General features: G+C 64.6%; 53 protein-coding genes (1 of these 53 cut by a window edge). 23 read left to right on the forward strand and 30 right to left on the reverse strand.

Translation table 11 applies throughout. From position 1 onward, the window contains the following. Positions 1-85 precede the first annotated feature (85 nt). Genes AC5ZFO_RS00005 through AC5ZFO_RS00025 form a run of 5 tightly spaced genes read right to left on the reverse strand, consistent with a single transcriptional unit; the run spans position 86 to position 5,222 of the window. Positions 86-814: an SDR family NAD(P)-dependent oxidoreductase gene (locus AC5ZFO_RS00005; protein WP_282518413.1), complete on the reverse strand. Its 729-nt coding sequence runs from the start codon at positions 812-814 to the stop codon at positions 86-88. A gap of 2 nt (positions 815-816) precedes the next feature. Beyond that, a complete protein-coding gene (locus tag AC5ZFO_RS00010) occupies positions 817-2,433 on the reverse strand; it encodes an ATP-dependent acyl-CoA ligase (RefSeq protein ID WP_496120965.1) in 1,617 nt (538 codons plus the stop codon). A gap of 7 nt (positions 2,434-2,440) precedes the next feature. After that, positions 2,441-2,917 (reverse strand): aromatic-ring-hydroxylating dioxygenase subunit beta, encoded by a 477-nt coding sequence (locus AC5ZFO_RS00015; protein ID WP_014496307.1) that lies wholly within the window; start codon positions 2,915-2,917, stop codon positions 2,441-2,443. Then, complete coding sequence (locus AC5ZFO_RS00020; RefSeq protein ID WP_282518415.1) at positions 2,914-4,254, reverse strand: aromatic ring-hydroxylating dioxygenase subunit alpha; 1,341 nt, start codon at positions 4,252-4,254, stop codon at positions 2,914-2,916. The genes AC5ZFO_RS00015 and AC5ZFO_RS00020 overlap by 4 nt, the downstream gene beginning before the upstream one ends. A 17-nt stretch (positions 4,255-4,271) precedes the next feature. Then, positions 4,272-5,222 carry a PDR/VanB family oxidoreductase gene (locus AC5ZFO_RS00025; protein WP_282518416.1) on the reverse strand — a complete coding sequence of 317 codons (951 nt, stop codon included), beginning with the start codon at positions 5,220-5,222 and terminating at the stop codon, positions 4,272-4,274. Between the two features lie 448 nt (positions 5,223-5,670). Here AC5ZFO_RS00025 and AC5ZFO_RS00030 point away from each other — a divergent pair, with 448 nt between their 5' ends. Beyond that, positions 5,671-6,594: a catalase gene (locus AC5ZFO_RS00030; protein ID WP_282518417.1), complete on the forward strand. Its 924-nt coding sequence runs from the start codon at positions 5,671-5,673 to the stop codon at positions 6,592-6,594. An 8-nt stretch (positions 6,595-6,602) separates the two neighbouring features. Here the strand turns inward: AC5ZFO_RS00030 and AC5ZFO_RS00035 are convergent, their stop codons facing one another. Continuing rightward, positions 6,603-7,532, reverse strand: coding sequence for a helix-turn-helix domain-containing protein (locus AC5ZFO_RS00035; protein WP_282518418.1), 930 nt, complete (start codon positions 7,530-7,532; stop codon positions 6,603-6,605). A gap of 430 nt (positions 7,533-7,962) precedes the next feature. On the opposite strand from AC5ZFO_RS00035, the gene AC5ZFO_RS00040 reads away from it, so the two are divergent. From AC5ZFO_RS00040 to AC5ZFO_RS00080, 9 genes are all read left to right on the forward strand, one after another. Then, positions 7,963-8,916, forward strand: coding sequence for a helix-turn-helix domain-containing protein (locus AC5ZFO_RS00040; protein WP_282518419.1), 954 nt, complete (start codon positions 7,963-7,965; stop codon positions 8,914-8,916). A gap of 51 nt (positions 8,917-8,967) precedes the next feature. Beyond that, positions 8,968-9,918 carry a helix-turn-helix transcriptional regulator gene (locus tag AC5ZFO_RS00045; protein WP_282518420.1) on the forward strand — a complete coding sequence of 317 codons (951 nt, stop codon included), beginning with the start codon at positions 8,968-8,970 and terminating at the stop codon, positions 9,916-9,918. Between the two features lie 101 nt (positions 9,919-10,019). Further along, a complete protein-coding gene (locus AC5ZFO_RS00050; RefSeq protein ID WP_282518421.1) occupies positions 10,020-10,313 on the forward strand; it encodes a hypothetical protein in 294 nt (97 codons plus the stop codon). 116 nt (positions 10,314-10,429) lie between these two features. Then, a complete protein-coding gene (locus AC5ZFO_RS00055) occupies positions 10,430-11,635 on the forward strand; it encodes an NAD(P)/FAD-dependent oxidoreductase (protein ID WP_282518422.1) in 1,206 nt (401 codons plus the stop codon). A gap of 79 nt (positions 11,636-11,714) precedes the next feature. Then, entirely contained in the window at positions 11,715-12,512 is a 798-nt protein-coding gene (locus tag AC5ZFO_RS00060; RefSeq protein ID WP_282518951.1) for an acetoacetate decarboxylase, read from the forward strand. Between the two features lie 33 nt (positions 12,513-12,545). Further along, entirely contained in the window at positions 12,546-13,721 is a 1,176-nt protein-coding gene (locus tag AC5ZFO_RS00065) for a DUF3734 domain-containing protein (protein WP_496120970.1), read from the forward strand. A 31-nt stretch (positions 13,722-13,752) separates the two neighbouring features. After that, positions 13,753-14,901 carry an HlyD family secretion protein gene (locus AC5ZFO_RS00070; RefSeq protein ID WP_282518424.1) on the forward strand — a complete coding sequence of 383 codons (1,149 nt, stop codon included), beginning with the start codon at positions 13,753-13,755 and terminating at the stop codon, positions 14,899-14,901. Positions 14,902-14,984: 83 nt separating this feature from the next. Next, positions 14,985-16,601, forward strand: a complete 1,617-nt coding sequence (locus AC5ZFO_RS00075; RefSeq protein ID WP_496120972.1) for an MDR family MFS transporter — start codon at positions 14,985-14,987, stop codon at positions 16,599-16,601. A gap of 35 nt (positions 16,602-16,636) precedes the next feature. Next, entirely contained in the window at positions 16,637-17,419 is a 783-nt protein-coding gene (locus AC5ZFO_RS00080; protein ID WP_282518426.1) for a 3-hydroxybutyrate dehydrogenase, read from the forward strand. Between the two features lie 69 nt (positions 17,420-17,488). Here AC5ZFO_RS00080 and AC5ZFO_RS00085 read toward each other — a convergent pair whose 3' ends face one another. Both AC5ZFO_RS00085 and AC5ZFO_RS00090 read right to left on the reverse strand, forming a co-directional pair. Next, entirely contained in the window at positions 17,489-17,704 is a 216-nt protein-coding gene (locus AC5ZFO_RS00085; RefSeq protein ID WP_282518427.1) for a hypothetical protein, read from the reverse strand. Beyond that, positions 17,701-18,543, reverse strand: a complete 843-nt coding sequence (locus AC5ZFO_RS00090; protein WP_282518428.1) for a helix-turn-helix domain-containing protein — start codon at positions 18,541-18,543, stop codon at positions 17,701-17,703. Before AC5ZFO_RS00090 ends, AC5ZFO_RS00085 begins: the two co-directional genes overlap by 4 nt. Positions 18,544-18,961: 418 nt before the next feature. Here AC5ZFO_RS00090 and AC5ZFO_RS00095 point away from each other — a divergent pair, with 418 nt between their 5' ends. The 7 genes from AC5ZFO_RS00095 (at position 18,962) to AC5ZFO_RS00125 (ending at position 26,890) form a co-directional block, all read left to right on the forward strand. Further along, a complete protein-coding gene (locus AC5ZFO_RS00095; protein WP_282518429.1) occupies positions 18,962-20,872 on the forward strand; it encodes a PAS domain-containing sensor histidine kinase in 1,911 nt (636 codons plus the stop codon). After that, entirely contained in the window at positions 20,869-21,540 is a 672-nt protein-coding gene (locus AC5ZFO_RS00100; RefSeq protein ID WP_282518430.1) for a response regulator transcription factor, read from the forward strand. Before AC5ZFO_RS00095 ends, AC5ZFO_RS00100 begins: the two co-directional genes overlap by 4 nt. A 100-nt stretch (positions 21,541-21,640) precedes the next feature. After that, positions 21,641-22,021 carry a response regulator transcription factor gene (locus AC5ZFO_RS00105; RefSeq protein ID WP_282518431.1) on the forward strand — a complete coding sequence of 127 codons (381 nt, stop codon included), beginning with the start codon at positions 21,641-21,643 and terminating at the stop codon, positions 22,019-22,021. A 153-nt stretch (positions 22,022-22,174) separates the two neighbouring features. Further along, complete coding sequence (locus AC5ZFO_RS00110) at positions 22,175-24,076, forward strand: FUSC family protein (protein ID WP_282518432.1); 1,902 nt, start codon at positions 22,175-22,177, stop codon at positions 24,074-24,076. After that, positions 24,073-24,276: a DUF1656 domain-containing protein gene (locus tag AC5ZFO_RS00115; RefSeq protein WP_028155834.1), complete on the forward strand. Its 204-nt coding sequence runs from the start codon at positions 24,073-24,075 to the stop codon at positions 24,274-24,276. The genes AC5ZFO_RS00110 and AC5ZFO_RS00115 overlap by 4 nt, the downstream gene beginning before the upstream one ends. A gap of 10 nt (positions 24,277-24,286) precedes the next feature. Then, positions 24,287-25,585: an HlyD family secretion protein gene (locus AC5ZFO_RS00120; RefSeq protein WP_496120979.1), complete on the forward strand. Its 1,299-nt coding sequence runs from the start codon at positions 24,287-24,289 to the stop codon at positions 25,583-25,585. 258 nt (positions 25,586-25,843) lie between these two features. Next, positions 25,844-26,890 (forward strand): helix-turn-helix domain-containing protein, encoded by a 1,047-nt coding sequence (locus tag AC5ZFO_RS00125; protein ID WP_496120981.1) that lies wholly within the window; start codon positions 25,844-25,846, stop codon positions 26,888-26,890. A 191-nt stretch (positions 26,891-27,081) separates the two neighbouring features. Here AC5ZFO_RS00125 and AC5ZFO_RS00130 read toward each other — a convergent pair whose 3' ends face one another. The 9 genes from AC5ZFO_RS00130 to AC5ZFO_RS00170 form a co-directional block, all read right to left on the reverse strand. Continuing rightward, on the reverse strand, positions 27,082-28,020 hold the full coding sequence (locus AC5ZFO_RS00130) for an ACP S-malonyltransferase (protein ID WP_282518434.1): 939 nt from the start codon (positions 28,018-28,020) through the stop codon (positions 27,082-27,084). A 9-nt stretch (positions 28,021-28,029) separates the two neighbouring features. Next, entirely contained in the window at positions 28,030-28,980 is a 951-nt protein-coding gene (locus tag AC5ZFO_RS00135) for an AEC family transporter (RefSeq protein WP_282518435.1), read from the reverse strand. Next, a complete protein-coding gene (gene mdcB / locus AC5ZFO_RS00140; protein ID WP_282518436.1) occupies positions 28,977-29,858 on the reverse strand; it encodes a triphosphoribosyl-dephospho-CoA synthase MdcB in 882 nt (293 codons plus the stop codon). The genes AC5ZFO_RS00135 and mdcB overlap by 4 nt, the downstream gene beginning before the upstream one ends. Beyond that, a complete protein-coding gene (mdcG, locus tag AC5ZFO_RS00145; RefSeq protein ID WP_282518437.1) occupies positions 29,855-30,535 on the reverse strand; it encodes a malonate decarboxylase holo-[acyl-carrier-protein] synthase in 681 nt (226 codons plus the stop codon). Before mdcG ends, mdcB begins: the two co-directional genes overlap by 4 nt. Continuing rightward, entirely contained in the window at positions 30,510-31,232 is a 723-nt protein-coding gene (mdcE, locus tag AC5ZFO_RS00150; protein WP_496120983.1) for a biotin-independent malonate decarboxylase subunit gamma, read from the reverse strand. The genes mdcG and mdcE overlap by 26 nt, the downstream gene beginning before the upstream one ends. After that, the gene (locus AC5ZFO_RS00155; protein WP_282518439.1) at positions 31,219-32,157 is read right to left on the reverse strand and encodes a biotin-independent malonate decarboxylase subunit beta; all 939 of its coding nucleotides are present in this window, start codon (positions 32,155-32,157) and stop codon (positions 31,219-31,221) included. Before AC5ZFO_RS00155 ends, mdcE begins: the two co-directional genes overlap by 14 nt. Beyond that, entirely contained in the window at positions 32,154-32,471 is a 318-nt protein-coding gene (gene mdcC, locus AC5ZFO_RS00160) for a malonate decarboxylase acyl carrier protein (protein ID WP_496120985.1), read from the reverse strand. The genes AC5ZFO_RS00155 and mdcC overlap by 4 nt, the downstream gene beginning before the upstream one ends. Before the next feature lie 9 nt (positions 32,472-32,480). After that, positions 32,481-34,127 (reverse strand): malonate decarboxylase subunit alpha, encoded by a 1,647-nt coding sequence (gene mdcA, locus AC5ZFO_RS00165; RefSeq protein WP_496120987.1) that lies wholly within the window; start codon positions 34,125-34,127, stop codon positions 32,481-32,483. A gap of 164 nt (positions 34,128-34,291) precedes the next feature. Next, entirely contained in the window at positions 34,292-35,077 is a 786-nt protein-coding gene (locus tag AC5ZFO_RS00170; protein WP_282518441.1) for an alpha/beta hydrolase, read from the reverse strand. A gap of 306 nt (positions 35,078-35,383) precedes the next feature. Here AC5ZFO_RS00170 and AC5ZFO_RS00175 point away from each other — a divergent pair, with 306 nt between their 5' ends. Continuing rightward, positions 35,384-35,725 (forward strand): hypothetical protein, encoded by a 342-nt coding sequence (locus tag AC5ZFO_RS00175; protein WP_282518442.1) that lies wholly within the window; start codon positions 35,384-35,386, stop codon positions 35,723-35,725. A gap of 338 nt (positions 35,726-36,063) precedes the next feature. On the opposite strand, the gene AC5ZFO_RS00180 is transcribed toward AC5ZFO_RS00175, so the two are convergent. Then, positions 36,064-36,468 carry a hypothetical protein gene (locus tag AC5ZFO_RS00180; RefSeq protein ID WP_282518443.1) on the reverse strand — a complete coding sequence of 135 codons (405 nt, stop codon included), beginning with the start codon at positions 36,466-36,468 and terminating at the stop codon, positions 36,064-36,066. Between the two features lie 23 nt (positions 36,469-36,491). Between AC5ZFO_RS00180 and AC5ZFO_RS00185 the strand changes: the two genes are divergently transcribed. The 4 genes from AC5ZFO_RS00185 to AC5ZFO_RS00200 all read left to right on the forward strand — a co-directional run bounded on the left by AC5ZFO_RS00185 (position 36,492) and on the right by AC5ZFO_RS00200 (position 43,028). After that, on the forward strand, positions 36,492-37,664 hold the full coding sequence (locus AC5ZFO_RS00185; RefSeq protein WP_282518444.1) for an efflux RND transporter periplasmic adaptor subunit: 1,173 nt from the start codon (positions 36,492-36,494) through the stop codon (positions 37,662-37,664). Next, complete coding sequence (locus AC5ZFO_RS00190; RefSeq protein ID WP_282518445.1) at positions 37,661-40,801, forward strand: efflux RND transporter permease subunit; 3,141 nt, start codon at positions 37,661-37,663, stop codon at positions 40,799-40,801. Before AC5ZFO_RS00185 ends, AC5ZFO_RS00190 begins: the two co-directional genes overlap by 4 nt. After that, positions 40,788-41,204: a thioesterase family protein gene (locus AC5ZFO_RS00195; RefSeq protein ID WP_496120991.1), complete on the forward strand. Its 417-nt coding sequence runs from the start codon at positions 40,788-40,790 to the stop codon at positions 41,202-41,204. The genes AC5ZFO_RS00190 and AC5ZFO_RS00195 overlap by 14 nt, the downstream gene beginning before the upstream one ends. A gap of 99 nt (positions 41,205-41,303) precedes the next feature. Further along, positions 41,304-43,028, forward strand: a complete 1,725-nt coding sequence (locus AC5ZFO_RS00200; protein WP_282518447.1) for a PAS domain-containing sensor histidine kinase — start codon at positions 41,304-41,306, stop codon at positions 43,026-43,028. Positions 43,029-43,039: 11 nt separating this feature from the next. Here AC5ZFO_RS00200 and AC5ZFO_RS00205 read toward each other — a convergent pair whose 3' ends face one another. Then, positions 43,040-45,331 (reverse strand): FdhF/YdeP family oxidoreductase, encoded by a 2,292-nt coding sequence (locus AC5ZFO_RS00205; RefSeq protein WP_496120993.1) that lies wholly within the window; start codon positions 45,329-45,331, stop codon positions 43,040-43,042. A gap of 247 nt (positions 45,332-45,578) precedes the next feature. On the opposite strand from AC5ZFO_RS00205, the gene AC5ZFO_RS00210 reads away from it, so the two are divergent. Next, a complete protein-coding gene (locus tag AC5ZFO_RS00210) occupies positions 45,579-46,826 on the forward strand; it encodes an oxalate decarboxylase family bicupin (RefSeq protein ID WP_282518449.1) in 1,248 nt (415 codons plus the stop codon). 96 nt (positions 46,827-46,922) lie between these two features. Here AC5ZFO_RS00210 and cydB read toward each other — a convergent pair whose 3' ends face one another. From cydB to AC5ZFO_RS00265, 11 genes are all read right to left on the reverse strand, one after another. Then, positions 46,923-47,909, reverse strand: coding sequence for a cytochrome d ubiquinol oxidase subunit II (cydB, locus tag AC5ZFO_RS00215; RefSeq protein WP_282518450.1), 987 nt, complete (start codon positions 47,907-47,909; stop codon positions 46,923-46,925). A gap of 2 nt (positions 47,910-47,911) precedes the next feature. Beyond that, positions 47,912-49,321 carry a cytochrome ubiquinol oxidase subunit I gene (locus AC5ZFO_RS00220; RefSeq protein ID WP_496120995.1) on the reverse strand — a complete coding sequence of 470 codons (1,410 nt, stop codon included), beginning with the start codon at positions 49,319-49,321 and terminating at the stop codon, positions 47,912-47,914. 19 nt (positions 49,322-49,340) lie between these two features. After that, positions 49,341-50,879, reverse strand: a complete 1,539-nt coding sequence (gene mqo / locus AC5ZFO_RS00225) for a malate dehydrogenase (quinone) (protein WP_282518452.1) — start codon at positions 50,877-50,879, stop codon at positions 49,341-49,343. Positions 50,880-50,921: 42 nt separating this feature from the next. Then, on the reverse strand, positions 50,922-51,326 hold the full coding sequence (locus AC5ZFO_RS00230) for a cupin domain-containing protein (RefSeq protein WP_282518453.1): 405 nt from the start codon (positions 51,324-51,326) through the stop codon (positions 50,922-50,924). Further along, the gene (locus AC5ZFO_RS00235; RefSeq protein ID WP_282518454.1) at positions 51,323-51,748 is read right to left on the reverse strand and encodes a cupin domain-containing protein; all 426 of its coding nucleotides are present in this window, start codon (positions 51,746-51,748) and stop codon (positions 51,323-51,325) included. The genes AC5ZFO_RS00230 and AC5ZFO_RS00235 overlap by 4 nt, the downstream gene beginning before the upstream one ends. A gap of 15 nt (positions 51,749-51,763) precedes the next feature. Then, the gene (gene fumC, locus AC5ZFO_RS00240; protein ID WP_282518455.1) at positions 51,764-53,200 is read right to left on the reverse strand and encodes a class II fumarate hydratase; all 1,437 of its coding nucleotides are present in this window, start codon (positions 53,198-53,200) and stop codon (positions 51,764-51,766) included. Between the two features lie 164 nt (positions 53,201-53,364). Then, positions 53,365-54,030 (reverse strand): YoaK family protein, encoded by a 666-nt coding sequence (locus tag AC5ZFO_RS00245; RefSeq protein ID WP_496120998.1) that lies wholly within the window; start codon positions 54,028-54,030, stop codon positions 53,365-53,367. An 18-nt stretch (positions 54,031-54,048) separates the two neighbouring features. After that, positions 54,049-54,885: a formate dehydrogenase accessory sulfurtransferase FdhD gene (gene fdhD / locus AC5ZFO_RS00250; protein WP_282518457.1), complete on the reverse strand. Its 837-nt coding sequence runs from the start codon at positions 54,883-54,885 to the stop codon at positions 54,049-54,051. 3 nt (positions 54,886-54,888) lie between these two features. Further along, on the reverse strand, positions 54,889-55,488 hold the full coding sequence (locus AC5ZFO_RS00255; RefSeq protein ID WP_282518458.1) for an HdeD family acid-resistance protein: 600 nt from the start codon (positions 55,486-55,488) through the stop codon (positions 54,889-54,891). Positions 55,489-55,627: 139 nt separating this feature from the next. Beyond that, positions 55,628-56,251: a histidine kinase dimerization/phosphoacceptor domain -containing protein gene (locus AC5ZFO_RS00260; protein WP_282518459.1), complete on the reverse strand. Its 624-nt coding sequence runs from the start codon at positions 56,249-56,251 to the stop codon at positions 55,628-55,630. A 38-nt stretch (positions 56,252-56,289) separates the two neighbouring features. Beyond that, positions 56,290-56,755 carry the 3' portion of a Dps family protein gene (locus AC5ZFO_RS00265; protein WP_282518460.1) on the reverse strand. 35 nt of this gene lie beyond the right edge of the window, so 466 of the gene's 501 nt are visible here — the last part of the coding sequence; the start codon falls outside the window, past its right edge; the stop codon is at positions 56,290-56,292.

Genomic DNA, 56,755 nt, shown 5'->3' on the forward strand with positions numbered 1-56,755 from the left:
CTCCACCGAATCGAGATGATAAAGTGAATCATCAAGCCCCCTCCCTGGCGAGGGGGTTCTTCAGCAGACTGCTAGGTGGCGGGCATTACGGACCGAGCCCGACAAGGCTGGTGCCGCCGCAGACATAGAGCACCTGGCCGGTGACGAAGTCCGAGCGCTCGTCGAGGAAGAAACTGATCGCGTGCGCGACATCCTCGCGCGAGCCGAGCCGCCCGACCGGCACGTTGCGCGCCATCCGCTCCTGCTGCTCGGAGCCCTTGGGAATGATGCCCCAGAAATTGTCGGTCAGGATCGGCCCCGGCGCCACGACGTTCACGGTGATGCCGCTCGCGGCGAGCTCCAGCGCCCAGGTCCGCGCCAGGCCGTGCACGCCGGCCTTGGTCGCGGAATAGGCCGACCGCGTCGCGGCGCCCATCGCGGCGCGCGAGCTGACGAACACGATGCGCCCGAAGCGGCGCGAACGCATCCCCTCCAGCGCCGCCTGGGTCAGGAGCATCGGCGCGCCCAGGTGCAGCTGCGCCAACATCAAAATGTCTTCCGGCTTCGCATCGGGCAGCAGGTTCGGCAGGATGACGCCGGCATTGTGCACGAGGCGATCGACGGCGTGTTCGCGGCAGATCTCCTGCGCGATCGCGCGCGTCTCGTCGATATCGGAGAGATCAGCGCGATAGGCCGCGAGCAGATCATGCGTCCAGTCCGGCTCCTCCAGCCCGACCGAGACCACGCGTTGCCCGCTCTCGACGAGCTTCTTCGCCAGCGCCTCGCCGATCCCCGAATTGCCGCCGGTGATGAGTGTGGTGCGGATCTCGCTCATGATCAAACCTGCCGCCGCTTGAGGTCGCGAAGGTCGAAGAACGCACCGTCAGACATCAGCCTCGCGACAAAGTCCTTCAGGCCGCCGCGCTGGATCTTCTCGGTCGCCGTCAACGGCAGGCTGTCGACGAAACAGATCCAGCCCGGCGCCTTGTAATAGGCCATCTGCTCCAGGCTCCAGCGCACGATCTGCTCGGCGAGCGCGCGGTCGGCACCGGCCTCCTCGGCGATGATGACCGCCGCAACCTCGTCGCCGCGCACCTGATCGGGCGTCGCGGCAACCGCGGCCTGCCGGATCGCGGGATGGCGGTTGAGGACGGACTCGACCTCGACCGCGGCAATGTTCTCGCCGGAACGGCGGATCACGTTCTTCTTGCGGTCGACGAAATGGAGGTCGCCGTCCGCATCGCGCGACACGATATCGCCGGTGTGCAGCCACCCGCCGGCCCACGCCTCGGCGGTGGCGGCCTCGTTCTTCAGGTACTCGCGGAAGAAACCATAACGCGGGTCCGCGCCTGCGCGCCGCACCAGGAGCTCGCCCGGCGTCCCGACCGGCGCGTCGTTGCCGCCGTCGTCGACGATACGAACGTCGACCTCGGGGGCCGGACGTCCGAAACAGCTCGTGCCGATCTTGCGCGGCTCGACATTGGCGGCGATGACGCCGCCGCTTCCCGTCTCGGTCATCGCCCAGGCCTCCAGCAGTGGAAAGCCGAAGCGCTCCTCGAACGGCGCATGCAGGAGCCTGTCGACGCCGGCGCCGAAGCCGAAGCGTACGGTGTGCGCGCGGTCCTGCTCCGATTGCGGCGCGCACATCAGCATCGAGGGCATCACGCCGAGATAATGCAGACAGGTCGCGCGGCTGTCGCGGACGGACGCCCACCAGCTACGCGGATGGAAGCGATCGAGCATGGTGAGGCTGCCGCCGACCGTCAGCATCGCCATCAGCGACACCGCCATCGCGTTCATGTGAAACAGCGGCAGCGGCGTGATCATGCGCTCACGGTCGGACTTGAGATCGATCAACCCGCCGACATCGCGATACCAGTTCCCGCAATGCAGGAAATATGTGTTGGTGAGCACGCAGCCCTTGGGCTGTCCCGTGGTTCCAGACGTATAGAGCAGCGCGCATTCGCTCGCCTCGCTTGCGGCGGTCGAAGGCCGAGCACCTCCGAAGGGTTCGGGAACGTCGTCCTGATCAGTCACGACCGGGATCGGCCGGCCGGCCTGGCGCGCCGCAGTCTCGACCTCGTCGCGCCGCTCCGCGAGGACGAACGCCGCATTCATCTCGGAATGCGCAATGATGTATTCGAGCTCGCTGATCCGCAAATCGGGATTGATCGGTACCACGGACACGCCGAGCCCGTTCAGCGCGAACCACAGCTCGATGAACACCGGCCGGTTCTGGAGCAGAAGCCCGACCCGGTGGCCTTCGCCATAGCCCCGGCTTGCAAAGGCCGAACGCCAGCGCTCGACCCGGTCGAGCATGGCGCGGTAGGAAATCTCGCCTGCCGCGATGCCATAGATATCGGCGGTCTCCGGCAGCACGTTGAGGAAGCCTGCCTCGTCCCGGCGAGAGGCGGTCTCGCGAAAGCGGGCGTAGACTGTGGTCGCAGCGGTCAAGGGGTGCTCACATGAAAAGCTGGATGTTGCCGAACGGCGCGTCGAAATTGACGAGATCGACCCGCTTGAGCTTGATCTTCAGGGCATCGCCGACCTCTACGAATTCGTGCGACGCCCATCCCGAATAGCGCTCCAGCAGATCGCCGCGGGTCTCGGTATAGATGTAGGACGTCCGCGCCTTGTAGACGCCTGCAGCCGGGTCGCACGCCACGATCCGCGGCGCTTGGAGAAGATGATGGCAACGGCTCTTCGGCTTCTGGCTGAAGGTCCGCTCGCCGGCGAGCCGCTCGACGCGGACCTTCAGGAGCAGCAGATCCTCGTACATCAACGACGGCTGCAGCACCGGATCCTGCTGCTGCCATTCGAGCGGCATCCAGTAGCGCCCTTCGGGGTGAAACAGATCGAGCCAGGCCTGCCATTGCATCGTGTCGAGCAGCTCGGCTTCCAGATAGATGAAGTCCGTGATGGCCTTCTCGTCGATCATTCCGCGGCCTCGGCGCGCTTGTCCATGTCCATGGTCATGAATTTTGCCCAGGCGTGGAACTGGTTTCGCATCTGTCGCTCGGACGTGCCGTTGATCACGGCCGTGACGTCCTGCTCTTCATGGCTCTCGTAGAGGCGCCGCAGATTGACCCAATGATTGCCGTTCGACTTCAGCCCTTCCTGCGCACGCTCGTACATTTCGAGATCGTCGTGCCCGACGATCGAGGTCGGCGCGTTGATGAAGCGGTTGTACATCAGCGCCCGCTCATAGAGCTTGTCCGGCGCCCCGACCAGGCGATAGACCCAGCTCTCGACCAGCGTCTTGTCGACCGCGATCGGGATGAAATTGCGCAGGATCTGGACGGCACCCTTCACCATGATGTTCGGGAAATACACGGTGTTGTGCCTGACCTCGCCGAGGATCTCGTGCGCCCGCTCCTCGCCATAGGCCGCGACCATCTGGCCGAGATAGCCTTCGATGTCCGAATAGTTGGAATGGATGGAGTTGGCGACGCCGGTATGGCCATGGCCGTTCGGCCAGATCCTGATGCCGCTCTGTTCGTAGAACTCGTACGGGCTCATGAAGGGACCGTAGAGCTGCACCGCCATCGGCGTCTCCGTGGAGGAGCCCTGCTCGCGCTTCCAGACCTTGACCGCGGTACCGGCCGAGCTCTCATGCGCCACCATCGGATGGCAGGTGTCGGTCTGGTTCTCGACCAGCATCTTCCAATTGCAGGTGTGCATGTAGCGGATCGGCGTCGCCTGGACTGCGAGCTTCCCCTCCGGCGAGCGGTCGACCATGTTGTCGATGGTCGAAAGGCTCTCGCCGAAATAATCCTCGAAGGACACGCCGTCGTCGCTCAGGCGGGCGAAGATGAAATCGCGATAGATCACGACGTTCCTGACCTTCGACAGTCCCTCATTCGCCTGCGTGTCGCCAAAGCCGGTGCCCTCATAGCCCTTCTTCAGAGGGATCGCGAGCAGCGAGCCGTCGGTCTTGAACGACCAAGCGTGATAGGGGCAGCGGAAGAACTTTCCGGTGTTGCCGCAGGGCTCGGAGGCGATCTTCACGCCCTTGTGCGGACAGCGGTTGTAGAAGACGTGGATGGAGCCGTCGGTGTGGCGGCTCGCCAGCACCGGCTGACGACCGATATTGGCGGTGATGAAATCGCCGGGCTTTCCCAGCTGGCTTGCATGTCCGACATAGATCCAGCTGTTCGGGAACAGGTGCTCCATCTCGAGCTCGAAGATCTCGGGGTCGACATAGACGTCGCGGTGCACCTCGGCCTCGCGCACCAGCGCCGCGATCGCGTCGGCATTCTGTCCGTATTTCGCCATGGCGTTCCTCGCCTCCCCTAGAGATCCAGCACCAGACGTTCCGACTTCGCGCGTGACACGCAGATCTGCATGACCGTGTTGGACGCCCTCTCGTCGTCGCTGAGGATGACGTCGCGATGGTCGGGCACCCCTTCGATCACGCCGCACTGGCAGATGCCGCAATCGCCGCGCTGGCAGTCGTAGAGCACGTCGAGACCCGCGGCCTCCAGCGCCTGGATGATGGTCTGACCCGCTGCGACGCTGACGACCTGCCCGGTCGATTTGACCTCGACCTCGAACGGCAAGTCGGGCGAGGACGATTGCTCGGCCTTGAAGAGCTCGTAGTGGATGCGGTCGGCTGACACACCCGCGGCAAGCGCACCGGCCTTCACCGCGTCGATCATGCCCGAAGGGCCGCAGACATAGACATGGGCGTTTGCGGCGGCATCGCCGAGCGCCGCTGCAATGTCCAGGCGGGACTCGTCGCCGTCGTAGTGAACGGACAAACCCCCGGCGCAAATCTCCTGCAGGTGCGGCAGGAACGCGAGCAGGCCTTGCGTGCGGCCCGCATAGTGCAAGCGATATGGGCTTCCTCGGGCCGCGAGATTCGCCGCCATCGACAGGATCGGCGTGACACCGATGCCGCCGGCGAACAGCAGCGCGGGCGCCGCTCCCTCATGCAGATGAAAATTGTTGACCGGCGCCGTTGCCTTCACGACATCACCGATCTTCAGCGCGTGCATGAACTGCGAGCCGCCGGTCGAAGCCTCCTCGCGCAGCACCCCAAGCGCCAGCGTACCCTCGGGGAGACCCGGCAGAGCCATCAGCGAGTACGGCCGGTCGCCTCCATTCGGCAGCGCCACGCGGACATGTGCCCCCGCCTGCCATCGCGGCGCGACGCCGTCCTCCACGCCAAACACAAGGCTCCGTATGAACGGCGTCTCCGTGGCATACGATCTGACCTTGAGCTTGAGCGGATGCGTGTCCATTCAGGCATCTCACGAATTATATGAATTTGCATATTTTTAGACATGTAATAATTAGCTGTCAATCGTCGGCGCCCGCTCTGGCTCGGATTGCAGTCCTGGGCACGTCTCATTGGTGCAGGACGGTTGGCCCCCTCGGAGGTCGCCCACGCCGCAGGGGATGACGGATCACTCCGAAGAACGACCGGCCGTGCTTTCAATGGACTTTGCTGCCCGTGTACGCGCCGCCTTTGAGCGCCCGCCCCGATCCATGATGGACCGTGGGAAGATTTCAACTCAAGCCATTCATTTTGCTAAGATATTACATCGCCGGCGATCCGCCGGCGCAGTGTTCAGTGCCCTGGTGACCGCGCAAGATGACAGCAATCGCGCTGCAAGCACAGCAATCGCTCTGGAGCGGGGAAGCATCCACGCCGCTAACGGTTGAGGGGAGCAAATCCAAGACCAAGCCATGTCCCTGTTCCCGAGCGGCACCGCCACCCCCGCCTCCATTGTCGAGGCTCAGCAAGCCGTTCTGGGCAATCCACCGAAGGCACGCGCGAGCTTTGCCAAGGGCCGCTGCGTCCGCGGGACCTACATCCCTTCGGATCGGGCCGACGAGGTCACGAAGTCGCGGAGCTTCACGACACCATCGCGCGTGCTGGCGCGCTTCTCGGTGGACGGCGGTCCCCGCGGATCCGAGACCAGGGATCTCACGCTGCGCGGCTTCAGCTTCAGGCTCGGCGACGACGAGCATCGCTCCGACATCCTCACACAGAGCGCTCCGGTTCATTATGCGAGGACGCTCGATCAAATGCTGGCATTCCTCACCTCGCGCATGCCTGGTCGCGACGGCAGGCCGGACCTGGAGAAGATCAAGGCCTTCTCCACCGCCAATCCCGAAACGCTGCGTCAAGCGAACTACATCGCCACGCATCCGCCTCCGCCGAGCTTTGCCGGCACGACCTACTGGGCCGTCCACGCCTTCCCCGCAACGAATTCGAAGGGCGAGACGCAGTTCATCAAATTCAAGGTCGTCCCGGTCGGTAGCGAGCTTGCGGCGATCGGGCGCAAGGCCAGGACGATCTCGGCCGACGTCCTGCACGACGATCTCAAAGCAAGGATCGCGACGCGCGATATCCGGTTCAGCCTGATGGCACTGCTCGGCCGTCCCGATGACCCGACGCAGGATGTCACTATCCGGTGGCCGGATGAGGACAGCCGGGAAGCCGTACGGCTCGGGACGATCGTGATCACCGCGATCGAAGCGAACGAGACGTGCGATACCTCCGGCTTCGATCCGGCGAATCTTGCGGAGGGCATCGGTTATCCGCCGGATGAGATCTTCGCGGCGCGCCGCGCCGCCTACGCCGATTCACTGGCGCAGCGCCGCTGATCGGACGATCACGTCTCGCTGTCCCTGATGCCGAGCGCTTCGCGGCGCCATGCCGCCGGGCTGACGCCCACCTGCGCCGAGAACACCTTCGTCAAGTGGCTTTGATTGGCGAACCCGACCGATATCGCAATCTCGGACAGCGGCAGGTCGCGCAGGGTCATCAACTGCTTTGCCGCCTTCACACGCTGGCGGAGCAGCCACTGGTGAGGCGGAAGGCCGGTCGAGATTCGAAACGCACGGGAAAAATGGCTCACCGAGAGATCAAACTCGGCCGCGATCTGTTGCAGTGAAAGCGTCCCGCCGAGATCCGAGTCGAGCCTTTCGCAGGCTCGCCGCACCTGCCATGGGGAGAGACCGCCCCGAGCCGCATCCGCGATGCGCTGCCATCCGCCATAGGTCTCGGCAATGTGGGCCGTGAACGCAAGCATCATGTGGTCGATGAAGAGCTGGTTGGCTTCTGCCGGACGACGCAGTCCTTCCAACATCAGGGCACCGACATGGCGCATGATCTCGTCGTCATGGCCGAAACCATACCGGCATGCGAGGTCGCCAATGGGCGGCGTGCGCGCTTCTCGCGCGATTCCGTCGAGCGTCAGGCGGGGAAGATAGAAATGGACGGAATGGAACGGCTTGTCGATGACGAAGCGCGGATCGTGCCGGAGATCGTACAGATATGTCGTGCCGGCCCTGACGTCCGTCTTCGTGAAGCACTTGCCGTGCTCCCAGAGCTCGCAGTCAGGATAATCCTGCAGTTTCAGGCTGACGAGATAGGCGTCGTCGGCGAGCGAACCGGAAAGCCCCTCGACCGGCTCACTGTTCATGGTCTCGGTGACCGCAAGGTCGACGCCTCGCCGCGACCGCGTGATCAGCGACGGCGGTGCATCCGCCAGGCTCAACTGCCGCTTGACCCTCTGTCCGAAGGTGCCCGCCAGTGCCATTAGATCGACCCATCCGTGGAATTTTGACCAGGCAACCATCCGACTGCCGTCGCCCTGGAGGTCGGTAGCATTATCCGCTTCGGAGTACGGCGGTCCAGTTGCGTCGCGGCGTGATTTGCGATTGTGACGGGCCCGCCGCCTCGATTGTGGCAAGGCCCTTTTAAGAAGCGATTTCAGTATCTAACGCGTAAATCATGAGCTTGATTCTCCGCAGTCGTCCGGGGATCGCCGATCACGAGATCTCGCGTCCGAGCGCTTTGAGCAGAATCAGGACAAACACCGCGGTTTCAGGAAAGACCCCGTAGTCCCACGTGCCTAGAAACCCTCACCGAGAGCTCGCGGCGCCCTGCGGCACCACTACGGGCGCAAAAGAAGCGATGGCTTCACGCCGGGCGACGCGAGTGCAAGGCCCCTGAAGCGAGCACGTCCAATGAGCAAACCGATCTCGCACAATTCTGCGCGTGAAAATCCTCCGGCCGCATCCGAGCCAAGCCAGGGCCAGTCGTCGACGACCGGGCGGCGCGCCGCTGATGCCGAGATGGCGCGTGTGCTCCACACCGAACCATTTCGCGTGGCCTTGGACTCCTCCGGTGCCGGGATCGCCCACTGGAAACACGAACCGTTGCACGACGTCGTCGAGCCCATGAGCCACCACGTCATCATGGCCTACAACGGCGCGATGCAGCACATGGAGCGGCGGTCAGGACGGTCGGTTGCGATTGGAACGTTTCGTCGCGGGGTTGTGATCATCATTCCCGAAGGATCGAGCTCTCGATGGGATATTCCGAAGCCTGTCGACGTCGTTCAACTCTATCTCCCTCACGCAACGCTGAAACGCGTCGCCGACGAAGCCGCGAGCGGCACATCGAGCGATCTCCTGGAGCGAACAGCGCATCCTGATCCCATCACGTCCCGATTGATCCTGAGCGCGGTCAACTCGCTGGAGGGCAATGGTGCCCTGGACACGCTGTTCAGGCATCAGTTGATCGACCTCTTGGCGATGCGTCTCCTGGCTGCCCATACCGGCTCGCAAGCCACATTCCAGCCGACCATCGGTGGGCTTTCGCCCAAGGTGCTGGCCCGTGCCGTTGAACGCTTGCGCTCGGACAGCGATACCGACGTCTCCCTCGATGCTCTCGCCTCCGATGCCGGCCTCTCGCGCTTCCACTTCTGCCGCGCATTCAAGGAAAGCACCGGGCTCTCGCCTCACGCCTGGCTGCGCCAATACCGGCTCGAGCAGGCCATGAACCTGCTTCGCGATACCGACGCATCGATCGCCCTGATTGCGGCAGAGCTTGGTTATGCCTCGCAAACGGCCTTCGCCGCGGCGTTCAAGCGATTGAACGGCGAAACGCCGAGCGATTGGCGACGACGCGTGCGTTAGCAGCAACGCTTCGCAGGTCCCCAAGTGCCTTCCGAACGCGAGACTAACTCCATGGACAAGCCCATCCTGCACGATCCTTTGGGGGCTCTGCTTGCCGCAACCGATGCGCGCCACAGCGATTCGCCGAACGTCGAGCGGCGGCGTGCCGATGTTGAGATGGCGCGCATCCTCAAGACCGCGCCGTTGCAGATGGCTTCGGACCCCTCCAATGGCGGCATCGCGCATTGGAAGCACGGCGCTCTGCACGACGTCGTCGAGCCCATGACCGACCACGTCATCATGACTTACCCCACAGGGGTTCAGCGCCTGGAGCGACGCGCCGGAAAATCGGTTGCGATTGGAACGGCCCGTTCCGGAGTCGTGACGATCATTCCGGCTGGTTCGAGCGCCAGATGGGATATTCCCGGTCCTGTCGATGTCGTCCAGCTGTATCTTCCGCACGCAACGCTCGAACGCGTCGCCCGCGAAGCCGACGCGCCCATTCCCGGCGATCTTCTGGAGCGAACCGGGCATCCCGACCCAGTCACATCCGGACTGCTGATGAGCGGGGCGGATGTGTTGGAGGGCAACGCGGTCCTGGATGCACTCTTCAGGCAGCGACTGACCGATATCCTGGCCACGCGCATCCTGGCCGCGCACATCGGCGAGCCAACCGCCGTCGAGCCGATCATAGGCGGGCTGGCTCCCCAAGCTCTGCGACGCGCGATCGAACGCTTGCGTTCGGACAGCGATTCCGACGTCTCTCTTGCGGCGCTCGCGTCGGACGCCGGCCTGTCTCGCTTCCACTTCTGTCGTGCTTTCAAGGAAAGCACCGGTCTTTCGCCGCATAGCTGGCTGCGCCAGCACCGGCTCGAGCAGGCCATGAACACGCTGCGCGACACCGACATTCCGATCGCCACGGTGGCGGCAGAGCTTGGCTATGCTTCTCAAACCGCCTTTGCCGCCGCGTTCAGACGATTGACGGGAGAAACACCGAGCGATTGGCGACGTCGCATGCGCTAAGCAGCAATCACTCTGCAGGCAGAGCAATCGCTCTGGCGCAACCGCAGGTCCGCTCCGCTAAATGATCAGGGTGCCCTCGATCCAATAGACGGAGACGAACAATGACCTGGAAGAACTTCGTTAGTCCGGTCAAACTCGTGCCGCGACGAAGGATGGCCGCAAGCGCCATCATGTACGGACTTTCATTGGCCGTTCGCTTCACCTCGGCAACCGGCGAGGAAGTGGAAATACCGGCGCAGTCCGTACACAACGCAGGTCCGGTGATGTCCATCATCGACAGGGATGGCGGCCGGCTTCCGTACGCCGACTGGCGTCCGAACGCCATTGGGCCAATTTTCTTTCGTCACCGCTGGCCGGCGCCGATGGCTTCGATGCCAAGCTGCCCCTCTCCCTGACAATTCGCGATCTCACGTCACGTCTTCGCGTCATCGGCCTCGACGATCCGCCACGAGAGTGGCGGCGGCGGTGACGCGCCCATGCCCGGAAAGCTCAATCCACAGGAGATAATCAAATGCGACTCGTCATTATCGGCGCCGGCTTTGCCGGCATGTACGCCGCACTTTCCGCCGCACGCCTGCGGGACATTCAGGGCGCTTCGCCCGAACAACTCGAGATCGCGCTTGTTGCACCGGAGCCGACGCTCGTGGTCCGGCCCCGCCTCTACGAGAGCAAGCCGGAAACCCTGACGGCACCTCTGCAAGACGTATTGAAGGCCATCGACGTCGTCTACGTGCAAGGCAGCGCCGGGACCATCAATACCAAGTCTCGTGCGATCGAGCTCGTCACGGCGGAAGGCGCGAAGCAGACTCTCTCCTACGATCGGCTGGTCGTTGCCACCGGCAGCCGGCTTTTCCGGCCGAACATCCCCGGCATTGCCGAACACGCCTTCAGCGTCGACAAGCTCGACGATGCGATTGCGCTCGAGCGACATCTCCATGATCTGGCCGACCGGCCGGCAAGGAACGGACGCGATACGGTCGTCGTAGCCGGCGGCGGATTCACCGGTATCGAGACGGCGACGGAGATGCCGGCGCGGCTGCGTGCGGTCCTCGGCAAGAACGCCAAGGCACGCGTCGTCATCGTCGATCGCAACAGCACGATCGCTCACGATATGGGCACGGATTCCCGCCCCGTCATTGAGGATGCGCTGCGCAAGCTCGGCGTGGAGACCCGCCTCGGCACCGGTGTCGCATCGCTCGACAGGTCTGGCGTCACGCTTTCCAGCGGTGAACACATCGAAGCGGAGACCGTGATCTGGGCCGCGGGCATGCGCGCCGCTCCTCTGACCGCGCAGATCCCGGCCGAGCGCGACAATCTGGGCCGCCTCCTTGTCGACCGCGACTTGCGCGTGCCTGGTGTCGCCGGCGTCTTTGCCACCGGCGATGCCGCCAAAGCAGCGTGTGACGACGTCGGCAACCACGCGCTGATGTCGTGCCAGCATGCCACGCGCATGGGCGCATTTGCCGGCAACAATGCCGCCGCCGAGCTTTTGGGTGTCGCGACCAGGCCTTATCACCAGAAGGCCTACGCCACCTGCCTCGATCTGGGAGAAGCCGGCGCGATCTTCACGCGAGGCTGGGAACGGAAGCTCGAGCTCGTCGGCGACGAGGCGAAGCGGACCAAGCAGCAGATCAATACTCTATGGATCTATCCGCCCCGAGCGGAACGCGCGGCCGCGCTGGCCTCGGCGGATCCGGAGCACGTCGGCGAGGTGTAGCTGCCTCACGCGAAACCGGGCCGCGCCGACCGTGCGTTGGCACGGCCCGATCACCCCATACCAACCGGAGCCAACCATGATGAAACTCGACACCGTGCGCGCGAGCGCGTTCGCCATGCCGCTGACCAGCCCGGCTTTCCCGCCCGGCCCCTATCGCTTCATCAATCGCGAATACTTCATCATCCAGTACCGGACAGATCCCGAGGCACTACGCCGGATCGTGCCGGCACCACTCGAAATCACCGAACCCGTGGTGAACTATGAGTTCATCCGAATGCCGGACTCGACCGGATTCGGCGACTACACCGAAAGTGGGCAGGTCGTTCCGGTGTCCTATCAGGGCAAGGCCGGCAGCTTCGTCCACCAGATGTTCCTCAACGATCATCCGCCAATTGCGGGCGGGCGCGAGCTCTGGGGCTTTCCCAAAAAGCTGGCGCAGCCGAAGCTCGAGGTCGAGACCGACACGCTGGTCGGCACCTTGAATTACGGCTCGGTCCGCATCGCGACCGGCACGATGGGCTACAAGCACCGGGCCCTCGACGCCGCGGCCGAGGCAAAAAAGCTCGCCGCACCGAATTTCCTGCTCAAGATCATTCCGCATGTCGACGGCACGCCGCGCATCTGCGAGCTGGTGCGCTTCCATCTCGAAGACATCACCGTCAAGGGCGCCTGGACTGGGCCGGCTGCGCTCGACCTGTACTCGCACGCCCTCGCCCCCGTCGCCGAGCTGCCGGTGCTCCAGGTGCTTTCGGCCAAGCATATCGTTGCCGACCTGACGCTCGGGCTCGGCACCGTGGTCCACGACTATCTGGCCTCGAGCGAAATCGTGCGGCGGCGCGGATCCTCCGAAACCCTGGTCGACGCGAATGCCGGCTGATCGACATCATCCGTACCATCGGGAGTCCTCAAAATGCTGAACGTGATGCGCGAGCAAACCAATCCTGTGCCGCAGCGAAGCAATTCGCTTCCCTACGATGTCGTCGCCCTGGTGTTGCAAGGCGGCGGCGCACTCGGCGCCTATCAGGCCGGAGTCTATGAAGGTCTGCACGAGGCCGGCATCCGGCCGAACTGGCTGGCCGGCATCTCGATCGGCGCGCTCAACGCCGCGATCATCGCGGGCTCGCCCGAAGGCGAGCGCGTTGCACGGTTGCGCGAGTTCTGGGAAACCATCTGCGCCTTTTCGATCGAGTGGCCCGCCGGCGAAGGGCTCGCCAACGCCCTGCCCTTTGCGTTCGACATCAGCTCGGTACGCAACGCGATGGCGGCGGCGCGGGCCTTGATCCAGGGCCAGCCTGGCTTCTTCAAGCCACGCTTCCCCTCTCCGCTCTGGTCACCGTTCTCGGGCGACGCCGCGACCAGCTTTTACGATACGGCACCCCTGCACCGGACGCTGGAAAAGCTCGTCGACTTCGACCGGCTGAACTCGGGCGCCGTGCGCGTCAGCGTCGGCGCGGTCAACGTCCGCACCGGCAACCTGACCTATTTCGACACCGCCGAGCGCCGGCTGGGACCGAAGCATTTCATGGCATCGGGTGCGCTGCCGCCGGGCTTCCCCGCCGTCGAGATCGAAGGCGAGCACTATTGGGATGGCGGCGTGGTTTCGAACACGCCTTTATCTCGCGTGCTGTCCGGCGAGCCGTGCGACACGCTGACGTTCCAGATCGATCTCTGGTCGGCCAAGGGCCGCGTTCCCCACGACATGATGGAAGTGTCGAGCCGGCAGAAGGACATTCAGTATTCGAGCCGCACGCGCGCCGTGACCGACCAGGTGCTGCGGATGCAGAAGATGCGTCAGGCCTTGCAGCGCACGATCGCGAAATTGCCGGACGCTGCCAGGCACGATCCCGAAATCCGCGCCATCGCGGAGATGGCGCGCCATCGTTGCTACAACATCGTGCACCTGATCTATCAGACCAAGATCCACGAGGGCCATTCGAGGGATTACGAGTTCGGGCTGAGCGCGATGCGCGCTCACTGGCAGAGCGGACTGGACGATATCCGCCGCACGCTGGCCGATCCGCGCCGCCTGGACCCGCCGGCTCCCGAGCTCGGCATCGTCACCCACGACGTCCATCGCCGCGACTGAACCTCACCGCCACCTCGTTTCGGAGAATACCATGTCTTCCATTCCCTATGCTCCCGAGCAGGACGCCAAAACCAGCCTTGGGCCATCCGGGCAGGCGATCAAGCGGGCCGCCCTCGCCTTGGCGCTGGCCCTGGGCGTCGCCGCCGCAGCCGAGTTCGGCCACCACTATCTCACCATCGGCCGCTATCTGGAGACCACGGACGACGCCTATGTGAGGGCGGATTCCACGATCATCTCGCCGAAAGCGTCGGGCTATATCGCGCAGGTCCTGGTCGGCGACAACGAAGCGGTGAAGGCCGGCCAGTTGCTGGCAAAGATCGACGATCGCGATTTCCGCGCCGCGCTCGATCAGGCCGGCGCCGACGTCGCCGCATCCGACGCCACTGTCCGCAATCTCGACGCACAGCTTGCCCTGCAGCAGCCGATCATCGAGCAAGGCACGGCCGATGTCGCTGCCGCCACGGCCAATCTGAAATTCGCGCAGGAAGAGCAGGTCCGATACGACGGCCTGATGAAGACGGGCTCCGGCACGGTGCAGCGCGCGCAGCAGACCGATGCTGCGCTGCGCGCCGCCGCCGCGCAATTGCAGCACGCCAAGTCGGGCCTGCTCGCGGCCGAGCGCAAGGTCGACGTGCTCTCCACCGAACGCGCCAGGGCAGTCGCGCAGCGCGACCGCGCCCGCGCGGTGGAGCAGCAGGCGGCATTGAACCTCTCCTACACCGGCATCATCGCGCCGGTCGACGGCACCGTCGGTGCGCGCTCACTCCGGGTCGGGCAGTTCGTCCAGGCCGGTACGCAATTGATGGCCGTCGTTCCGCTCGATGCCGTGTACATCGTCGCCAATTTCAAGGAAACCCAGCTCACCCATGTGCGCGGCGGCCAGCCCGTCGAGCTGACGATCGACAGCTTCCGCGGCACCAGACTGCGCGGCCATGTCGACAGCCTGTCCCCGGCAAGCGGCCTGGAGTTTGCGCTGCTGCCGCCCGACAACGCGACCGGCAACTTCACCAAGATCGTACAGCGCTTGCCGGTGAAAATCATCCTCGACGACCGCAGCCTGACCGGCCTGCTCCGTCCCGGCATGTCGGCCGAGCCGACCATCAACACCAAATCGGCGGCGATCGCCGAACGCGACAGCAAAAAGCGCCTCGCATCGCGCCGCCCCCAACCTCGCAGTTGAATGAACACGCGTCCCTGCCGGTTGTCTCCTCCCGGACAATCCGCTCAGGCAATGTTTCTCTCGCAAGCGACGAGCAGACAACCATGACCACACTGCAACCGGCCATCGATGCCATGCCCGCCGGCGAAGGCGAGCGGTCCGTCACCACACCGGCTCCAGCGGTTTCCGCCAAGACCTGGATCGCCATCGCCGGCGCCACCCTCGGCGCCTTCATGGCGGTGCTCAACATCCAGATCGTCAACGCTTCGCTGGCTGACATCCAGGGCGCTATCGGGGCCGGTATCGATGATGGCGGCTGGATCTCGACCTCCTACCTGATCGCCGAGATCGTAGTGATCCCGCTGTCCGGCTGGCTCGCGCAGGCGTTCTCGGTCCGCATCTATCTCCTGACCAATGCGACGTTGTTCCTGGTGTTCTCGGCGGCCTGCGCGCTGGCGCAAGACCTGTCGCAGATGATCGTGTTGCGCGCCGTGCAGGGCTTTACCGGTGGTGTGCTGATCCCGATGGCGTTCACGCTCATCATCACGCTGCTGCCAAAGGCGAAGCAGCCGATCGGGCTGGCGCTGTTTGCGATCTCCGCGACCTTTGCGCCCGCGATCGGGCCGACCATCGGCGGCTATCTCACCGAGAACTGGGGCTGGCAGTACATCTTCTACGTCAACCTGGTGCCGGGCGCGGTCATGATCGGCTTGCTGTTCGTCTCGCTCGAATCGCAGCCGATGAAGCTGTCGCTGCTGCGCGAGGGCGATTGGGCCGGTATCGCCACCATGGCGATCGGCCTCGCCGCGCTGCAGACCGTGCTCGAGGAAGGCAACAAGGACGACTGGTTCGGCTCGCCGTTCATCGTCAAGCTGTCGATTGTCGCCGCGATCGCGCTGTCGGCCTTCCTGTGGATCGAGCTGGCGGCAAGGAAGCCGCTGCTGAACCTGCGCCTCCTGGCGCGTCGCAATTTCGGCTTCGGTATCCTCGCCAATTTCCTGCTCGGCATCGCGCTCTACGGTTCGGTCTTCATCCTGCCGGTCTATCTATCGCGCATCCAGGGCTACAACGCCGAGCAGATCGGCATGGTGCTGGCATGGACCGGGCTGCCGCAGCTGTTGCTGATCCCGCTGGTGCCGCAGCTGTTACGGCGCTTCGACGCGCGGCTCATCATCGGTGTCGGCTTTGCGCTGTTCGCAGCCTCCAACTTCATGAACATCTCGATGACCAACGACTACGCCACCGACCAGCTGTTCTGGCCGAACGTCGTTCGCGCCTTCGGTCAGGCGCTGGTGTTCGCCCCGCTGTCGGCTGTCGCGACTTCGGGCATCGAGGCGGAGAACGCGGGTTCGGCCTCGGGCCTGTTCAACATGATGCGCAACCTCGGCGGCGCCGTCGGCATCGCACTGCTGCAGACGCTGCTGACCAAGCGCGAGCAATATCACTCCAACGTGCTGATGCAGTCGGTCTCGCTGCTGGAGCAGGCCACACAAGCCAGGCTCGAGAAGCTGACGCAGTATTTCATGAACCACGGCGTGACCGATCGCATCGACGCCGCCCACCGCGCCTATGTCGCGATTGGCAAGATCGTGCAGAAGCAGGCCTTCATCCTGGCCTTCGGCGACATGTTCTACCTGCTCGGTGTCGCGCTGATCGTCGCACTCGCCGCGTCCATGATGCTGAAGAAGCCCGGCCAGATCGAGACCGGCGGCACCCACTAGTCCCCCCACCCCACCTGACGTCGAAAGGAACTCCCATGTTGAAGGATAAGGTCGCTATCGTCACCGGATCGACCAGCGGTATCGGGCTCGGAATCGCCAGAGAGTTGGCCAGGCTTCGCGTCAACCTCGTGTTGAACGGCTTCGGCGACTCCGGCGAGATCGAAGCCATCCGCAGCGGGATCGAACGCGAGCACGGCGTGCGCGTGGTCTATGATGGTGCCGATATGTCGAAGGGCGACGCCGTGCGCCGATTGATCGCCGCGACAATCGAGACGTTCGGATGCCTCGACATCCTCGTGAACAATGCCGGCATCCAGTTCACCGCGCCGGTGGAAGAATTTCCGTCGGCCAAGTGGCATGCGATCCTGGACATCAATCTGTCGGCCGCGTTTCACGGCATCGCGGCGGCGGTGCCCCAGATGAAGAAGCAACGCTGGGGCCGGATCGTCAACATCGCCTCGACCCACGGCCTCGTCGCATCGACACACAAGGCCGCCTACGTCGCCGCCAAGCACGGGTTGATCGGCCTGACCAAGGTGGTTGGCCTGGAAACCGCCGGCAGCGGCGTGACCTGCAACGCAGTCTGTCCCGGCTGGGTGCGGACGCCCTTGGTTGAAAAGCAGATCAGCGACATCGCCGCACAGAGAAACATCAGTCAAAAGGACGCCGCCAAGGCACTCCTGGGCGAGAAACAACCGTCGTCCGAGTTCGTCTCTCCGGAGCAGCTTGGAGGCACCGTGGCGTTCCTGTGTTCGCCTGCGGCGGACCAGATCACGGGCACCGCGATCGCGGTCGATGGCGGATGGACGGCGCAGTAGCCGGCAGTCGGCCCATGCGAATGGCCTTATCGTGCTGGCCGCCGCCGTTGCCGTCAACGGCGGCTCGTTTCACTGGACACAGTGGTTGACCGTGACGATGGTTCGGCAGAAATCGAGAATGAACCGGCCATGGAGAGCACCGGATCCCGGATCTGAAGATGCCAGGCGATAGGAGTTGCCGAGAACACGGGCGATCTCCAGCACGCCCGTGAGTTCATGGTACGCCATCGCCAGGTGAATGCCGGCCAGCGGCAGCAACAGGACCTGAATGCCAACACTGCTCATGACGCCCCCGCTTCGGCGCGAGGCAGCGGCAGGAATTGCGCAAGATAGGCGCTTCTCCATTGATAAGGCGTGTCGCCGGCGAAACGCTTGAATACCGTCGTGAAATGCGCCTGAGTCTGGAATCCGACGGTCAAGGCAACATCGACGAGCGAGGCGTCGGCGCGCCTCAGCAATTCCTGGGCGCGTTCGATCCGCCGATGCAGCAGATAGTCATGAGGCCGCATACCGACGGCCGCGCGGAACTGCGCCGCAAAGTGCATGCGGCTGAGGCCGGCGACCGCCGCCAGATGCTGCAAGGTGATCTTGCCAGCCAAATTCTCGTCGACATATTGCAGCACGCGCTTGAGGCGCCATTTTTGCAACGACCTCACGGACCGACACCGCTCGTCGTCGGCCTGATCGGTCTCGTTGCACCCGACGGCCGTCGGCCGGCTGGCCCTGCGGGTCAGGATGGCAAGACGCAAGGCGTCCGCAAGGATGGCGGAGTGAGGATGATGGGCCGCTTCGGTTGCCGCGAGTGCATCGGAGAGGCTTCGCATCACCGGGTCCCGGAACTCGCCTGCACCGGCCTCCCGATCAGTCTCGACGGAGGCGCGCGCGAGGCGTTTCGCCGATACCCTGAAGCTGGGCCCGTCACCGGCGCATCTCCGCACGCCCGGCGGGGGCGTCTCGATGGCCAGGGCCACATCGAGGTGAACGAGGGAAAGCGTCATCGCCTTTTCGCCGGCGCGATCCGGACGTTCCGCAAGCCCGGACCGCCGACAATCGATGGCCGAGACGCCGATCGAGCCGACGACATGATCCTTCGCGCCTTGCAGGTGTGACATCTGTAGCGACATCGTCGAACTCCTTGTCCCATTTTCGACCCGGCGAGACCCAATGGCTCGTCCGAATGTGGGAGCAGAGTAGTTCGGCGGTCCCCGCGCTCCATTCTACGCGCGGGTGCACCGGATAGGTTCTCGGGTTGATCGCGTCATACCTAGGTATGACCACGGCGTCGCCGGCCGCGTGGACGTCCCGTTCGCGGCGATGGCGGAGCGGGTCTCTCCCTGCGGTAAGTTGACGCGCTCGCCGATGGTCGGAAAGTCACGCAAAACGCCGTTATGCCGGGGAATTTGCCTGGTCGGCTCTCGCGCAGGATGGAACCGCGACAACGTCTTTCAAGAGAGCACGAAAATCATGTTGCCGCATGTTGTCGACCCGATCAAATCGCGGCATCAACGTGACCGAAAATGAGCAGAGCGACCACCAGCGACGATGACCAGTCTTGATCGGGCCACGGGTTCATCGATGGGCCGCGCCGGCTTGCGGTTCTGGTCTGCCGTCCTCGCTTTCGCGGTTTTCCTGGTCGATGTGCTGACGCCGCTCGAGGGCGCGGTCGCAGTTCTCTACGTCGTTGCGATCCTGCTCGCGGCGAGGACGCACCGGCGTAACGACATCATCGCCGCCGCTGTCGGCTGCAGCGTCCTGACCATAACCGCCTATCTGCTGTCACACGATCTGGAGGCGATCGCCTCGCCTGCCCTTCGTGCGCTGGTGAGCCTCGCCGCCATCGGAATCACGACCTTGCTGGCGCTGCAAAATCACGCGGCGACGAAGCGCCTCGCGGCGCAGGCGCGCCTGCTCAATCTCTCGCATGACATGATCTTCGTCAGGGATCGCGGCGGCGTGATCACGTTCTGGAACAGGGCCGCGGAACAGGCCTACGGCTGGCCGGCCGACGAGGCGGTCGGGCAACTCGCAGATGCGCTGCTGAGAACCAGATATCCCGACCGGCGAGAGGTCATCGAGGCCGGCCTGCTCGACATCGGCCGATGGGAAGGCAGGCTGGAGCAGCGGACGAAGGCCGGCGGCGCACTCACCGTCGATGCCCGATGGGCGCTCCAGCACGACCATCTCGGCAAACCCGTTGGAGTCCTTGAAACGCACACCGACGTCACGGACCGCGTAGCGGCACACAACGCGCTGGTGCAGAGCGAGCAGCGATACCGCCGGATGTTCGACGCAAGCCGAATCGGCGTCGTCGAAGAGGACTGGAGCGCAGTGCGGACCGCGCTGAATTCGCTGGAGACCGGAGGCGCCACCTTGCGGGACTATCTTGCACGAAATCCTGAATTCGTGCGGCATGCCCGCCGCCTCGCTGGAATCACCGACGTCAATCCTGCCCTCCAGAAGATGGCGGGAGCAAGCGGCTCTGCGGCCTTCATGGCGAACGCGGACAGGCTTCTGGGCGAGAACGACCGCAGTTTCCTCGGCGCGCTGATCGCATTCGCCGAAGGAGAGCGGTTCCACGAAGGCGAGACCGATCTCGTGAGCCTCGACGGACGCAGGGTTCCCGTCCTGTTTACGATCACCTTTCCGGCCGAGCCCGACGGAGATCGCAACGTGCTCGCCTTCGTCATCGACATCACCGAGCGCAAGCAGGCACAGGATGCGCTGCTCGCGGCGCAGGCGGAGCTGGCGCATGCCGCGCGCGTCGCCACCCTCGGCGAACTCAGCGCGTCCATTGCCCACGAGGTGAACCAGCCTCTGGCGGCGATCGTCACCAGCGGCGAGGCCGGCTTGCGGTGGCTGCGCCGCGACGTGCCCGATCTCAAGGAGGTTGCAACGACGATCGGTCACGTCGTTGCCCAGGGCCGCCGCGCCAGCGAGATCGTGACCCGCATCCGGACTTTCCTGAAGAAGGTTCCGCCCCAGCAGGATCTGCTGCAGATCGACGAGATCATCGAGGACGCGACCCTCCTGGTCGCGCGCGAGCTCGTCAAGGACGACGTCACCCTCATCGTCAAGGCGGAGCATGGCCTGCCGCCGGTTCGCGGCGACCGGATCCAGCTTCAGCAGGTCCTGGTCAATCTTCTGATCAATGCCGGCCAGGCCATGTCGGGGCGGCCTGGTCCCCGCACCGTCACGCTACGCGCCGGAACCGCCGACGGTGAAAACCTTGCCATCACGGTCGAGGACAGCGGTCCGGGCATCCAGCCTGACGACCTGCCGCGCCTGTTTGATCCGTTCTTCACCACCAAGGGCGGCGGCATGGGCATGGGACTTGCGATCTGCCGAACGACGGTGGAAGCTCACGGCGGCCGATTGTCCGTGGAGAGTTCTCCGGGCTCGGGCGCGACATTCCACCTGACACTGCCATTTAGCCAAGAACACGCCTTGCCATGACACGACCAAACCAAGCGCAACCGCCGGCCCAATCCTCCAGTTCTGTCGTCATCATCGTTGATGACGACGCGAGCATTCGTGCCTCGCTCGACAGCCTGTTCCGATCCGTCGGCCTCGAGACACGCCTGTTCGGCTCACCGGCCGAGCTGCTTGGCGGCGTCATGCCCGACAAACCGGCCTGCATCGTGCTGGACGTCCGGCTCCCGGGCGTGAGCGGCCTCGATCTCCAGGGGCAATTGACCCGCCAGGGCATCAGATTTCCGATCATCTTCATGACCGGTCATGGGGACATTCCAATGTCGGTGCGCGCCATGAAGGCTGGCGCCGTCGATTTCCTGTCCAAGCCGTTTCGCGATCAGGACATGCTCGACGCCGTGACGGCAGCGCTCGAGCGCGATGCGCAGCGCCGCGCGGAAGCCGCGACGAAGGAAGATATCCGCATCCAGTATGAGAGCCTGACGGCACGCGAGCGCGAGGTGATGGGCCATGTGACCGCCGGCTTGATGAACAAGCAGGTGGCAGGCCTGATCGGCCTCAGCGAGATCACCGTCAAGATCCACCGCGGCAACGTCATGCGCAAGATGGAGGTCCGGTCGCTGGCCGACCTCGTTCGCAAGGCCGAAGCGCTCGGGATTTCCCAGAACCGAAAGACGACGGACCAAACCTGAGTATAATTTCGGCGGGACTGCCGCACGGTGCATAAGGCGCCATCGGCCGCCCAATGGGAGATATCCTCCCTGCGGAACACAGCGGTCAGGATGTGTGCCAATGGCCAAAACCCCGGTGATTGCGATCGTGGACGACGACGAAGGCGTGCGCGCGTCGCTGGCGAGCCTGGTGCGTTCGCTCGGCTATGAAGCCCACGCCTACGAGTCCGGCGTCGCCTTCCTGCGGGAACCGGCGGCAGAAGATCCGGCCTGCATGATCGCCGACGTTCAGATGCCGGTCATTACCGGCGATGAATTGCAGGCGCGCCTGGTTGCCTCCGGCCGCCATTTCCCGATCATTTTCATGACCGCTTTCCCGAGCGAACCCGTGCGCCAGCGCGTCATGGCGGCCGGCGCGCATTGCTATCTCGGCAAGCCGTCCAGCGGCGACGAGATCATCCGCCGCCTCGAAGAGGCCCTGGCGGGCCACGCACCGCAATAGTCGGGCCCCGGCTCGGGCAAAGCGCGCCTTCCCGGCGTGCATTCCCGAAAGGAGGTTGATGGACCGAAAATACCGGTCGGCACAGCTCATGCTCCCCTTCGATTTCGCGACGCCGGCAGGCCGCGCGCTTTGCCGCGCATGGAGGGAGCATAATTGCCAGGGGATGCCACCAGCGCTGCCGATAACATCCGCCCGCGGGTCTTCGCCGGCTTCCCGGTGAGTTCCTGGGCATTCGCGCTGCGCGTCCTGCTGGCAATGCTCCTCGCACTCTATGTCAGCTTCTGGCTCGAGCTCGAATCGCCTTCGTCGGCAGCCGTCACCGTGGCCATCCTGGCGCTGCCCACGCGCGCGCAGGGCATGGAAAAGGCGGGTTACCGGCTGCTCGCAACCGCCATCGGGGTGATCGCATCGATCGCCATCGCCGGCACCTTTTCCCAAACCGACGCGCTCCTGCCCGCAGTGTTGGGGATCTGGGTCGGACTTTGCGTCTACGTCGCCGGGATGCTGGACGGCAATCGCGCTTATGCAGCGGCTCTCAGCTGCATCACCGTTGCCCTGATTGCCATCCAGCAGATCGACAGCCCGTTGCAAGTGTTTCCGACCGGCGTCGCCCGGGGCGCCGCCATCGCCATCGGCGTCCTCGCGGTCGCTCTGGTCAACGAGGTGCTCGCCGCGCCGGACTATCATCCGGTTCTTGCGAACCGCCTCGAAACACTGCATCGCCGGGTCACGGAGTTCGCGCAACGCGCCGTCCGCGGCGAAGCCTCATCCGCGACGACTGCTGCGGACATCTTGCGCGATGTCGCGGCCCTGCATCCGGAGATCGCGAGCCTCGTCACGGAGTCGATCAGCGGCCCGGCCAGATCCGCAGCCGCACGCTCCGCGATGGTGGCCCTCGTGAGCGAGCTCGCGCTTGCCCGCATGCTCGCCGCGCTGCCAGTCGTATCCGCGACGTCTCGGGATGATCGAGACCCCGGCGCCTCCGGCCTGATCACGATCTGCCGGACCTATCTCCGCGACGAGATCATCCGCAGGAATGCAGACGTGCGCGACAGTCTCGAGGCACTGCGAGCCGGCAACTATCCGCGCCGGCAATGGCGCGCGCCGCTTTACCGCTCGCCTCGCATTGCAGCGGAAAGCGGCGTCAGGGCCGCGATCCACTTCATCCTCATTGCGATCATCTTCGTGATGGCGGGGTGGCCGACCACCGCGCTCTGCCTCTCGCTTGCCGCGGTCATCATCGGCCTGAGCGCGACGGCTCCGGATCCGCGCGCCTTCACGACACTGGCGGTTTTTGCCATGCCGATCGCATGCTTGCTCGCCGGCATCCTGAAATACCTCGTCTTCAACGGCGTATCCGAGTTTCAACTGCTGGCGATCGGCCTTGCGCCTCTCGTGATCGGCGCAGCGCTTCTGATCACGCTGCCGAGCGGCGTCCTGCCGCCGCTCGGCAGGCTCTCCCTCGTGTTCACGCTTGTCATTCTCGCACCGAGCAATCCGCAGAGCTACGACCCCGACGTGTTCCTTGTGACGTGTCTGTTTGCCCAGCTTTCCTCGGTTCTGGTCTTCGCGGCGCAGCTCCTGCTGCCGTCCTTATCGGGCGAACGGAGGATCCGGCTACTGCTGGACGACGCCCATCGCGAGCTGAACCGCCTCGATTCCGGGCGAGCCCGGCATCTCGCGCCGGAGGAAGCCGCGTTTCGCGATGCCGCTCGGATCGAGCAGATCGTGACGACGAACGGCGCCACGGCACCTCCCCCTCGGGTCGTCGCGGAAGCGCTGCGCTGCTTCGACGAGGCGGTGGTGCTGCGACGGTGCCATGCCGAACTGGACCGCCTGGCCGAGACCTCACTCGGCGGGGCGGTGCACGCCGCGCGAGCCGCGCTCACCCTACGGGATGGAGGCGCAATCCTGACTGCCGCCGAGGCGCTGCGCCGGACAGCTGCCCAAAGCAACCTGTCCGTCGAGCCGGTGCTCGCCGCGCTCGTTACGGCCAGCATTGTCTTTGAACCAGGGCAGGGTTTCGCCGGTTCCGGCCAGGGGACGCATCCGTGACGAATACTTATCGTGAACTCGTCGTGGGCGGCGTGCTGATCGCCCCGATCGTGTCCTATGCGGCCACAGCGCTGCTCGCATTCCTGCTGCTCCGCCCGGTGCTGCGCTTCGTGGGATTTACAAGAATCTTCAGCAACCCGTCGCTGGCCGAGCTCTGCCTCTACGTGTCGATCTTCGGCCTGCTCGCGCTCTTTTGCTAAGGAGAAAGTCATGGACGCGGCTCTGCCTCGAGATGCGGCCTTTCCGCCCCACCCCGAATCTTCAGCCGAAGCACGGGCGGGCGCAGCCGACGCCGTCGCGTGTTCCTGCCCGACGGAGGCCGCGGCGCGCGCGACCAGCGACCGCGCCGCGAACGACGGCGAAGGTTCCCGGCAGGCGACGCCTTTGACGCGGTCGCCGCGCAAGGCCGCCGGGCGGTTCATGGCCGGCGTCGGCAAGCATTTCGCCACTCTTGCCATCGCCCTGGTCGCCATCCTGATATCGGTTGCAACCTGGCAGCACTATGTCACCGCGCCCTGGACGCGCAATGGCAGCGTGCGCGTGCAGGTCGCCAATGTCGCGCCGCAGATTGCTGGCAAAATCGTAGAGCTGCGGGTGGCCGACAACCAGTTCGTCCGCAAGGGTGACGTGCTCTACGTCATCGATCCCTTCGACTTCGAGGTAGCCGTCCGCATCGGCAAGGCCCTCGTCGACCAGCGGGCGGCGGACCTGGAGGTGAAGCAGGCCGAGTCCGACCGGCGCCGGCGTCTGTCCGACCTCGCGACGACGCCAGAGGAGCAGCAGATCTTCGCCGGCAACGCCTCGCAGGCGAAGGCCGCCTACGCAGCGGCCGCTCACCAGCTTGCACAGGCGGAATTGAACCTGAAGCGCACCAATGTGCTCAGCCCCGTCGACGGCTATGTCACCAATCTCCTGCTGCGCGTCGGCGACTATGCGCTGACCGGCGTCACCAACGTCTCCATCATCGATTCCAACAGCTTCTGGATCGACGGCTATTTCGAGGAAACCAAGATGGCGCATGTCTGCGTCGGCGATCGCGTCGAGGCACAGCTCATCGGCTACTCCAAGCCGATCCTGGGACATGTGAAAACCGTGACCCGCGGCATCAGCCCGTCAAACGCCGCGGCGGGCACGCAAGGTTTGCCCAACGTGGACCCGATCTACACCTGGGTGCGGCTTGCGCAGCGCATACCGGTTCGCGTCGCCATCGACACGGTGCCGCCGGGCGTGCCGCTGGTCTCCGGCATGACGGCCACGGTGACGATCCGGCAGCCCGATGCGGTCGATCGCCAGACCTGGTCTCATCGGCTCCGCACGACCTTGGTGGACCCAATGTTCGATGTGTTCGGCGCGGGAGATCCGCCCCGCCCCAACTGCCTCCAATCCCCATCCCAGCAGCCTCCCGAGGTGACAGCGCTTCCCTATGCGCGGGTGCCCGCAATTCCGTCAGCGGAGAAGATCGCGCCTGGCCTCACCCCCGGCATCGACGCCTCGCCACGCCTTCCCTGAATCCAGTCAGATCGCCCACCTGATGAGAGCCATCGCGTCGCACCGCAACATCTGAACTCACAGCCCAGGCCTTTGATTCTGCTTGCTCAATTGGAAGTTTCGCGACCTTCTGCCGCACCTGCACATTTCGCAAAATCTAACACGATTTCAGCATCTCTAACGGGCCTTGTGGCGGCATCAGACATATCGTTCGAGCGTCAACCAATGGCATTCAGCAGCCGTCACGGCGGCAGCGGAATCCAAACGACGGGACGAACGATGCTCACCGATATGCAAGCGGCCGGCGCCCGATTGACACATCAACCCGGCGCCCGCGAACCGGATTTCTCTCAGGGGGCACGCGCATTCCCCCACGAACGAAAATGGCGCCAGCCCGAGCAACGCGTAGGAGTCGCGCGCGAGGACATCACGATCTCGCGCTTTACCTATGCGCAGACGGCCGTCAGGCGCGAGGATGCAACGACACCTCCCGACCGGTACTTCTTCGCCATCGCCCTGAAGAGCACACGTCTCAAGCTGACCAGAGGCAGTCAGACCATTTTCGACGGCGCCATGCCGGCAGGCACGCTCTATGTCGGCGCGCCGTCGCAGCCGCTCCGCGCGCAGTTTCTCGCGCCTTGCGATTTCCTGCACTTCCACATCTCGGCCAATTGCTTTCCATCTCCACAGCAGGGAACGGAGCCGCTCGCGCCCGAATGCCTGAACGATCTCCTTCTGTTGCGCGACCCGTTCGCCGAGCAGCTCGCAAAGGCGCTGACCGAACAAGGCCATTCGGCCGATCGCGAATTTGCGTGCTGCATCGCCCAGACGCTGGCGATGCACGTTGCTCGGCGCGAGCCCCCGCGCACGAAAGTCAACGCCTTGCCGAAATGGCGGCTCCGACGCGTCGAGGAGTATGTCAGGGCGCGCTTCGACCACCCCATCAGCCTGTCCGACCTCGCCGGCGTCGCGGGATTGTCCCGGATGCACTTTGCCGCGCAGTTTCGCGCCGCGACTGGATACCGGCCGCGCGAGTATCTCCTGCAACAGCGCATCGAGCATGCAAAATCTCTCCTGTCGAATACCGAGACGCCGCTGGTCGAGGCGGCGCTGGCCGTCGGTTTCTGCACGCAGGCGCATTTCTCGACCGTCTTCAAACGTCTGACAGGCGACACGCCGGCACGTTGGCGATGCACCAGCCGGAACGCATTGGCGTCACCCAGGCTCGCTGAATGCGACCCGGTTCCGTCACGCGAGCCGGTGTCTCATGTCCTGCCGGCGGACCTTCGTGAATCATGCGAAATGAGAAACAGCGTGGGGACGTGAAATACTTTGCACGCCGGATCGGCGATGCTGGCAGTGTTAGTGACTGAGACCCCAAGTCACGGCTCGAGCCTTCTCCTCCCAGGCATGCGAGCATTGGGCCGTCCTCCCCACAAGGACGGCCCCTTTTTTTGACCTCGCCGCGCCGATTCGGAGCGCCGTCCGTCCGATTCCGAAACGAAGCTGTTGCCATTTCAGTCGCTGAGATGTCGCGCAAGCCAGTCACGCACACCCTGAAGACTCCTGAAATCGTCCAGCGACCGCACCGGAAGGCCGGGCTCGACGCTCGCAACCATCCGGCTCAGTGCATGTCCAGGTCCAAATTCGAGAAATGCCGTGGCACCCGCTTCGAGACAGCTTTGCAGGCAATTTCCCCACTGCACGGTTTGCGAGATCTGCGCGGCGAGCTTGTCGTGGCCCGTCTCGGCGGAGACGACCGAACCGCCATCGACGCCGCTCAGGATGCGCGCGCCGGCAGCCGGCGGGAACGCCACCGGCGCCGACCGCAAGACTTCGCGAAACACGACCGACGCCTCGGCGAGCCGTCCGGTGTGGGAGGCAACCCCAACCGGCAGGTCGACGATCCTTGTGGCACGCATCGCCCTCGCCTCTCCGGCAATCCCGTTCAATGCCTTCCGGCCACCGCCGATCACGAAGGCATCGCCTGGATTGACGATGGCGATCGCCGCGCCGTGGCGCTCGCAAAGGCGGGTCACATCGTTATGTGAAAGACCACGGACAAAGATCAGCCCGTCACCGGCGCAGGTGGCGGCGTCCATCGCTTCCGCGCGGCGCACTGCGAGGTCGAGCGTGAGGACCGGTTCGAACAAATCTGCCACGCCCCATGCCGCCACCTCACCGACACTGTAGCCTGCGATGATGGCGCCATGTGGAATGATGTCCCTGAGCCCGGCAGCGGCGGCCAGTGCCTGCAACGTGCATAGAATCTGGCCGGACCGGTTGCGATGCAGAGCCTCGTCAGATTCGCTGCGCACGAAATCGCGCGGATCCCTGCCGCCCAGCAACGTTGCCGCATGTGCAAACAGGTGCGTCGCTTCCGGCGCATCGCCCGTCAGGGCGAACATGTCCCGATGCTGTCCGCCTTGTCCCGAGCACAGGATCGCAAGTGTCATGGTCGCCGCCTAGTGCGGAAAGAGCACGGCGATCGCGACCGCCATGGTCGCGACACTGAATCCGGTGCTCGAAATGACCATCGATCCGACCGCTGCGGAGTCCAGCCGGTAGTTGACCGCAAACAGGATGCCGAAAAAGCCAGAAGGCACCGCGGCGAGCAGAATGGCCGTCCTCGCTGTGTCGGGAGCGATTGGAAAGACGTGAGTGACTGCAACGGCCGCGAGCGGCCGAACCATGTCCGAGGCCACGGTTGCAGCCGCGATCTTCCAGTTCAGGCGGAACGACTGTGCCGACAGGATGGCTCCGGTCAGGAACAGCGCGACGCCGGCGGCCGAACTCCCGATCAGGGCGAGGCAGGCATGAGCGAGCGCGTCGAGACTCAGATCCGACACCGAAAACAGGATGCCGAACACGGGCGCGAGCACGACCGGCTTGGTGATCGCACGTCCCACGGCCGTCAGCATCTGCCGCGCCGCCATTTCCTCGCCGCGGGCCCTGGCGGCGTCCATTTCCGCCATGATCAGGGTCACCGGGCTGATGAGGACCGAACCGGTTGCCAATGCGACGGCGACCGGAACGGCGCCCGCCTGTCCCGCGACGGATGTCAGGATTGGAAGACCGACGCCGGCAAGATTTGGAAAGCCAACCGTGAGTGCCTGAATCGACGCATCGGGCCGCGACACCTTGAACAACCTGCGCGCGGCAAGATACCAGGCGGCATAGAGCAACGACATCGTTATACCGAGCACCAGAAAGAGCGGAACCTGCTCGATCATCTCGCTGCGCGACGCCGAGGCGGTCGCGGCGAACAGGGACGCCGGCACGGCGAAATCCATCACGAGTGCGTTGAGGGCGTCGACGTGAAGATTGTCGACGACATGAAACTTGCCGGCGGCGTATCCGAGCAACAGGACGAAGAAGACCGGCACCAGCGCCATCAGGATCGCGTTGGACATCATGGCATCGGCCTTTCATGGGCGTCGACGAAGAGCGTCATCGCAAGAAGGTCGGCCGATCCACCCGGGCTGAGACGCCGGACGACGAAGCTTTCATGGATCGATTGCGCGTATGCATGCCAGCCGGGCGCACGCACGCCCCCGGCGTCGATGAAATGACGCGCGGCACGATGTGCAAAGCGAAGGCCGTCGAGCCCGCCGCGATGCAGGAGATTTGTGTCCTCAACGGACGCGATCAGGGCAAAGCACGCCTCGACCCGGGCGGCTTCCGCTTCCGCGGGCACGGCCGGCGTCATCCTGCGCAAGGCAGGCAGGCCGATCCGATAGACGCTGGGAAATCCGTTCGCGGCCTCAAGACGCGCGCCGCCCGCGTGATAGCGGCGGCGCGCGGTGCTGCCATGGCTGTGCAGCAACACCGGACCGTCGAGGATGCTGCCGCCCCAGACGCGTGCCACGACATCGCCGAGCGGCAGCCCGGGATCGACCAATCCGCCGACCTTCGCACCCGCCGCCGCGCACAACAGCCCGAGTCCGAAGATCGCGCCGCGATGGGTGTTGATGCCGGAGGTCGCCGCGAGCATTGCACGTTCGGCCTCCAGGCCGATGATCCTCAGCCGTCCCATGCCGCAACCAAGCGCGCCCGCATCGGCGAGCCGTTGAAAGTAAGGCCTGATGGCCGCAGAGCTGCGGCGAAACATGCCGGCATCCATGTCGTCGTGACTGCCATTGTCGACATGGCTCACGAGTCCCGGCTTCGGCCAGGTTTCCAGCTCCATGACGAGGCAATCAGCGGCGACGTCGCCGATGGCTGCGGTATCGGCGACCCTTCGCGTCCGGTACGAAACGAGCGGTTCAGCACCCCGTGCGGCCGCGGTGATCATGATCCCGTCGCTCCCGAAATGAACCGATCCCTGTCGAGCACGGCCACGCTCCCGATGGTCTTGACCAGAAGCTCGCTCGCGCCGGCGTGGAATTCGCGCCAGTTCACCGCCGCACCATCCACGCGCATCAATTCGCCATCGAGCCGCATCGGTGCTTCGGTCTCGATTGCGGCCACATCGGCAGCGAGACGATCCAGATCCGTTTCGCGGTGGAACGCGAGCAGAACGTCGAGATCGGAGCGGTCGGTCACGTAATCGAGCCCGGTCAGCGACTGCCAGGCCAGGCTGCCGAATATCCGCACATCCACCGCATGCCGGAGTGCAAGCTCGTCGAGTCGATCGAGCGTCAACCACCAGTGACGCGGCGCCGAGGCACGCACCTCCAGCAGCGAGGGCGGTCTCGCAACCGAAACGACATGGCCGACATCCGCCAGAAAGGAGAGCCGCTTCTTGCCGGCAGAGGGCGGCAGCGGCAGGCCCAAAGCGAGGCCGGTCGCCTCGCCTGGCAGCGCGCGCCGCCTGATCGTCGGCCAACCCATGACGGGCCAACACCCGACCAGGGGATCGGCGGCGAGATCGGCACGCATCTCGAGGAGCGCCCGCCAGCCCTCCGGGCTGACAAAGACGAGGTCGTGGCGACCGGCCGGCGGTTCACCGGATTTGCAGGGCAAGGTCACGAACGCGCTCCGCGATATCGGCGGCCTTCGGCCGGCCACCGCGCTCCTTGCCGAGCGCATCTCTTCGATCCCGCGCAGCCGGCATGTCGGCGAGCAGCGCCTCAAGCTGGTCTGCGAGTGAGGTGGCGTCGCTCCATGTCATATGAACGGCACCCATCTGCTCGAGATTGGAGAGCCCCGGCGCGAACACCGGCGTCGATTTGGCCTTCTCCTCAAGAGCCGTCATCGACAATTTGGTGACCTTCGCCATCGACGGCAGATCCATCACGGCGGGAGAGGCGCCGGGCAATCCGACCAGCACCCGCGTCGCAAGGCCCGTCGCAAGCAGGGCGCCCGCCGCCGAATGGCCGTAGAGAAGACCGATGGTCGGGCGGCCGTGCATGTCCGCGTGGATCAGCACTTTCGCCAGATGCGCGAGGAACTCGTTGAGCCCGAGCAGCTCGTCCCGCTTGCTCATGCGTTGGCTGTCACTGTCGACGAGCACCACGATCGGTCCGCTCCCCCGGTCGATCGAGTCCAGGACGTGCGCGGAAAGTCTGATCGCCTCGTCGACGCCGAGTGCAGTCCGATCAGAAACACCAATCACGAGTATCCTGCCGCTGGACCGCAGCGTCGCCGCGCCGGCAATGACGCCATTGTCGTTCCTGACCTCGTGGCCGTCGGGAAACAGCGAGGCGAGAATGTCATCGAGCGTCACGGCTGCTCCTCCCGATCCTGTCAGCGAGCGCAATGAATTGGTCGGCCGGCAATTCCGGCACCGTTTCCGCATGCGCTACACCTTCCACCGTCCAGACATCGACGGCGTCCTGGCAAGCGCCGAAGCGGCGCAACCTGTCGGCCAGACGCCCCTGCTCCGCCTTGAGCCGGTCGAGGCCGAAGGGGCCAATCAACCCGATCAACTCGAGCGCGGCCTCGCGAAAATCCTGCACGGTGTCATCGGCGAAGACGTCGGCCGCACCGAGCAGCCGCCGGTGCTTGCCGCCCATGGTGCGCCAGACCAGGGCACGGTCACGGGAGTCGAACTCCTCGACGCCGCGATTGGTCTCGATCACCTCGGGACCCGAAACCGCGATGCGTCCCGCCTCCGACACGGCGAGCGCGGAGCAACAGCCTGCGATCAGACCGCCGCCGCCATAGCAGCCGGAGCGCCCGCCGATCAGGCCGATGACCTTCACGCCGGCACTGCGCGCCTCCATCACCGCGCGCATGATCTCGGCGATGGCGAGCTCACCGGCATTGGCCTCCTGCAACCGGACCCCGCCGGTATCGAGCAGGATCAGAACGGGGATCGATCCGATCTCGCGCGCTGCGCGGAGCAGCCCCGTGAGCTTGGCACCGTGCACCTCGCCGAAGGCGCCTCCCATGAAGCGCCCTTCCTGCGCGGCGACGAACACCGGCGCGCCGCCGAGGCGGCCATGGCCGACGACGATGCCGTCATCGAACTGCTCGGGAAGGCCGAATATCTCCAGATGCGGACTGACCTCGCGCTGTTCCGGCCCGATGAACTCGACCAGGCTGCCGGCATCAAGCAGCAGATCAAGCCTCGTCCGCGCCGATGCCTCGTTGAAGCTTGTGCTGCGGGCCCGCTCGGCCGGGGCGATGTGCGAGAGCGGCGCGGTCATCGGTCGCTCCCCGCGATCAGTCGCACCGCCTGGGCCAGCCGAAGCGAGACCGTGTCGGGCCGCGCGCCGCCGTCATTGATGGAGAATTTCAGCCCGCCGGGCGAATAGCGCTCGACGAAATCGCCAATGACGGCGCTCCAGACTTCGCCGAAGACCATCGCCGCGGTCTTGATCTCGACCGCGCATTCCGCATCCGGCAGGACGCGCTCGACCAGCACTTCCAGATTGCCCGAGGCGACCACGCCGACGATCGCGCTCTGCCTGATGCCGCCCGCGCGCTCGCGAACCGGGTGGTGAAAGCTGAGATCTTCCATGGCCTGTCCTCACCAGTTCCTGAATTTCGACGGCGGCGCGTAGAGCCCGCCCGACCAGCGCACGAGATCCTTGATCGAGCGCGCCGCCAGCATGTTGCGATCCGCATCGAGCGGATTGATGCCGATATCTTCCGGCCGCCGGATCACGCCGCGCTCGCGCAGCTGCGCGACCATGCTGCGATCCCTCCCGCGACCGACATCGGTGTATCCGGCAACGCCGCGGATCGCCTGCTCGCGTTCTTGCGCCGTACGGCACAACAGGAGGTTCGCCACCCCCTCCTCGGTGACGATGTGCGTGACGTCGTCGCCGTAGATCATCACCGGCGCGAGCTCGAGGTTCAGCTTCTCGGCGAGCTCGATCGCATCGAGCTTCTCGACGAACAACGGGACGTTCTTGTCGCCGAAGGTTTCGCCAATCTGCACCACCAGCTTGCGGCCCCGGCGCAACGGCGCCGGGCTGTCCGGATCGGCCTCCGCGCCGGCCTTCAGCCAGGGCTCGCTCGGATGCCTGCGCCCGCGCGCATCCGAGCCCATGTTGGGCGCGCCGCCGAACCCGGCGATGCGCGAGGCGGTGACGGTCGAGGAATTTCCCTGGAGATCGATCTGCAGCGTGGAGCCGATGAACATGTCGCAGGCATAGAGCCCGGCGGTCTGGCAAAAGGCGCGGTTGGAACGCAGCGAGCCGTAGGGACCGGTGAAATAGACGTCGGATCGGGCCCGGATGTAGTCGTCCATGCCGACCTCCGAGCCGAACGAGTGGATCTGCCGGACCCAACCGGACTCGATCGCGGGAATGAGCGCGGGATGCGGATTCAAGGCGAAGTGGGTTGCGATCCTGCCCTTCAGGCCCAGCCTCTCGCCGAACGTCGGCAGCAGAAGCTCGATCGCGGCCGTGCTGAAGCCAATCCCGTGATTGATCCGCTGCACGCCATAGGGCGCGTAGATGCCCTTGATCGCGAGCATCGCGGTCAGGATCTGCCCCTCGGTGATCGCCGCCGGATCGCGCGTGAACAGCGGCTCGACGAAGAACGGCTTGTCGGACTTGACGACGAAATGGACGCGGTCCGCCGGGATATCGACCCGCGGAACCGTCTCGACGATCTCGTTGACCTGGGCGATCACGACGCCGTCCTTGAACGCCGTTGCCTCCACCACGGTGGGCGTGTCCTCGGTGTTCGGACCGGTGTAGAGATTGCCGTCACGGTCGGCGCTGACGGCGGCGATCAGGGCGACGTGCGGGGTGAGATCGATGAAGTAGCGCGCGAACAGTTCGAGATAGGTGTGAACCGCGCCCAGCTCGATCTTGCCGCCGAACAGCATGCGCGCGATGCGCGCCGATTGCGGCCCGGAATAGGCATAGTCCAGCCGCTTCGCGACCCCGCGGTCGAACAGGTCCAGATGTTCGGGGAGAACGACGCCCGACTGCACCATGTGCAGGTCGTTGACCTTGGACAGATCGACCGCCAGCAGCGCGCGGCTCAAGAGATCCGCCTGCTTCTGGTTGTCGCCTTCCAGGCAAACCCGGTCACCCGGCCGGATCACGGCCTCCAGCAGACGCGTAGCGTCCGACGCTTCCACGACCTTACCGTGGGCAAGTCCGGCACCGGCCGCAATGCGGGCATCGCGCGCGGCGCGGTTGTTCTGCCAGCTCGTCATGACCTTGGCCCCTTTGCGGCGTTGGCTCCGCTCCGATCCGGAACCATGCCGGTCGTCTCGATCATGCTCATGGAATTCTCCAGAGGGCAGTCGGGCCGGCGGGAGTGCTGTCTCTCCCGCCGTCCTTCCTTCCGCCGGCCGTGCGTCAGGACCGGCAAAACGCGTCAGCGGGTGGCCGGTTGATCGATGCTGCGAGCGGCACGGGTGATGATCTCCGCCACTTCCTTCGGATGCGACTCGTAGACCGAGTGGCTCGCGCCCGGGATCACGGTGGTGTGGCTCTTGGCGCGCTCGTAATACCAGCGCTCGAGGTCCGGATTGATGATCTGGTCGTTGCCGGCAACGATGCCCCAGCTCGGCTTGGTCTTCCACGCAGCCGCCGTCAGCGGCGTGGTGAACACCTGCGTCGCGGCCAGAACCTGGGAGCGTGATTCGAACTCCGCCTGCTCGCGCGGCAGATCGGGCGCGAATAGCTTGGGGAATTGCACGGGATCGAGATAGGTGAATTTGTCGGGCGTGACCTTGATGGCGCCTTCGGTCTTTCCAAGTACGCTCGGCGTCTTCTTGCCCAGCGCCCCTTCGTCCTCTCCGACGTCGGGCGCATGCGCGGCAACATAGACCAGACCGACCACATTGGGATGAACACCCGCCTCGGTGATGATCGAGCCGCCATAGCTGTGGCCGACCAGAAGCGTCGGGCCACCCTGGAGATCGAGCAGCCGCTTCGCCGCCGTGACATCATCGCCAAACGACGTCTCGGGCTCCTGCAGCATGCTGACGCGGAATCCTTCCTTGGTCAGGATCTCGTAGACCGGCTTCCAGCCGGACGCATCGACCCAGGCGCCGTGCACCAGGACGATGTTCTTCGGGGGTTCAGCGCGCGCCGGGGCGACGGTCGCGAACAGGGAGAGAGTGGCGGCGAAGGCGAGGCCAGCGTTGAGGTGTTTCATGTCGGGATCACTCCGGGGTTGGAATGGTGCGACAGTAGTGTCGACGCCTGCCGGCGTATTTCGGCAAACAACGGCCCTTGCCACTTCGCACGTCGGGACATGCCGATCGAGACAACGGCTCCTCGTGCATCCTCGGGACGCTGCCTAGCTAAGGCGCCCACTTCAAAACGCAGCGCATATGTCAGGCGTACAGACCTCTCGTTACTGTGAACGGTCGGCGTTCGAACACGAAAGACGAACGATCGACTTTGTCATTCAAGAGGTCGAATCTGACGCTGTTTGAACTCCATGCATGGGATCGGACACATGACATCCACGGCAAATTTCCAGATCGCGCTTCTCATCCTGTTGTGCGCAGCTTCGCCCGCGCGTGCAGGCACTTGTGCAGACGACATCGCGCAGACCCAGATCCAGCTGGATCAAGCGATAGAAAAAGACGCGGGCGCCCACGGCTGGCAGCGGGAGAGCCTCAGCGCGCTGCGCAGTCATCAACCGACGCCTCGCTCGATTGCAGAGGCAGAGGGCGGCCGCGGAGCGGTTTTCACGGATGCGCTGGACTCGCTTGATCGCGCGCGGACCGCTGATCAAAACGGCGACACAGGCACATGCAGCCGCGAACTCGCGCATGTGCGGGACATTCTGAAATAGCGAAAAAGAAGACCGAAGCCAAAGCCGGCCAATGGCGCCGTTATCGGCGAGGCAACGCGGCGATGCGGCCGAACGAAGACGAATGCCCGCTCACGGCACGTCGAATGCCCGTTGTCGTCGTGCTGCCGGGGAGCGGGACGTGCATTCTGGAAATACCCCGCAGCTCCGCACCTTTCTAGTGCTCGACAGCATTCAGCCGGAGCTTCTTCCATGCGAGAGCAGCACTCATCGAACGACGTCGGCTCGGGAAGATCCGGCTCGCGCCGGTTCGCCCTGATGCAGCCGGCCGTGGCACTCACGGCCGGCATGCTTTGGCTCGTCCCGGCAGCGACAATCGCTCAAACGACCATGCCGGGAACGCAGCCTTCCACCGGCATGCTGGCGACGTCGCCGCTCAATCCGCAATCCACGCGGCCCGTCGGCGTTCCGCTGGGATCGACCGAGATCGCGACGCCCGGCATTTCGCCGCTTAATCCGGCGCAAAGCACGGCGGGTTGTGCCGGATCCGGCAATACCGCCTCGTCCGGAGCCTTGTTCGACGGCGGCGGACTGTCCGGAGGCTCATCCGTCACCTGCAACGGCAGCATCACGGCGGCGTCGCCCCTGCCGTCGGCATCGACGGTCGGACGCGTCGGGGTTCCGCTCGGAGCCACCGAGCTCGGCGGCGCCGGACTCAGTCCGTCCGTCCCGGTGCAGGGCCCTGCCGCAACGGGCAGCACGCCTTCGATCGGCGGCTCAAGCAATCCCTGACATCCAGGACGCTCTCATGAAACGAAATCCCGCCATCGCGCTTGTCGCTCTCGCCGCGATCCTCGTCGGAGCCGGCCTCTGGTTCTTCGCCGCGGACCGGAAGCCGGTCGTCGCCACCGCGCCAGTGCCCGCGGCCGTACCGGTGGTCACCGCCGCGGTCACCGGCAGGGACGTTCCGATCTATCTGCGCGGCATCGGCACCGTGATCGCCTACAACACCGATGTCGTGCGCAGCCAGATTCAGGGACAGATCGTCAAGATCGCCTTCACCGAGGGACAGACCGTCAAGGCCGGAGATCTGCTCGCCCAGATCGACCCGCGTCCCTACGAGGCCCAGATCGAGCAGCTGACGGCCAATCGCGATCGAGATCAGGCCCAGCTCGCCAATGCCGAAGCCAATCTCTCCCGCTACGATAAACTCGGCGACAAGGGCTATGCGACCCCGCAGCTGATCGACACGCAGACCGCGCAGGTGGCCCAGCTCAAGGCCGCCGTGAAAGCGGACCAGGCGCAGATCGACGAGGCCAACGTCCAGCTCAGCTATACGCGCCTGACATCGGCCATTCCCGGCATCACCGGCGTCCGCCAGATCGACGTCGGCAACGTGATTCATCCGACCGACGCCAACGGTCTCGTCGTCGTCACCCAGATCGAGCCGATTTCGCTGCTGTTCACCCTTCCGCAGACGGATCTGCCCGTGATCCAGGAACACACTGCAAAGGGCCAGTTGAAAGTCATCGCCTACAGCCAGGACAACAAGATCAAGCTCGGCGAAGGCACGCTGCTGCTCGTCAACAACGAGATCGCAGGAACGACCGGCACCGTCCAGCTCAAGGCCACATTCGCCAATCACGAGCACCGGCTGTGGCCGGGACAGTTGGTGAATGCCCGGCTGCTGCTGAAGATTGAGAAGGATGCGCTGACGGTCGCCGGCTCCGCAGTCCAGCAGGGCCCGAACGGAAGCTATGTCTATGTCGTCGCCCCCAACCAGACCGCTTCCTTGCGTTCCGTTCACGTCGCACAGATCAGCGATGGGCAGGCCCTGATCGACCAGGGACTGAAATCAGGTGAGACCGTCGTCGTCGACGGTCAGTATCGGCTGACGGAAGGAAGCCAGGTTCGGGAGCTGCACGGCAAGGCCGCGCGCGAAGCCGACCTGCAAAGCTCCGTGCAGGACGCGCTCCCATGAACCTGTCCGCGCTCTTCATCCAGCGGCCGATTGCAACCGCTCTGCTGATGGCGGGCCTGCTGCTGTGCGGCCTCGCGGCCTATCCCCTGTTGCCGGTGGGCGCGCTGCCGAACGTCAATTACCCGACGATCCAGATCTCGGCGCAACTGCCCGGCGCCGACCCGGGGACCATCGCCTCGTCGGTCGCCACGCCGCTCGAACAGCAGCTCAGCCAGATCCCCGGCGTCACGCAGCTCACCTCGTCCAGCGCACTCGGCGTCGCCCAGCTCACGGTGCAGTTCGAGCTGTCGCGCACGGTGGACAGCGCGGCGGTCGACGTGCTCTCCGCGATCAATGCCGCGAGCCCGTTCCTGCCGCAGAACATCCCCTACCCGCCGACGATCAGGAAGGTGAATCCGGCGGAAACGCCAATCATGCTGATCGCGCTGACGTCGGACTCGCTACCGACGACCACGGTGGATGCCTACGCGGAAAACATCCTGCTGCCCAAGATTTCCCAAGTGCCAGGCGTGGGCCTGGTCGGGATCGGCGGCCAGCAGAAGCCCGCGATCCGCATCCGCGTCAATCCGCAGGCGCTGGCCGCCCGCAGCATCGGCCTCGAAGACGTCCGCACCGTGATCGCCGGCGCCAATGTCGACCTGCCCAAGGGCACGCTCAACAGCCCGCGCGTCACTTATACGCTGAATACCAACGACCAGTTGCTGAAGCCCGCCGCCTATGAAAACCTCATCATCGCCTATCGCAACGGCTCGCCGGTGCGGCTGCGCGACATCGGTTCGGCGATCGAGGCGCCCGAAAACGACCTGCTGGCCGGCTGGTACGGCAAGGACCCCGCCATCATCCTGGCCGTCCAGCGCATCCCCGGCGCCAACGTCATCGAAACCGTCGATCGCATCAAGAAACTGCTGCCGCAGCTGCAGGCCTCCGTTCCGCCGGCGATCAAGGTGACGATCGCCGCCGACCGCACCGCCACGATTCGAGCCGCGGTTTCCGATGTGCAATTCACGCTGATGTTGACCGTTGCCTTGGTGGTGATGGTCATATTCGTGTTCCTGAGGAATTTCTGGGCCACCGTCATCCCGGCGATCACTGTTCCCCTGGCGCTGATCGGCACCTTCGCGATCCTCTATGTGCTCGGCTACAGCCTCGACAACCTCTCGCTGATGGCGCTGTCGATCGCGGTCGGGTTCGTGGTCGACGACGCGGTGGTGGTGATCGAGAACATCGTGCGCCATCTCGAGCAGGGCATGACCCCGATGGAGGCCGCGCTCAAGGGCTCCAGCGAGATCGGCTTCACCATCGTCTCCATCACCCTGTCCCTGATCGCCGTTTTCATTCCGCTGTTCCTGATGGGCGGCTATGTCGGAAAGCTTTTCCAGGAATTCGCGGTCACGATCACCGCCTCGCTGCTGCTGTCGCTGGTGATTTCGCTCACCCTGACGCCGATGATGTGCGCGCGGCTCCTCAAGGACGACTCGCGGAAAAAGCACGGCCGGCTCTATCTCCTGTTCGAGCGCGGCTTCGACGGCCTGCTTGCGCTGTACGCGCGCGGCCTGCGCGTCGTGCTGCGCCATCGCTTCGTGACGCTGCTCGTGATGCTCTCGACCATCGCGCTGACCGGCTATCTCTATGTGATCATCCCGAAAGGCTTCTTCCCGCAACAGGATACCGGACAGATCATCGGCATCACCGAGGCTGCCCAGGATATCTCCTTCCCCGCCATGTCCGAACGACAGCAGGCGGTCGTCGACGTGCTGTCGAAGGATCCGGCGATCCAATCGGTGGCCAGCTATATCGGTCCAGGCGGGCCGACCGCGACCCTCAACCAGGGACGCATCTTCATCGTCCTGAAGCCGAAGCCCGAACGCAAGGCAAGCGCCGACCAGGTGATCGCTCGGCTGGAACCCCCGCTCGCCCACATCCAGGGCATCAAGCTTTACATGCAGTCGGCCCAGGACATCACGATCGGCGCACGCCTGTCGAAGACGCAGTATCAGTTCACGCTGACGGACGCCGATTCCAACGAACTCAACCACTGGTCGGCGCTCTTCCTGGAGAAGTTCCGCGCGCTCGACCTCATCACCGACGTCGCAAGCGACCAGGCCAATGCCGGCCCGAGGCTGCAGGTCACCGTCAATCGCGAAGTCGCCTCGAGCTTCGGCATCCTGCCCACGACGATCGACAACACCCTCGACGATGCCTTCGGCCAGCGCATCATCTCCACCATGTTCACCTCGCTGAACCAGTACCACGTGGTCATGGAGGTCGATCCAGCCTTCCAATATGGGCCCGACGCGCTCAAGGACATCTATCTCAACTCGGCGACCGGCCAGCAGGTCCCCCTGAGCACGCTGGTCCACAGCGTCATCATGCCGGCGCCGATTCTGATCAATCACCAGGGCCTGTTTCCCTCCGTCACGATCTCGTTCAACCTGCGGCCCGGCGTCGCGCTTGGCGACGCGGTAACGGCGATCCAGAAGATCGAGAAGGACACCGGCAAGCCCGCCTCGCTGTCGACCTCGTTCCAGGGCAACGCGCAAGCCTTCGAGTCTTCCCTGTCCGGCACGCCGTTGCTGATCGGGGTGGCGCTGATCGTGATCTACATCATCCTCGGCGTCCTCTATGAGAGCCTGATCCATCCGATCACGATCCTGTCGACGCTGCCTTCCGCCGGCATCGGCGCGCTGCTGCTGCTGCTGGCAGTCCACATGGATCTCAGCGTCATCGCCATCATCGGCATCATCCTGCTGATCGGCATCGTCAAGAAGAATGGCATCATGCTGGTCGACTTCGCTCTCGAGGTGGAGCGCAAGCACGGGCTGAGCCCTGAGGAAGCGATCTACCAGGCCTGCACGCTCCGCTTCCGACCGATCCTGATGACGACCATGGCCGCGCTGCTCGGCGGTGTGCCTCTGATGCTCGGCAACGGCACCGGCGCCGAACTGCGCCAGCCGCTCGGCTACACGATCGTCGGCGGCTTGATGCTCTCGCAGATCCTGACACTCTACACCACGCCCGTCGTCTATCTCTATCTCGACCGGCTCGGCAATTGGCTGACCGGGCGCAAGCCCCGAGCGGCCGCGACCCCCACTCCATCCACGACCGAGGCAGATACGTTGAGCCATGAATCCGCTTGAGAAGTTGACCGCCGGCATGACGGCAGAGAAGCTGGTGACGGTCACGGCGGAGATGACGGTCGGCCACGTGGTCCCGGGAATGCCTGAAGTCTACGGCACGCCGATGATGATCCTGCACATGGAGATGGCGGCGGGATCGGCGATCCAGCCGTCCCTGCCGGCCGGCTATGTCAGCGTCGGGATGATGGTCGACGTCCGTCATCTGGCGGCGACGCCGGTCGGCCGCACCGTGCGCGCGGTCGCACGGGTCGTCGCCATCGAAGCCAGGAGCGTCTTCTTCGCAGTCGAGGCCTGGGACGGCGGCCGCAAGATCGGCGGCGGGACCCATCGTCGCGGCGTTGTCGATGTCGCCGAGTTCGAAAGGCGATTCGGCGTGACGAGGCCCACCGCGGCGCTGGTCTGAAACCAAAAGCACCGAGCCCGATCTCGGCGTCGTGCGTTTTGGCAAAGCGGTTGCGAAAACGCAAAAGACCGTTCACCGGCGGCGCGGTAGACCTATCGCATGACGCTCGAACGCCTGGATGGCTCCGATTCCGTACAGCCCCAGCGATGGTGGCGCCGTGTGCTCCCAAACTGGACCATGAAGGTCACGCGGCGCAATGAAAGAGCGTCGCGGCAAAGCCAGGCCGCTTATCTCGCCGAAGCGCAGAAGCTCAGCCAAACCGGCAGCTTCGGCTGGAATGTCGAGACCGGAGAGCTGTTCTGGTCGGATGAAACGTTCAGAATCTTCGATCTCGCGCCGACATCGCGCCCGTCGCTCGACGTCGTCCTGAAGCGCACGCATCCAGACGATCTCGAGTCCGTTCGCGCAGCGATCGACCGCGCTGTGAAAGACCGGAAGGATATCGCCCTCGAACAGCGCCTGGTCATGAGCGACGGTTCGATCAAGCATATCCGCGTCGTCGCTCGCGGAATGACCGACGACCGAGGTCAGTTCGAGTTCGTCGGGGCGGTCATGGACATCACCGACCAGAAGAAGGCCCACACCGAGCTGGAGCGGAGCGAGCAGCGCTATCGCCATCTGTTCAGCCGCATGCCGATCGCGCTTCGCCAGCTCGATGCCAGCAGGCTGGTGGTGCTGTTCCGGAAACTGCGCGCCGAAGGCATCACGGATCTCGCCCCCTATTTCGACAGCCATCCCGATTTCCTCCGGACGTGCATGGACGCGCTGTCATTTCAGGAGGCCAACGAGCGGGCCATCCAGATCTTCGGAAGCGGCGCCGACGGCTATGTCGGGCGTTCAATGGTCGAGACCTGGAAGGAACGTCCAGACACGTTCCGCCGCGCCATGGAGTCCCGCTTTCGCGGTGAAACGAACTTCGAGGAAGAAACCAAGATGGTGACGTGGGACGGCCGCGTCGTCGACGTTCTCTTCACAACGGCCCGCGTCGGTCCAATCAATGATCTCGAAATAAGCCTGGTCGCCACGATCGACATCTCGCAACGCGTCCGTGCCCAGGAGAGGCTTCGGCAGGTGCAGGCGGAGTTCGCGCATGCGGCGCGCGTCTCGATGCTCGGCGAGCTCACCGCCTCCATCGCGCACGAAGTCAACCAGCCTTTGGCCGCCATCGCGACCAACGCCGCTGCCGGGCTGCGCTGGCTGAACAGGCCCATTCCCGACATGGCCGAGGTCCGCAGCACAATCGAAAATATGGTCACGGATACGAGGCGGGCCGCCAACATCGTGGCGCGTGTTCACGGGATGGCTTCGCGCAAGGCGCCGGAGCGTACCGTTCTGTCGCTTGACGGTGTCATTCGCGAGGCGCTTCTGTTCCTGCGCCACGAGATGGAATCCCGCGGTGTAACGATCCTGCACCGGCCCCACACGGAAGCTGCACTCGTGATCGGCGACCGCACCCAGCTCCAGCAGGTGATCGTCAATCTGGCGATCAACGCCGTGCAGGCGATGACGCAGGCGGGACGCGACCATGGCGGGATCGTCATCACCACCGCCGCGCAGGACGCGACGACCCTGTACTGCTCCGTGGAGGACAACGGTCCCGGCATCTCCGTCGAACATGCCGGCCGGCTGTTCGAAAGCTTTTTCACGACCAAGGAGTCCGGCATGGGCATGGGACTGCCGATCTGCCGGTCCATCGTCGAAGCGCATGGCGGCCGGATCGACGCCGAAGGCCTTGGTGCAGATCGCGGCGCCCGGTTCTGGTTTACGCTGCCGATCTCGACGTCGGCGTCATCGCCGCCATCCGGTCGGGACGCCGACGCCTGACCCCGCCCGCTCTATTCCGCCGGGGCGGTCGAGCGCACCAGGCGGATCGGGATGCCCTTGAATGACGGCGTGAAGCTGAGGGGATCGCGGGCATAGAGCGGCACCAGCGGATTGGTCTCCGGATAGTACGCGGCACAGCAGCCGGTCGGAAACGAATACGCCACCACGCGGAAGTCGCGCACGATCCGCTCGGCGCCATCAGTCGACTCCGTGATCAGGTCGACGCGATCGCCGTCCGCGAGCCCACGCTTCTTCAGTTCATATTCGTTGAGGAAGACCACGTCGCGCTGGCCGAAGACGCCGCGATAGCGGTCCGACAACGAGTAGAGCGTCGTGTTGTACTGGTCGTGGCTCCGTATCGTGCTGAGCCACAGGAAATCCGGATCGGCCTGCGGCGGGTCCTCGCCGCAGCCCTCAAACACCAGGAAGTTTGCCTTGCCGGACGGCGTTGCCCAGATCCGCTCCCGCGCGGTCGAGGTCAGATGGAAGCCGCCGGGAATGCGGATACGGGCATTGTAACTCTCGAAGATAGGGAAGACGGCCTCGATCGCGTCCCGGATGCGATCGTAGTCGCCCACAAAGCCGTCCCAATCGACCACCGTGCGCTGGGCGAGCGTCGCCTTGGCGAGGCCTGCGATGATCGCGACCTCGCTGAGAAGATGCTCCGATGCCGGCTGGTTGCGACCGCCCGAGGCGTGGACCATCGACATCGAATCCTCGACCGTGATCGACTGCGGTCCCGATTCCTGAATGTCGATCTCGGTTCGCCCGAGGCACGGCAGGATCAGGGCGGCGCGGCCATGGATCAGATGGCTGCGGTTGAGCTTCGTGGAGACGTGGACGGTCAGATCGAGCTTGCGCAGCGCGGCCTGGGTCGCCTGCCAGTCGGGTATGGCCGCGGCAAAGTTGCCGCCCATCGCGAAAAAGACCTTCACCTCGCCGCGGATCATTGCCTCCAATGCCGTCACGACGTTGTGTCCCGGCGTGCTCGGCGGCTTGAAGCCGAAGCGGTGCTCGAGGCGCTCGAGAAAATCCGCCTTGGGGATCTCCGTGATCCCCACGGTTCGGTCGCCCTGCACGTTGGAATGACCGCGAACCGGACAAACGCCGGCGCCGTCGCGCCCCACATTGCCGCGCAAGAGCGCAAGATTGGCGATTTGCTGCACGTTGTGCGCACCGCGCTGGTGCTGGGTAATGCCCATGCCGTAGACAAGGATGGCCCGCTCCGCCTTCATGTAGGCGCCGGCGGCATATTCCATGTCCTCGCGCGTCAGGCCGGACTGGCGCTCGATGTCGGGCCATTGCGTTCGCTTGAGATCGTCGATCAGCGCTTCGATGCCGGCGGTGTGCCCGCGAATGAATTCCCAGTCCAGTATCTCCGGCTGCTCGGCAGCACGGGCGGCCTCGTCCGTTTCGACGAGGATCTTCATGATCCCCTTGAGGACGGCGACGTCGCTACCGACACGCACCTGGAAAAGCTTCGAGCTGATCGTCGTCGAGCCCAGCGTGATCATCTCGACCGGGCTCTGCGGCGCCTGGAAACGCTCCAGCGCCCGCTCGCGGAACGGATTGAACGAGATGATCGAGGCGCCTCGGCGGGCCGCGTTGCGCAGGCTGGTCATCATCCGCGGGCTGTTGGTGCCCGGATTCTGGCCGAAGATGAAGATGCAATCGGCCTTGTCGAAATCCTCCAGCAGCACGGTGCCCTTGCCGACGCCGAGCGATTCCGGCAGGCCGACGCTGGTCGCCTCGTGGCACATGTTCGAACAGTCGGGAAAGTTGTTGGTGCCGAACTCGCGCACGAAGAGCTGATAGAGGAAGGCGGCTTCGTTCGAGGTTCGCCCGGACGTATAGAACTCCGCCATGTTCGGATCCGGCAGCGCATTCAGCTCGCGGCCGATCATGGCGAACGCATCGCTCCACTGCACCGGGAGATAGCAGTCGGATGCGGCGTCATAGGCCATCGGATGGGTGAGCCGGCCGACCATTTCGAGATCGTAATCGTTCCAGCTCGCGAGCTCCGTGACGGTATGCTCGGCAAAGAATTCGGGCGTGCAGCGCTTCGATGTCGTCTCCCAGGCGATCGCCTTGCCGCCGTTCTCGCAAAATTCGAATGACGAGGTGTGCTTCGGATCGGGCCAGGCGCAGCCGGGGCAATCAAAGCCCTCCGGCTGGTTCATCCTGCTGAGCGTCGCTGCGCCCTTCAGCGGCGCCCGCTGCACCAGAAGCGCCTCGCTGAGCGCCTTGAGCGCGCCCCAGCCGCCGGCGGGTTCACGATAGGGACGAACCGATTTCGTGGTCATCTCGATATCTCGCGATATGGCAATTCTCCGGGCCAGTTAAGGATCGCGCGGGCCGAGCCGTCTTTTCAAAACGAAGCCGAATTTCGCAATTGCACACGTTCTGAGCCCGTCGGCCGACCGCACCAGCCAGTGCATTCCGACAAAAAGAGCGCGTTCACGGAAGCTGAAACGGAGACCGGAAACTAGGTTTGTCAGTTGGAGCCCCGTCGCTACGGAGGGCTTTCGACATTTTCAGGAGCGACCCAAAATGTTCTCAAGACGTGATTTGTTGGCCATGTCCGCGGCAGGCGCCGCCATGGTCGGCTCCAGCGCGCAGGCCGCAACTTTCGGCAATCCGGACGAGCCGCCGCAAGGCGCCGTGAACGCCAAGAGCCCCGGAAGCCTGTCCGATCCTGGTCCTCAAGATCCGGACCTTGCCAAGCACTTCCCCTCAGCCCAAAGCCCGCCCCCCACGGACGTCGGCGGCCTGCCGATGGATTGGGCCTCGTTCAACAATGCGCCGAGGCGCATCCAGAATGGCGGCTGGGCCCGTCAGGTCACAGTCAAGGATTTCGCCATCTCGGAGGAGATCTCCGGCGTGAACATGCGGCTGGCCGCCGGCGGCATCCGCGAGCTGCATTGGCACCAGGCGGCCGAATGGGCGATCCTGACCTACGGCTCCTGCCGCGTCACCGTGCTCGACACGCAGGGGCGCCCCTATGTCGGCGACCTCAAAGTCGGCGACCTCTGGTATTTTCCACCGGGCGCACCGCATTCGCTGCAGGGCCTGGGCCCCGATGGTTGCGAGTTCGTGATCTGTTTCGACGACGGCCACGCCGATGAATTCAACACGCTCCTGGTCACCGACTGGTTCGCCCACACGCCGCCCGAGGTGCTGGCGAAGAATTTCGGTGTTCCGGCCGAAGCCTTCGCCACGATCCCGCTGCACAACCGCTGGATCTTCCAGGGGACGGTGCCCGGCGATCTCGCCGCGGATCGCGCAGCCGTCGCAAAGCACGCCGAAGCGCCGCCCTACCCCTTCGTCCACTCGCTCGGCGGCTCGGCCCCGGTGAAGGAAAGCTCCGCCGGCAGCATCCGCGTCGCCGACAGCGCCACTTTCAAGGTTGCCACCACCGTCGCTGCGGCGCTGGTGTCGATGCCGCCGGGAGCTATCAGGGAAATGCACTGGCATCCGAATGCCGACGAATGGCAGTACTATATCAAGGGCAAAGCGCGGATGACGGTGTTCGACACCGGCCCCAATGCACTGACGACGGACTTCGCGGCAGGCGACATCGGCTATGTCCGGCGCAATCTCGGCCACTATGTCGAGAACGTCGGGGACACCGAGCTGCAGTTCGTCGGCGTGTTTCGCGCGCCCCGCTACGAGGAGGTGTCGCTCTCCAACTGGCTGACGCACACGCCACCCAAACTGGTCGCCCAGCACTTCAACATCGACGAGAAGCTGATCGCGCAATGGCCGGACAACAGCCCCGGCGTCATGCCAAAATCCTGAACCAGGACCCGCAGGGGTTCTGAACGAGAAAGGCGCCGAAACCGGCGCCTTTCTTTTTATCCGTGACAGCTCACGGCAACTTCGAGCGTGCAGCCGTCAGTAGTGATCGGCAGCAGGGGCCGCCTTGCCGCGGAAGACGCGATAGCCGATTGCCACATAGAGCAGCATCAGCGGGAATACGAACAGGCCGGCACCCCAGAACATGAATGCAAGACTTGCATGAGGCGCCGCGGCCTCGTCGATCGTGACGACGAACGGAATCATGTAGGGCCAGAACGACAGGGCAAGCGTGGCGAAAGCCGCGACGAAGATCAGGGCGACCATATGGAACGGCCAATAGTCGTCATGGCGCAGGATGCTTTTGGCCAGCATCGCGGCCGCACCGGCGCCGATCACGGGAAACACGAACAGATAGGGCCGGTCGGTCCAGCGCTGCAGAATCGGAAGGTTTTCGGCAAGCGCATACGCAAAGACGACCACCAGGAACACCAGGACGCCGATCGCCAGCGGCGGGATCTGGCGCCGTGCGGCATCCCGAACGGGACCGTCGCATTTCCGCACCAGCCAGCAGGCCCCGAGCAGCGAATAGCCGAAGCAGAGCCCGACCCCGCACAGGGCGGAAAATGCGGTCAGCCAGCCGAGCGTTCCGCCGGTATAATCGCCGTTGGAGAACTGGAGTCCTTCGACGAGAGCGCCGACCATCGCGCCCTGCATGAAGCTGGCGGCAAACGAGCCCACGACGAAGCTGACGTCCCAGACCCAGCGCGAACTGAGCGCCTTGCCGCGAAACTCGAACGCCACGCCGCGCAGGATCAATCCGAGCAGCATCACGAGAACAGGGATATAGAAGGCCGACATCACCATGGCGTAGACCACGGGAAACGAGCCCCACATGATCACGCCCGTGACGATCAGCCAGGTTTCATTGCCGTCCCAGACCGGAGCGACCGTGCTCAGCATGGCATCCCGTTGCGACTCGCCGCCGGCCGCGCTGAACAGCATGCCGACGCCAAGATCGAACCCGTCGAGGAGGAGATAGATCAGGATGCTGATGGCAAGAAGGGCAACCCAGTACATCACCATGGCTATTCTCCCGCCCCGAGATAGCTGCGTGCGGCCGGCACCTGATCGGCGAGCGACATCGGCCGATTGGGCACGGGAACGTGGAGCGGCCTGCCGCCGAGTCCCGCCGGGCCGGCACGCAGCAGCCGATAGATGTAATACGTCCCGAACGAGAAGATGAAGGCGTAGACCGCGACGAACAGGATCAAGGAAGTCATCGCAGCCGACGCGGTCAGGAACGGCGTCACGGCGTCCGCAGTCCGCAACACGCCATAGACCGTCCATGGCTGGCGCCCCACTTCCGCGGTGTACCAACCGGTGAGGATCGCGACCCACGGCAGCGGAAAGCTGAGGAAGATGCCCCACAGCAGCAGGCGGTTCCGATCGAGCCGATGCTTGAGGCCGAGCCAGGTCCCGAGCCAGGCTAATCCCAGCATCACGAAGCCGCAGCCGACCATGATGCGGAAGGTGAAGAACGGGATCAGCACCGGCGGCCGGTCCTGCGGCGCGAAGCTGGTGAGGCCGACCTCTTTCGACGTCAGGCTCATGCTGCCGATGATGCTCCCGAGCACGGGAATCGATATCGCATATTTGTTCGATTCGGTGCTCGAATCCGGGATCGCGATCAGCACCTCGGAGGCCGGCTGCTCGTCATGCCAGCGCGCCTCGATCGCGGCGAACTTGGCCGGCTGGTAATCGTGGACATAGTCGCCGACAAGATGCCCGATGAAGAGCTGGGCCGGCAGCAGCACCGCGGCAAGCGCAAGTCCCATCCGCAGCATGACATGGGCTTCGGCGCGATAGGTCCGCCGCAGCAGATACCACGCGCCGGTTGCCGCCACGCAGAACGCGCCGGTCAGGTAGGACGCGAGCAGCATATGCGGAAACCGGACCCAGACCACGCGATTGAAGATGATCTGCGTCCAGTCATCAGGCACGAACTGGTCGTTCTGCAGGACGTAGCCGGTCGGCACCTGCATCCAGCTGTTGTTGACCATGATCCAGAATGCGGAGAGCGTCGTTCCAACTGCCACCATCGCGGTGGAGAACAGGTAGAACCAGGGCGGCACCCGGGGCCGGCCGAAGATGAGGATGCCGAAAAAGCCCGCCTCCAGCATGAAGGCGGTGAACGTCTCGTAGGAGAGCAGCGGACCCTGGATCGGGCCCGACATCTTCGAGAGCACGCTCCAGTTCGTTCCGAACTGGAACGCCATCACCACGCCCGATACGACGCCCATGCCGAACGCCACGCCGAAGATCTTCAGCCAGAACGCGAACAGGGTCCGGTAGACGGGCTTGCCACTGTACTGGTGCATCGCTTCGAGCACGGTGAGCCAGGCGGCAAGCCCGATCGTGAACGCCGGGAAGATGATGTGGAACGAGATGGTGAAAGCGAATTGCAGCCGCGACAGAAGGAGCGCCGTCGGGTCCATCGGACATTCTCCCGTTCGTTCACGCCCGCTTCGCGGCGGCCGGCGCGCGTGCGGCCGGCTGCGGAATGTTGTCGACCTTGAGGATCGCCGCGGTCGCTGCACGAATCTGGCGACAGAAATCCGCATCGTCGATCAGCGACACGCCATAGGACGGGATGATCTGCTTCAGCTTGGGCAGCCAGGCGCTTGCCGTCAGCTCGCCGGCGAAGCACTTCTCCAGCACGCTGATGGCGATGAACGCTGCCGTGGAGGCGCCCGGCGAGGCGCCGAGCAGGGCGACCAGCGAATGGTCGTCCGCGCCGACGAGCTCGGTCCCGAACTCGAGCAACCCACCACGCTTGACATCGGGCTTGATGATCTGGACGCGCTGGCCCGCGACCTGCAATCTCCAGTCCTTCGGGTCGGCCTTCGGGAAATATTCGTCGAGCGCGGCGAGCCGGTGTCCCTCGGATTGCAGCACCTGCCCGACCAGGTATTCGGTGAGATCGAAATTATCGCGCGCCACCGAAAGCAGCGGCTCGACATTGGCGGGACGAATGGACTCGAAGAGATCCAGCAGCGAGCCGTGCTTGAGGAACTTGCTCGAGAAGCCGGCATAGGGACCGAACAGCAACGAGTGCTGGCCGCCGATCACCCGCGTATCGAGATGCGGCACCGACATCGGCGGCGATCCGACCGCGGCCTTGCCGTAGACCTTGGCATGGTGACGCTTGTTGATCTCTGGATCATCGCAGCGCAGCCAGATCCCGCTGACCGGGAAGCCGCCATAGCCGCGCCCCTCCGGGATGCCGGATTTCTCCAGCAGCGGCAGCGCACCGCCGCCGGCACCGATGAAGACGAATTTTGCACGCACCGACCGCGTCTCGCCGCTCGCGGTGTCCCGCACTTCGACGCGCCACCGGCCGCCCTGCTCCCGGTCAAGACCGGTGACGCAGCTGTTGTAGTGGACGGCGCAGCCCGGCTGGCTGACCAGATGCTTGACCAGCAGATGCGTCAACGAGCCGTAGTCGACGTCGGTGCCGGTGATGATCCGCGTCGCGGCAACGGCCTCGTCGCCACTCCGACCGTCCATCACCAGCGGCGCCCATTCGGCAATCTTCTTGGGATCCTCGGTATGCTCCATCCCCTCATAGCAATGATGGGCCGACATCGCCTTGAACCGCTTCCGCAAGAATTCGACGTTCTCCGCGCCGTGCACGAAGCTCATATGCGGCACCGGATGGATGAAGGCCCGCGGATCCGCGATCGCTCCGCGCCCGATCAGGTAGGACCAGAACTGCCGGGACAGATCGAACTCGACATTGACCTGGAGCGCCTTGGAGATGTCGATGCTGCCGTCGGGCCGCTGCGGCGTATAGTTCATCTCGCAGTTCGCCGCGTGGCCGGTCCCGGCATTGTTCCAGGAGTCGGAGCTTTCCTGCGCGCAATCCCCGAGAATTTCGCACATCTGGATCGACAGGGAGGGCTCGAGCTCCTTGAGAAAGACGCCGAGGGTCGCGCTCATGATGCCGGCGCCAATGAGGACGACATCGGTTTCGCGGTCGGAAGCTGCTGACATGGCTATTTCCTTCGTCGGGTGTTGCTGCTTTGGATGGCTCGATCAGGCCCGCACCGATTGCCGCGCCTTGGCGCGGAACGGTACGTCCGCTCCCGGCCGCAGGATCACGTAGGCACGGCGCCAGGACGAATCGTCGGTCAATTTCCAGCTATGCCCCGAGCCGGCGGTATCCTCGGCCAGCAGGACGTTGCCGGGGTGGAGCAGGAAGTGATGGCCGTCACGCGTCTGGAAATCGAGCGTTCCGCTCAGCGTGATCACCAACTGCCGGATCGGCGCGGTGTGCCAGGCGAACGCGCCGCCCGATTCCGTTTCCTGAAAGGAGGCGCTGGCGGCATCGATCTTTCCGGTCAGGAAGTCGCCGCGCTGTCCCGGCTCCAGCTCGAGGAAGCCTTCCTCGAAATGCGAGTTGTTGTCCTCTCCGGTCCATAGACGCACACAGCGGATCATCGTGTCTCTCCTTGCATTGTGGTTGCGTCGCCTGCGCGGCGTTGTTCGGACCGGAACGGCACGCCGGCGTCCGGCTCGAGAACCGTGTAGAGGCGGCGCCACGGCGCCGCGTCCGTCATGGTCCAATTGTGGCCCGTCCCGCTGGTATCCTCCGTGAACAGGACATCGCCCGGGCGCAGCGTGAAGCTTCCGTCCGCCGTTTCGAACCGTAGCGTCCCGCTCAAGGACATGACGAGCTGACGCGCCGCGTCCGGATGCCAGCCGAGTTTCGGATCTGCGTCCGTTTCGTGGAACGAGGCGGCATCGATCCCAAGCTTTGCGCTGACCGCATCGCCCCTCGCCCCACGCGCGAGTTCGACGACGCCTTCCTCGAAGTGCGACTTGCCATCCGCACCCGTCCAGAGTCTGACGCACCGGATCATTGTCGCCGCCCCACTTCAGCCGGCCTTGGCGCCGATTGCGAGCGGCACCTTGATCTCGGCCACATAGGGCTTGACCATCTTGGCGGGATCCACGATGCGGTCGAACTCCGGCTCGGTCACGAAACCGAGCTTGAGCGCTGCCGACTTCAGCGTGAGATCGTTGTCCATCGCATAGTGCGCGATCCGCGACGCCTTGTCGTAGCCGATCACGGGCGCCAGCGCCGTCACGAGCATCAGCGATCTCTCGACATACTCCTCGATCTTCTTGTGGTTCGGCTCGGTGCCCTCGACGAGGAAGGTGCGGAAGTTGGTGCAACCATCGGTCAGGATGGTGATGGACTGCGCGATGTTGTGGATGATCAGCGGCTTGTAGACGTTCATTTCCAGATAGCCGCCGGCTCCGCCGAACCCGACGGCGACGTCGTTCGCCATCACCTGCACGGCGATCATCGTCAGCGCTTCGGCCTGCGTCGGGTTGACCTTGCCCGGCATGATCGACGAACCCGGCTCGTTCTCGGGGATCAGCAATTCGGCAAAGCCCGCGCGCGGGCCGCAGGACATCAGACGGATGTCGTTCGCGATCTTATAGAGCGACCCCGCCAACGTGCGGAGCGTGCCCGATAGCTGCACCAGCGCGTCATGCGCACCCTGGACGGCAAACTTGTTCGGTGCGCTGACGAAGGGCAGCCCGGTCAGCCGCGCGATTTCCGCGGCGACGGCCTCGGCGAAGCCCGGCGCGGCATTGATGCCGGTGCCGACGGCCGTGCCGCCCAGGGCGAGCCGGAAGACGCCCTTGAGCGCGTCGTCGATGCGCGCCAGATCGTCGGCGAGCATGCCGGCGTAGCCAGACCATTCCTGCCCGAGCGTCAAGGGCGTCGCGTCCTGCATATGGGTTCGGCCGATCTTGACGACGTCGTCCCACTGGCTCGATTTTTCCGCGATTGCGTCGTGCAACGCCTCGACCGCCGGAACGAGCCGCTCGGTTACGTTCATCGCGGCTGCGATGTACATGGCCGAGGGAAAGCTGTCGTTTGACGATTGCGACATATTGACGTGATCGTTCGGGTGAACCGGGTGCTTGCTCCCGAGCGGCGTGCCCGCGAGCTGGCAGCATCGGTTCGAGATCACCTCGTTCACGTTCATGTTGAATTGCGTTCCGCTGCCGGTCATCCAAACGTGAAGCGGAAACATGTCCTGATGCTGGCCGGAGAGGATCTCGTCGCAGACATGCGCGATCAGCTTGTGGACCTTGCCGTCGAGACGGCCGCCGGCGCAATTGGCGTTCGCGGCCGCCTTCTTCAGGATCGCGTAGGACTGGATCATTTCGCGCGGCATCAGGTCCTTGCCGATGCTGAAATGCTCGAGCGAACGTTGCGTCTGCGCCCCCCAGAGCTTGTCCGCGGCGACGTCCACGTCACCCAGGCTGTCCGTCTCTTTGCGAAGGTTGCTCATCCGTGCCTCTTGGCAGTTGACGTCGAAAGGCCATCTCGGCGCTGTTGGAAAGTGTACGCACCGCGTGAAGCCCACGCTTCCTGGAATGAACGTCCTTTTGCCGAATGGCATGGTGCGCGCTCCGCACCATCAACGAGCGAAATCGTGGGACCTGGGTCGACGGTTCAGCTTCGCAGCGGTGGCCGGCAGAGCCAAAGAACGCACACCGACGATGCGATCGGCAGGACAAGGCTCCAGGCGTGCAGCCATTTCGTCACACAGGCCCCGACGGCGGCCCCCGTCAGGAACATCAGGCAGACCAGAAGCATGATCGCGGTGCCGCGCGCCGCATCGCGATCGGACGCAACCGATTGATCGAGGGCACGGAGCATGTTGCCGGTGACGGTGACGGAAAGATATTTCCAGCGCTCGACCTGCCTGAAGCTGGCCGACTGCAGTGCGGCGCCGAAGGAGATTCCGAGGATCGTGATCATGTCCGGAATCCGATGATACAACAGCATCACCGTGACCAGGCAGACGATCTCTCCGGCGAGGCACAGCAGCGGCGACTTGAGGCGGATTGCCAGCGATGCGCCGAGCAGAAAGGCGGCAAGCGGAAGAAGATGATGGGTTGCCTGCCGCCACTGTCCGGACATGGCGTCGATGCCGAGGAAGACGACATTGCCGGTCTGCGAGCTTGCAAACACGCCGCCGAGCGAGAGCCATGTAAAGGCGTCGAGAAAGCCGCCCGTCATGCTCAGAAGAGACGCCACGAGAGCCGATCGCTCCGGAGCATGGACGACGCTCCCCGTCTCGGCGACCGGCTCCGGAGATACGGCTTGCATCGCCATGTGCGCCGGCCCGCGAGGTCAGCAGCCGGCGTGCGTTGCGGCCCCATCCGGCAGCAGAACGCGACGCGGGTGCGTGAATACGCCGTATCCGTCATCGCGCGCGATCGCCAGCAGCGTGATCCCCGCTTCATCCGCGGTCTTGATCGCGAGTGCGGTGGGTGCGGATACGGCCACGATGACCGGTGCGCCGAGCATCGCCGCTTTCTGCACCATCTCGACGGAGACGCGGCTCGTCAGCAGCACCGCGCCATCGCATGCCGATCTCCCCTCGCGTACGATCGCACCGGCGAGCTTGTCGAGCGCATTGTGGCGGCCGACGTCCTCTCTGACCAGGCCGATGCCGCCCCGCGGATGCCAGAAGGCCGCCGCGTGGACGGCCCGCGTTTGCTGATTCAGGATTTGGTGCGGAGAAAGGGCCTGCATGGCGCCCAGCAAGTCGCGCGCGTGAAAAACGACGCCCCTGCCCTTCACCCGCGCCGGCGCACGGCGAGCCTGTTCGAGGCTCTCGATGCCGCATAGCCCGCAGCCAACGGGGCCGCTGATGGTTCGGCGCCGTGCCGCCAGGGATGACGCGCGGTCGCCATCGAGCCACATCCGAACCTCGACGCCAAGATCGTTCGGGATCAGCTCGATGCTGCTGATCTCGCTCGCGCGTTCGACGATGGCCTCGGTCAGGCTGAAGCCGATACCGAAATCCTCCAGATCTCCCGGCGTACCCATCATCACCGCATGGGTCGAGCCGTTATAGGTGAGCGCGATCGCGGTCTCCTCGGCAACCAGCCGCGAGGTCGACTTGGTCTGACCGCCGCGCCAGGCAATCTCCCAATGCCGCGTGAATGTCGAGCCTTTCGCCATGATTCATACCGTCGCCGGCTGGGACGAATGGCGCGACGCGCGGCTCTTGAGCGCGATCCCGAATGCGATAAATCCCCATCCCTGGAAGATCAGGTCGACGACCAGCATCACACCAAGCAGCCACAAACCGATGGCGGGCCAAGCCGCAACCAGCATGACACCGACGCAGAAGGTCAGGACGCCCGCAGCCACGATCCAACGCCAGCCCGCGGCCGGCCGCATATGCAACCCGGCCCAGATCCTTATCACCCCGGCCACGACCAGGAAGGCACACACGGCGAGAGACAGCGTGAACGAAGCCAGGATCGGATCGTAGAGTATGATGGCCCCGGCGGCCGCATAGACGATCCCGGCCAGTAGCCAAAGCAGGTATCCCCGCAAGCCGCGCACTGAAAACGCGTGCACGATCTGGAAAATTCCGGCGACCGCCATGGTAGCGCCGATGACCAGCACGGACGCGAGGTTCGCCGCCATCAGATTGGCAGATGCAACACCGCCGAGGATCAGTTCGCCGACACCCAGCGCAACGAACCAGCCCCATTTTCCGGTGATGGCGTGGATCGCCCATCCGAGCGAGGCCTTCGAGTTCGACATGTCCGTCATGGCTTGACCCTTGTTCGCACGAACGATCCGCAGATCATGAATGGGGACAAGCGTATCGAGATCTGTCCCAGGTCATCTTTCGAGGACGCCGCGATATTATTTGATCCGCACGATACGGATCGTTGCGCGAGGATCGCGACTAGCGCGGGATGGTCACGACGGTCCTGAACCCGTCGGGGCCCCCGCGGACGTCGACGGTCCCGTGCAGACGCGCCGCAAGCGTCTCGACGATGGAGCGGTCCTCTTCCCGGTACCGACTTTCGTCGGACGAGCCGTTGTCCATGATGCTGCACGCAACCGACGTCGCCGTGAGCCACACTTCGAGACGAATGGCGCCTGCACCGCAGTGGGACACGTGGCGCACCGCACCGGTGATCAGTTCGAAGACGATCATCCCCAGCAGCCAGCAGCGCTCGGAGCTCATCTGCAGCGGATGCAGCAGCAGCGAGAACGCAATACCCTTGTCTTCGAGGCTCGAGCGACTGATCGAGCGGCACAATTGCTTAAGATAGGCCGCCAGATCGACGGTGGTGGTGAACTGCGGCATTTGCAGCGCATGGTGAAGTTGCGCATGACCTTCCAGCCGATCCTGCACGGAAGCGAGGGTCGCCCTCGCTTCGATGCCGTCGCAGCGATCGGCCGCCTGCGCCACCAGATCAATGGCCGAGGCGAGCTCGTCGTCGATCCGATGCGCGAGCTCACGCAGCAGCAGGCGCTCCGCCATGATGCCGCCATCCGGCAGGAGTTCCGAGAGGCTGCTCATCCTTCACCCGCCTCCCGGCTCAACGGCGTGCTTGGCGCTTACGAGTTCTGGCCGCTTCGGCCGGTCTCGTAGAGGAACCAGATGCGCCGTTCCGTCTCGTCGATCCAGTTTTCCAGGACGCTCGCGGTGGCGACATCGCCGTATTCGTCGCAGAGCTCGTGGACCCGGCGCATTTCTCGCGTAAGCTGCTGGTTGTCGCTGCGCAGTTCAGCGAGCATGTCCTGCGGGTCGACATAGTCGGCATCGTTGTCGAGAATGCGCTGCTCGCGCGCGATGTGGCCGATCGAGCGTAGCGTCGTGCCGCCGATCTTGCGTGCGCGTTCGGCGATGTCGTCAGTCATCGCGAAGATCTGGTCGGCCTGCTCGTCGAGCATGAGGTGGTAATCGCGAAAGTGGCTACCCGACACGTGCCAGTGGAAGTTCTTGGTCTTCAGGTAGAGCGCAAAAACGTCGGCAAGCAGCGCTCTCAGCGCGGCTGGGATGTCCCGATTCGCATTCGCTCCG

The organism is Bradyrhizobium sp. Unk1 (assembly GCF_059512345.1).

Bases quoted from the DNA above. Each gene is read 5' to 3' on its own strand.
- AC5ZFO_RS00005 (WP_282518413.1), bottom strand. From the start codon at position 814: ATGAGCGAGATCCGCACCACACTCATCACCGGCGGCAATTCGGGGATC.
- AC5ZFO_RS00015 (WP_014496307.1), bottom strand. From the start codon at position 2,917: ATGATCGACGAGAAGGCCATCACGGACTTCATCTATCTGGAAGCCGAG.
- AC5ZFO_RS00020 (WP_282518415.1), bottom strand. From the start codon at position 4,254: ATGGCGAAATACGGACAGAATGCCGACGCGATCGCGGCGCTGGTGCGC.
- AC5ZFO_RS00025 (WP_282518416.1), bottom strand. From the start codon at position 5,222: ATGGACACGCATCCGCTCAAGCTCAAGGTCAGATCGTATGCCACGGAG.
- AC5ZFO_RS00030 (WP_282518417.1), top strand. From the start codon at position 5,671: ATGTCCCTGTTCCCGAGCGGCACCGCCACCCCCGCCTCCATTGTCGAG.
- AC5ZFO_RS00035 (WP_282518418.1), bottom strand. From the start codon at position 7,532: ATGGCACTGGCGGGCACCTTCGGACAGAGGGTCAAGCGGCAGTTGAGC.
- AC5ZFO_RS00040 (WP_282518419.1), top strand. From the start codon at position 7,963: ATGAGCAAACCGATCTCGCACAATTCTGCGCGTGAAAATCCTCCGGCC.
- AC5ZFO_RS00045 (WP_282518420.1), top strand. From the start codon at position 8,968: ATGGACAAGCCCATCCTGCACGATCCTTTGGGGGCTCTGCTTGCCGCA.
- AC5ZFO_RS00050 (WP_282518421.1), top strand. From the start codon at position 10,020: ATGACCTGGAAGAACTTCGTTAGTCCGGTCAAACTCGTGCCGCGACGA.
- AC5ZFO_RS00055 (WP_282518422.1), top strand. From the start codon at position 10,430: ATGCGACTCGTCATTATCGGCGCCGGCTTTGCCGGCATGTACGCCGCA.
- AC5ZFO_RS00060 (WP_282518951.1), top strand. From the start codon at position 11,715: ATGAAACTCGACACCGTGCGCGCGAGCGCGTTCGCCATGCCGCTGACC.
- AC5ZFO_RS00065 (WP_496120970.1), top strand. From the start codon at position 12,546: ATGCTGAACGTGATGCGCGAGCAAACCAATCCTGTGCCGCAGCGAAGC.
- AC5ZFO_RS00070 (WP_282518424.1), top strand. From the start codon at position 13,753: ATGTCTTCCATTCCCTATGCTCCCGAGCAGGACGCCAAAACCAGCCTT.
- AC5ZFO_RS00075 (WP_496120972.1), top strand. From the start codon at position 14,985: ATGACCACACTGCAACCGGCCATCGATGCCATGCCCGCCGGCGAAGGC.
- AC5ZFO_RS00080 (WP_282518426.1), top strand. From the start codon at position 16,637: ATGTTGAAGGATAAGGTCGCTATCGTCACCGGATCGACCAGCGGTATC.
- AC5ZFO_RS00085 (WP_282518427.1), bottom strand. From the start codon at position 17,704: ATGAGCAGTGTTGGCATTCAGGTCCTGTTGCTGCCGCTGGCCGGCATT.
- AC5ZFO_RS00090 (WP_282518428.1), bottom strand. From the start codon at position 18,543: ATGTCGCTACAGATGTCACACCTGCAAGGCGCGAAGGATCATGTCGTC.
- AC5ZFO_RS00095 (WP_282518429.1), top strand. From the start codon at position 18,962: ATGACCAGTCTTGATCGGGCCACGGGTTCATCGATGGGCCGCGCCGGC.
- AC5ZFO_RS00100 (WP_282518430.1), top strand. From the start codon at position 20,869: ATGACACGACCAAACCAAGCGCAACCGCCGGCCCAATCCTCCAGTTCT.
- AC5ZFO_RS00105 (WP_282518431.1), top strand. From the start codon at position 21,641: ATGGCCAAAACCCCGGTGATTGCGATCGTGGACGACGACGAAGGCGTG.
- AC5ZFO_RS00120 (WP_496120979.1), top strand. From the start codon at position 24,287: ATGGACGCGGCTCTGCCTCGAGATGCGGCCTTTCCGCCCCACCCCGAA.
- AC5ZFO_RS00125 (WP_496120981.1), top strand. From the start codon at position 25,844: ATGCTCACCGATATGCAAGCGGCCGGCGCCCGATTGACACATCAACCC.
- AC5ZFO_RS00130 (WP_282518434.1), bottom strand. From the start codon at position 28,020: ATGACACTTGCGATCCTGTGCTCGGGACAAGGCGGACAGCATCGGGAC.
- AC5ZFO_RS00135 (WP_282518435.1), bottom strand. From the start codon at position 28,980: ATGATGTCCAACGCGATCCTGATGGCGCTGGTGCCGGTCTTCTTCGTC.
- mdcB (WP_282518436.1), bottom strand. From the start codon at position 29,858: ATGATCACCGCGGCCGCACGGGGTGCTGAACCGCTCGTTTCGTACCGG.
- AC5ZFO_RS00155 (WP_282518439.1), bottom strand. From the start codon at position 32,157: ATGACCGCGCCGCTCTCGCACATCGCCCCGGCCGAGCGGGCCCGCAGC.
- mdcC (WP_496120985.1), bottom strand. From the start codon at position 32,471: ATGGAAGATCTCAGCTTTCACCACCCGGTTCGCGAGCGCGCGGGCGGC.
- mdcA (WP_496120987.1), bottom strand. From the start codon at position 34,127: ATGACGAGCTGGCAGAACAACCGCGCCGCGCGCGATGCCCGCATTGCG.
- AC5ZFO_RS00170 (WP_282518441.1), bottom strand. From the start codon at position 35,077: ATGAAACACCTCAACGCTGGCCTCGCCTTCGCCGCCACTCTCTCCCTG.
- AC5ZFO_RS00175 (WP_282518442.1), top strand. From the start codon at position 35,384: ATGACATCCACGGCAAATTTCCAGATCGCGCTTCTCATCCTGTTGTGC.
- AC5ZFO_RS00185 (WP_282518444.1), top strand. From the start codon at position 36,492: ATGAAACGAAATCCCGCCATCGCGCTTGTCGCTCTCGCCGCGATCCTC.
- AC5ZFO_RS00190 (WP_282518445.1), top strand. From the start codon at position 37,661: ATGAACCTGTCCGCGCTCTTCATCCAGCGGCCGATTGCAACCGCTCTG.
- AC5ZFO_RS00195 (WP_496120991.1), top strand. From the start codon at position 40,788: ATGAATCCGCTTGAGAAGTTGACCGCCGGCATGACGGCAGAGAAGCTG.
- AC5ZFO_RS00200 (WP_282518447.1), top strand. From the start codon at position 41,304: ATGACGCTCGAACGCCTGGATGGCTCCGATTCCGTACAGCCCCAGCGA.
- AC5ZFO_RS00205 (WP_496120993.1), bottom strand. From the start codon at position 45,331: ATGACCACGAAATCGGTTCGTCCCTATCGTGAACCCGCCGGCGGCTGG.
- AC5ZFO_RS00210 (WP_282518449.1), top strand. From the start codon at position 45,579: ATGTTCTCAAGACGTGATTTGTTGGCCATGTCCGCGGCAGGCGCCGCC.
- cydB (WP_282518450.1), bottom strand. From the start codon at position 47,909: ATGGTGATGTACTGGGTTGCCCTTCTTGCCATCAGCATCCTGATCTAT.
- AC5ZFO_RS00220 (WP_496120995.1), bottom strand. From the start codon at position 49,321: ATGGACCCGACGGCGCTCCTTCTGTCGCGGCTGCAATTCGCTTTCACC.
- mqo (WP_282518452.1), bottom strand. From the start codon at position 50,879: ATGTCAGCAGCTTCCGACCGCGAAACCGATGTCGTCCTCATTGGCGCC.
- AC5ZFO_RS00230 (WP_282518453.1), bottom strand. From the start codon at position 51,326: ATGATCCGCTGTGTGCGTCTATGGACCGGAGAGGACAACAACTCGCAT.
- AC5ZFO_RS00235 (WP_282518454.1), bottom strand. From the start codon at position 51,748: ATGATCCGGTGCGTCAGACTCTGGACGGGTGCGGATGGCAAGTCGCAC.
- fumC (WP_282518455.1), bottom strand. From the start codon at position 53,200: ATGAGCAACCTTCGCAAAGAGACGGACAGCCTGGGTGACGTGGACGTC.
- AC5ZFO_RS00245 (WP_496120998.1), bottom strand. From the start codon at position 54,030: ATGGCGATGCAAGCCGTATCTCCGGAGCCGGTCGCCGAGACGGGGAGC.
- fdhD (WP_282518457.1), bottom strand. From the start codon at position 54,885: ATGGCGAAAGGCTCGACATTCACGCGGCATTGGGAGATTGCCTGGCGC.
- AC5ZFO_RS00255 (WP_282518458.1), bottom strand. From the start codon at position 55,488: ATGACGGACATGTCGAACTCGAAGGCCTCGCTCGGATGGGCGATCCAC.
- AC5ZFO_RS00260 (WP_282518459.1), bottom strand. From the start codon at position 56,251: ATGAGCAGCCTCTCGGAACTCCTGCCGGATGGCGGCATCATGGCGGAG.